At 68.5% G+C, this 56040-nt stretch carries 49 protein-coding genes, 2 tRNA genes and 1 pseudogene (1 of these 52 running past the window's edge); 17 read left to right on the top strand and 35 right to left on the bottom strand.

The genetic code is table 11. The features are described 5' to 3' along the window. The 11 genes from K5L01_RS11275 to K5L01_RS11225 form a co-directional block, all read right to left on the bottom strand. Window positions 1-2215, bottom strand: the 5' portion of a protein-coding gene (locus K5L01_RS11275) for a type I restriction endonuclease subunit R (RefSeq protein WP_250064591.1). Its footprint begins 911 nt before the window's first position; 2215 of the gene's 3126 nt are visible here — the first part of the coding sequence; it begins with the start codon at window positions 2213-2215; its stop codon lies off the left edge, out of view. Window positions 2216-2219: 4 nt separating this feature from the next. Then, window positions 2220-3275: a PDDEXK nuclease domain-containing protein gene (locus tag K5L01_RS11270; RefSeq protein WP_250064590.1), complete on the bottom strand. Its 1056-nt coding sequence runs from the start codon at window positions 3273-3275 to the stop codon at window positions 2220-2222. 35 nt (window positions 3276-3310) lie between these two features. Next, a complete protein-coding gene (locus tag K5L01_RS11265) occupies window positions 3311-4600 on the bottom strand; it encodes a hypothetical protein (protein ID WP_250064589.1) in 1290 nt (429 codons plus the stop codon). Between the two features lie 37 nt (window positions 4601-4637). Next, entirely contained in the window at window positions 4638-5798 is a 1161-nt protein-coding gene (locus tag K5L01_RS11260) for a restriction endonuclease subunit S (protein ID WP_250064588.1), read from the bottom strand. Next, window positions 5789-8566, bottom strand: coding sequence for a type I restriction-modification system subunit M (locus K5L01_RS11255; protein WP_250064587.1), 2778 nt, complete (start codon window positions 8564-8566; stop codon window positions 5789-5791). The genes K5L01_RS11260 and K5L01_RS11255 overlap by 10 nt, the downstream gene beginning before the upstream one ends. After that, window positions 8566-9672, bottom strand: coding sequence for a Fic family protein (locus K5L01_RS11250; RefSeq protein WP_250064586.1), 1107 nt, complete (start codon window positions 9670-9672; stop codon window positions 8566-8568). Before K5L01_RS11250 ends, K5L01_RS11255 begins: the two co-directional genes overlap by 1 nt. A gap of 347 nt (window positions 9673-10019) precedes the next feature. After that, a complete protein-coding gene (locus K5L01_RS11245) occupies window positions 10020-11231 on the bottom strand; it encodes a tyrosine-type recombinase/integrase (RefSeq protein WP_250064585.1) in 1212 nt (403 codons plus the stop codon). 196 nt (window positions 11232-11427) lie between these two features. Next, on the bottom strand, window positions 11428-12519 hold the full coding sequence (gene ychF, locus K5L01_RS11240) for a redox-regulated ATPase YchF (protein WP_250064584.1): 1092 nt from the start codon (window positions 12517-12519) through the stop codon (window positions 11428-11430). A gap of 76 nt (window positions 12520-12595) precedes the next feature. After that, window positions 12596-13177: an aminoacyl-tRNA hydrolase gene (gene pth, locus K5L01_RS11235; RefSeq protein WP_250064583.1), complete on the bottom strand. Its 582-nt coding sequence runs from the start codon at window positions 13175-13177 to the stop codon at window positions 12596-12598. A 50-nt stretch (window positions 13178-13227) separates the two neighbouring features. Then, window positions 13228-13845 (bottom strand): 50S ribosomal protein L25/general stress protein Ctc, encoded by a 618-nt coding sequence (locus K5L01_RS11230; RefSeq protein ID WP_250064582.1) that lies wholly within the window; start codon window positions 13843-13845, stop codon window positions 13228-13230. Window positions 13846-13949: 104 nt separating this feature from the next. After that, complete coding sequence (locus tag K5L01_RS11225) at window positions 13950-14909, bottom strand: ribose-phosphate diphosphokinase (RefSeq protein WP_250064581.1); 960 nt, start codon at window positions 14907-14909, stop codon at window positions 13950-13952. A gap of 124 nt (window positions 14910-15033) precedes the next feature. Between K5L01_RS11225 and K5L01_RS11220 the strand changes: the two genes are divergently transcribed. Beyond that, window positions 15034-15106: transfer RNA gene (locus K5L01_RS11220), tRNA-Arg, on the top strand. Here the strand turns inward: K5L01_RS11220 and K5L01_RS11215 are convergent. The 4 genes from K5L01_RS11215 to K5L01_RS11200 all read right to left on the bottom strand — a co-directional run bounded on the left by K5L01_RS11215 (window position 15049) and on the right by K5L01_RS11200 (window position 18345). Beyond that, window positions 15049-15125 (bottom strand) — tRNA-Gln (locus tag K5L01_RS11215). The genes K5L01_RS11220 and K5L01_RS11215 overlap by 58 nt on opposite strands. 3 nt (window positions 15126-15128) lie before the next feature. Continuing rightward, window positions 15129-16007: a 4-(cytidine 5'-diphospho)-2-C-methyl-D-erythritol kinase gene (ispE, locus tag K5L01_RS11210; protein ID WP_250064580.1), complete on the bottom strand. Its 879-nt coding sequence runs from the start codon at window positions 16005-16007 to the stop codon at window positions 15129-15131. Continuing rightward, a complete protein-coding gene (gene lolB, locus K5L01_RS11205; protein WP_250064579.1) occupies window positions 16004-16645 on the bottom strand; it encodes a lipoprotein insertase outer membrane protein LolB in 642 nt (213 codons plus the stop codon). The genes ispE and lolB overlap by 4 nt, the downstream gene beginning before the upstream one ends. An 8-nt stretch (window positions 16646-16653) precedes the next feature. Further along, window positions 16654-18345 (bottom strand): tetratricopeptide repeat protein, encoded by a 1692-nt coding sequence (locus tag K5L01_RS11200; protein ID WP_250064578.1) that lies wholly within the window; start codon window positions 18343-18345, stop codon window positions 16654-16656. Between the two features lie 67 nt (window positions 18346-18412). Here K5L01_RS11200 and hemA point away from each other — a divergent pair, with 67 nt between their 5' ends. The 3 genes from hemA to K5L01_RS11185 all read left to right on the top strand — a co-directional run bounded on the left by hemA (window position 18413) and on the right by K5L01_RS11185 (window position 22537). Further along, on the top strand, window positions 18413-19696 hold the full coding sequence (gene hemA, locus K5L01_RS11195) for a glutamyl-tRNA reductase (protein ID WP_250064577.1): 1284 nt from the start codon (window positions 18413-18415) through the stop codon (window positions 19694-19696). After that, window positions 19674-20759: a peptide chain release factor 1 gene (prfA, locus tag K5L01_RS11190; protein ID WP_250064576.1), complete on the top strand. Its 1086-nt coding sequence runs from the start codon at window positions 19674-19676 to the stop codon at window positions 20757-20759. The genes hemA and prfA overlap by 23 nt, the downstream gene beginning before the upstream one ends. Before the next feature lie 74 nt (window positions 20760-20833). Continuing rightward, a complete protein-coding gene (locus tag K5L01_RS11185) occupies window positions 20834-22537 on the top strand; it encodes an O-linked N-acetylglucosamine transferase, SPINDLY family protein (protein WP_250064575.1) in 1704 nt (567 codons plus the stop codon). 124 nt (window positions 22538-22661) lie between these two features. Here the strand turns inward: K5L01_RS11185 and K5L01_RS11180 are convergent, their stop codons facing one another. Genes K5L01_RS11180 through K5L01_RS11170 form a run of 3 tightly spaced genes read right to left on the bottom strand, consistent with a single transcriptional unit; the run spans window position 22662 to window position 25405 of the window. Then, a complete protein-coding gene (locus tag K5L01_RS11180) occupies window positions 22662-22910 on the bottom strand; it encodes a hypothetical protein (RefSeq protein ID WP_250064574.1) in 249 nt (82 codons plus the stop codon). After that, window positions 22907-24244 carry a TFIIB-type zinc ribbon-containing protein gene (locus K5L01_RS11175; RefSeq protein ID WP_250064573.1) on the bottom strand — a complete coding sequence of 446 codons (1338 nt, stop codon included), beginning with the start codon at window positions 24242-24244 and terminating at the stop codon, window positions 22907-22909. Before K5L01_RS11175 ends, K5L01_RS11180 begins: the two co-directional genes overlap by 4 nt. Before the next feature lie 21 nt (window positions 24245-24265). Beyond that, window positions 24266-25405, bottom strand: coding sequence for an SPFH domain-containing protein (locus K5L01_RS11170; RefSeq protein WP_250064572.1), 1140 nt, complete (start codon window positions 25403-25405; stop codon window positions 24266-24268). Between the two features lie 191 nt (window positions 25406-25596). Between K5L01_RS11170 and ppk2 the strand changes: the two genes are divergently transcribed. After that, window positions 25597-26376 carry a polyphosphate kinase 2 gene (gene ppk2, locus K5L01_RS11165; RefSeq protein ID WP_250064571.1) on the top strand — a complete coding sequence of 260 codons (780 nt, stop codon included), beginning with the start codon at window positions 25597-25599 and terminating at the stop codon, window positions 26374-26376. Between the two features lie 19 nt (window positions 26377-26395). Here the strand turns inward: ppk2 and K5L01_RS11160 are convergent, their stop codons facing one another. Then, window positions 26396-26629, bottom strand: coding sequence for a rubredoxin (locus K5L01_RS11160; protein ID WP_272494173.1), 234 nt, complete (start codon window positions 26627-26629; stop codon window positions 26396-26398). Between the two features lie 27 nt (window positions 26630-26656). On the opposite strand from K5L01_RS11160, the gene thiE reads away from it, so the two are divergent. Next, window positions 26657-27283: a thiamine phosphate synthase gene (gene thiE / locus K5L01_RS11155; RefSeq protein WP_250064569.1), complete on the top strand. Its 627-nt coding sequence runs from the start codon at window positions 26657-26659 to the stop codon at window positions 27281-27283. Between the two features lie 201 nt (window positions 27284-27484). On the opposite strand, the gene K5L01_RS11150 is transcribed toward thiE, so the two are convergent. After that, window positions 27485-28759 carry a dipeptidase gene (locus tag K5L01_RS11150; protein ID WP_250064568.1) on the bottom strand — a complete coding sequence of 425 codons (1275 nt, stop codon included), beginning with the start codon at window positions 28757-28759 and terminating at the stop codon, window positions 27485-27487. Between the two features lie 153 nt (window positions 28760-28912). Here K5L01_RS11150 and hemL point away from each other — a divergent pair, with 153 nt between their 5' ends. Further along, window positions 28913-30205 (top strand): glutamate-1-semialdehyde 2,1-aminomutase, encoded by a 1293-nt coding sequence (gene hemL / locus K5L01_RS11145; RefSeq protein WP_250064615.1) that lies wholly within the window; start codon window positions 28913-28915, stop codon window positions 30203-30205. A gap of 70 nt (window positions 30206-30275) precedes the next feature. Beyond that, window positions 30276-30872, top strand: a complete 597-nt coding sequence (locus K5L01_RS11140) for an HAD-IA family hydrolase (protein ID WP_250064567.1) — start codon at window positions 30276-30278, stop codon at window positions 30870-30872. Here K5L01_RS11140 and K5L01_RS11135 read toward each other — a convergent pair. Together K5L01_RS11135 and K5L01_RS11130 are read right to left on the bottom strand one after the other, a co-directional pair. Continuing rightward, window positions 30834-31267, bottom strand: a pseudogene (locus K5L01_RS11135) (HIT family protein). The gene K5L01_RS11140 and the pseudogene K5L01_RS11135 sit on opposite strands and share 39 nt — an antisense overlap. 11 nt (window positions 31268-31278) lie before the next feature. Next, complete coding sequence (locus K5L01_RS11130) at window positions 31279-32505, bottom strand: acetylornithine transaminase (RefSeq protein WP_250064566.1); 1227 nt, start codon at window positions 32503-32505, stop codon at window positions 31279-31281. 76 nt (window positions 32506-32581) lie between these two features. Here K5L01_RS11130 and K5L01_RS11125 point away from each other — a divergent pair, with 76 nt between their 5' ends. Beyond that, entirely contained in the window at window positions 32582-33457 is an 876-nt protein-coding gene (locus K5L01_RS11125; RefSeq protein ID WP_250064565.1) for an ion transporter, read from the top strand. Window positions 33458-33480: 23 nt separating this feature from the next. Here K5L01_RS11125 and K5L01_RS11120 read toward each other — a convergent pair whose 3' ends face one another. After that, the gene (locus K5L01_RS11120; protein ID WP_250064564.1) at window positions 33481-34299 is read right to left on the bottom strand and encodes an SDR family oxidoreductase; all 819 of its coding nucleotides are present in this window, start codon (window positions 34297-34299) and stop codon (window positions 33481-33483) included. A 132-nt stretch (window positions 34300-34431) separates the two neighbouring features. Between K5L01_RS11120 and K5L01_RS11115 the strand changes: the two genes are divergently transcribed. Then, window positions 34432-35118 carry a hypothetical protein gene (locus tag K5L01_RS11115; protein ID WP_250064563.1) on the top strand — a complete coding sequence of 229 codons (687 nt, stop codon included), beginning with the start codon at window positions 34432-34434 and terminating at the stop codon, window positions 35116-35118. Between the two features lie 485 nt (window positions 35119-35603). Here K5L01_RS11115 and K5L01_RS11110 read toward each other — a convergent pair whose 3' ends face one another. Beyond that, window positions 35604-36272 carry a phosphotransferase gene (locus K5L01_RS11110; protein WP_250064562.1) on the bottom strand — a complete coding sequence of 223 codons (669 nt, stop codon included), beginning with the start codon at window positions 36270-36272 and terminating at the stop codon, window positions 35604-35606. 98 nt (window positions 36273-36370) lie between these two features. On the opposite strand from K5L01_RS11110, the gene K5L01_RS11105 reads away from it, so the two are divergent. After that, window positions 36371-38377, top strand: coding sequence for a bifunctional DedA family/phosphatase PAP2 family protein (locus tag K5L01_RS11105; protein ID WP_250064614.1), 2007 nt, complete (start codon window positions 36371-36373; stop codon window positions 38375-38377). A 466-nt stretch (window positions 38378-38843) separates the two neighbouring features. Here the strand turns inward: K5L01_RS11105 and K5L01_RS11100 are convergent, their stop codons facing one another. The 8 genes from K5L01_RS11100 to K5L01_RS11065 all read right to left on the bottom strand — a co-directional run bounded on the left by K5L01_RS11100 (window position 38844) and on the right by K5L01_RS11065 (window position 46133). Further along, the gene (locus K5L01_RS11100; protein ID WP_250064561.1) at window positions 38844-39455 is read right to left on the bottom strand and encodes an LON peptidase substrate-binding domain-containing protein; all 612 of its coding nucleotides are present in this window, start codon (window positions 39453-39455) and stop codon (window positions 38844-38846) included. 87 nt (window positions 39456-39542) lie between these two features. Continuing rightward, window positions 39543-40910: a DcaP family trimeric outer membrane transporter gene (locus K5L01_RS11095; RefSeq protein WP_250064560.1), complete on the bottom strand. Its 1368-nt coding sequence runs from the start codon at window positions 40908-40910 to the stop codon at window positions 39543-39545. A gap of 123 nt (window positions 40911-41033) precedes the next feature. Next, the gene (gene dmpH / locus K5L01_RS11090; RefSeq protein WP_250064559.1) at window positions 41034-41822 is read right to left on the bottom strand and encodes a 2-oxo-3-hexenedioate decarboxylase; all 789 of its coding nucleotides are present in this window, start codon (window positions 41820-41822) and stop codon (window positions 41034-41036) included. Then, window positions 41819-42859: a 4-hydroxy-2-oxovalerate aldolase gene (dmpG, locus tag K5L01_RS11085; protein ID WP_250064558.1), complete on the bottom strand. Its 1041-nt coding sequence runs from the start codon at window positions 42857-42859 to the stop codon at window positions 41819-41821. Before dmpG ends, dmpH begins: the two co-directional genes overlap by 4 nt. A 9-nt stretch (window positions 42860-42868) precedes the next feature. Next, window positions 42869-43807 (bottom strand): acetaldehyde dehydrogenase (acetylating), encoded by a 939-nt coding sequence (locus tag K5L01_RS11080; RefSeq protein WP_250064557.1) that lies wholly within the window; start codon window positions 43805-43807, stop codon window positions 42869-42871. Between the two features lie 41 nt (window positions 43808-43848). Then, entirely contained in the window at window positions 43849-44646 is a 798-nt protein-coding gene (locus K5L01_RS11075; protein WP_336254127.1) for a fumarylacetoacetate hydrolase family protein, read from the bottom strand. Further along, window positions 44643-44846, bottom strand: coding sequence for a tautomerase family protein (locus tag K5L01_RS11070; RefSeq protein WP_250064556.1), 204 nt, complete (start codon window positions 44844-44846; stop codon window positions 44643-44645). Before K5L01_RS11070 ends, K5L01_RS11075 begins: the two co-directional genes overlap by 4 nt. Before the next feature lie 21 nt (window positions 44847-44867). Further along, window positions 44868-46133: an MFS transporter gene (locus tag K5L01_RS11065; RefSeq protein ID WP_250064555.1), complete on the bottom strand. Its 1266-nt coding sequence runs from the start codon at window positions 46131-46133 to the stop codon at window positions 44868-44870. A gap of 148 nt (window positions 46134-46281) precedes the next feature. On the opposite strand from K5L01_RS11065, the gene K5L01_RS11060 reads away from it, so the two are divergent. Both K5L01_RS11060 and K5L01_RS11055 read left to right on the top strand, forming a co-directional pair. After that, on the top strand, window positions 46282-46950 hold the full coding sequence (locus K5L01_RS11060) for a hypothetical protein (RefSeq protein ID WP_250064554.1): 669 nt from the start codon (window positions 46282-46284) through the stop codon (window positions 46948-46950). A gap of 61 nt (window positions 46951-47011) precedes the next feature. Further along, window positions 47012-47836: an IclR family transcriptional regulator gene (locus K5L01_RS11055; protein WP_250064552.1), complete on the top strand. Its 825-nt coding sequence runs from the start codon at window positions 47012-47014 to the stop codon at window positions 47834-47836. Between the two features lie 25 nt (window positions 47837-47861). On the opposite strand, the gene mpl is transcribed toward K5L01_RS11055, so the two are convergent. Both mpl and K5L01_RS11045 read right to left on the bottom strand, forming a co-directional pair. Continuing rightward, window positions 47862-49226, bottom strand: a complete 1365-nt coding sequence (gene mpl / locus K5L01_RS11050; protein WP_250064550.1) for a UDP-N-acetylmuramate:L-alanyl-gamma-D-glutamyl-meso-diaminopimelate ligase — start codon at window positions 49224-49226, stop codon at window positions 47862-47864. Between the two features lie 85 nt (window positions 49227-49311). Beyond that, window positions 49312-49875, bottom strand: a complete 564-nt coding sequence (locus K5L01_RS11045; RefSeq protein ID WP_250064549.1) for an adenylate kinase — start codon at window positions 49873-49875, stop codon at window positions 49312-49314. 148 nt (window positions 49876-50023) lie between these two features. Here K5L01_RS11045 and K5L01_RS11040 point away from each other — a divergent pair, with 148 nt between their 5' ends. Next, a complete protein-coding gene (locus K5L01_RS11040) occupies window positions 50024-51280 on the top strand; it encodes a 6-phosphofructokinase (protein WP_250064547.1) in 1257 nt (418 codons plus the stop codon). An 83-nt stretch (window positions 51281-51363) separates the two neighbouring features. Next, window positions 51364-51993 (top strand): RcnB family protein, encoded by a 630-nt coding sequence (locus K5L01_RS11035; RefSeq protein ID WP_250064545.1) that lies wholly within the window; start codon window positions 51364-51366, stop codon window positions 51991-51993. Between the two features lie 30 nt (window positions 51994-52023). Here K5L01_RS11035 and K5L01_RS11030 read toward each other — a convergent pair whose 3' ends face one another. Then, window positions 52024-52539 (bottom strand): hypothetical protein, encoded by a 516-nt coding sequence (locus K5L01_RS11030; protein WP_250064543.1) that lies wholly within the window; start codon window positions 52537-52539, stop codon window positions 52024-52026. A gap of 246 nt (window positions 52540-52785) precedes the next feature. On the opposite strand from K5L01_RS11030, the gene K5L01_RS11025 reads away from it, so the two are divergent. Beyond that, window positions 52786-54840 carry a sodium-translocating pyrophosphatase gene (locus K5L01_RS11025; protein WP_250064541.1) on the top strand — a complete coding sequence of 685 codons (2055 nt, stop codon included), beginning with the start codon at window positions 52786-52788 and terminating at the stop codon, window positions 54838-54840. 304 nt (window positions 54841-55144) lie between these two features. Then, on the top strand, window positions 55145-55690 hold the full coding sequence (ppa, locus tag K5L01_RS11020) for an inorganic diphosphatase (protein ID WP_250064539.1): 546 nt from the start codon (window positions 55145-55147) through the stop codon (window positions 55688-55690). The last annotated feature ends 350 nt before the right edge of the window (window positions 55691-56040 follow it).

Here is a 56040-nt window from a genome sequence, read left to right as displayed (position 1 = left end):
AGTAGTGGATGAATTGCTCCAGTTCACGCGGCTGCGGTACCGGCTCGCACAGGTAGTGCAGTGCTTCACGGGTTTCGTCCAGTTGCTTGCGGCCTTCTTCCAGCCAGTTCTTCAGATGAACGTTGTTGTCGCCGCCATTGCCCGCGTCGATGTCCAGTTCGTCGGAGCTGTATACCGCTATGGCCTGCTGCACGTCACCGAACAGCTCCTTGTAATCGACGATATGGCCATAGTCCTTGTCGTCACCGTCAAGCCGGTTGGTACGGCAGATGGCCTGGAACAGGTTATGGTCGTGCAGTTCGTTGTCCAGGTAGATGTAGGAGCAACTGGGTGCATCGAAACCGGTGAGAAGCTTGCTGACCACGATCAGCAGCTTCATTCTGGCAGGCTCTTCGATGAAGCGTCGCTTGGTTTCGTCTTCGTACTCTTTGGTGGTCTGGTCGGCACGCAGCACATGCTGCTTGTAGGTGTCGTATTTGTAGCGTTCGTCGCTGCCGGCCGATTCTTTCGAGATAGCAACCGGGTTGGGTTCGTATGAGGTGATGATGCCCACATAGGGGCCGAAATGCGTGTTCTGGAATAACCGGAAGTAATGGCAGGCATCGTAGATCGAAGCCGCTACCAAAATCGCCGTGCCGCGATCATTGTCCAGACGAGGCTTAAGGCTGAAATCCTCGATGATGTTGGCAACGATGCGATCCTTGCGTTCCTTGGCGCTCATCAGCTCTTCCATCGTGGCCCAACGCTTGCGCAGGATGGATTTCTGAAAGTTGTTCAGCCCGCGTGTTTTCTTCTCGAACCAAGCGTCGATGGCCTTGCGTGAGGTCAGCCGCTGCGGCACATCTCGCGCCTCGTATTTCAGATCCAGCACCACCTTGTCGGTCACCGCTTCGTGGAACTTATAGGTATGGATATACGTGCCGAACACTTCGCGGGTGGTTTGCCGATCCTTACGCAACAACGGTGTTCCGGTGAAGCCGATGAAGATGGCGTCGGTCAGCCAGCGCTTCATCTGCTTGTTCATGTTGCCGCCCTGGGTGCGGTGGCACTCGTCCACGAACACATAGAAACGCCCATGGATAGGCGGTGGCACACCCTTGAGGTCGACCGCATCGAATTTGTGGATCAGCGCGCACAACAAGCGCGGGGTGGTAGCTCCGAGTTTTTGCACGAAGTCTGCACGTGAAGTGATGCGCGGGGGAGCCGATCCCTCGCCGATCACCCCGGCATTGCGCATCACGCCTTCGATCTGCTTGTCCAGCTCGTCGCGGTCGGTCACCACCAGCACCCGCGCCTGTGGGTCATGCTCCAGCAGCCACTTGGCCAGCAGCACCATCAGGATGCTTTTGCCGCTTCCCTGGGTGTGCCAGATCACGCCACCCTCGCGTTTGGCGATGCGTTCCTGCGCAGCCTTGATGCCCTGGTACTGGTGCTGCCGGGGCACCTTCTTGAAACCCGCATCGAAGATCACGAAGTTGCGGATCAAATCCAGCAACCGCGCCTTCTCGCACATCTGGGTCAACGGACGATCCAGCAGCACGCCCGCTGTTGCCATGGCTGGCGGTTGTTCATCCTTCCACTGCACGAAGAACTGTTCTGGTGTACCGGTGGTGCCGTAGCGCAAGCCTTGCGCATCGCTGCCCGCCAGCAGCAACTGCACGGTGCTGAAGAAGCCCTGATTGAAGGTTTCTTCCTGATTGCTGATGAGCTGGCGAATGCCATCGCCCACATCGACCGAGCTGCGCTTGAGCTCGATCACCGCTACCACCAAGCCATTGATGTACAACACGATGTCCGGCCGGCGGGTGCTCCCGCCCCGCAGCGTCACTTCCTCGGCTAGGGCGAAGTGATTGCGCTCGGGCTGCGCCCAGTCGATCAACTGCACTGTCTCATGCGATTGGCCCGCCGCGATCTGCACCGGCACGCCATAGCGAAGTAACTGGTAGGTGCGCAGATTGGCCTGATAGGGCGTGATGCCGGTGACATCCACCGCGACTTCCAGCTTCTGCAAGGCGGCACTGATGTGAGCAGACGAGTACCCGCGAGCGGCCAGATTGGCGCGCAGCAGCGCGGTTTCGATGGCGCGGTTGTGGTCGCGCTTGCTCCAGTTGCCCAAGTGTTCGTAGCCCAGGCCGCCATCGGCCAGTGGGGTGGTGAACAGCCGCGCCACGCGGTTTTGGCTGTTGCGCTCGGAGCGCGGCATGGGTTGGGTCATCACATCATTCCTCGGCGCCATCATCCACTGGGTTGCCCAGCTCCCGCTCGATCTGTTCGATCGTGGGAAGGCTGGTTTGCAGCTCTTGCGGCAGGGATTCCACCAGCTTGTATTCGGCAATGCCCATCGGCTGCGACTTGTCGCCCAGGGCGTACTCGGCCACCACCTTGTTCTTGCTCTTGCACAGCAGCAGGCCAATGCTCGGATTGTCCTGCGCGTGCTTCACCTGCCGATCCACCGCCGTCAGGTAAAAGCCCAGTTGTCCCAGGTGCTCAGGCTTGAACTTGCCTGCCTTCAGTTCGATCACGACGTAGCAGCGCAGCTTGAGGTGGTAGAACAACAGGTCGATGAAGAACTCCTCGCCGCCCACGTCCAGCAACACTTGCCGCCCGACGAAGGCAAAGCCCGCACCCAGCTCCAGCAGGAAATCGGTGACATGCTGCACCAGCGCGCTCTCGATCTCGCGTTCCTGTGCTTCCTCGCCCAGGCCAAGAAAATCGAAGCGGTACGGGTCTTTCAGCGACTCAATGGCCAGATCGGACTGCGGCGCGGGCAGGCGCTGAACGAAGTTGGTAACGGCTTTGCCCGTGCGCTCCAGCAGGCGGGTTTCGATATGGATGTTCAACATATTCCGCGACCAGCCATGTTCGATGGCGGCGCGGGCATAGGCCAGGCGCTCCGTTGACGCTTTCAGGCGATCCAGCAATACCAAGTTGTGACCCCAGGGCAATTGTGCAGCAGCCTGCTGCACAATTTCAGCATCCGGCCAGGCCTCGGCAAACGCACGCATGTACTTGAGGTTGCGCGGCGAAAAACCTTTCATCTCCGGGAACGCCGTGCGCAGATCATGCGCCAACCGATCGATCACCTTGGCACCCCAACCCTGCTCGGCCTGCCGTGCCAGGATGTCGCGACCGATCTGCCAGTACAGGCTCACCAGTTCCCGATTGACCGCTAGCGCCGCACGCTGCTGGGCGGTGTGAATGCGGCCCTTCAGGTCAGCCAGCCAGTCGGCGTAGCCTTGCGGGGTGGAGGTTAGGGAGATTGGTTTGTCGGTCATCGGCTTTTCATCTTCTTTGTTATCCGTTGTTTCCCTTATTGGACATTCCTGTAGATCACACTGCGAAATGAGTTCTGAACCAGCGCCCATTTCCCGCCTGACTCCAGACGGCACATGGGCAATCCTTTTCCATCCTGATAGCCCGCCGACACTTTCAGCACCTCTTCGAAAACTTTATTTTCGGCGCTGAATGTCGCCCAGATGGTAACGGTGGAGTAGGCAGGCGTGCGGTCCTCCACGTCTACGATCTGAAACGAAACAACCTTGTACTTTCCGAAATCCTGCTTTGCTTCTCCGGCCTTCTTTCCCATCGCCATATCGTAGGTGTGGGAAAGCGAGTCAGCCAGCGGAGCAAACCTCCCCAGCCTCCAGTTTTCCATGAACTCGGCCACCTTGCGTTCTGGCGAATTCTCAGGCAGTGAGGGCGATAATCCATCGCAGGGAAGGTATGCAAAATTCTCTTTTTCTCTCGACTTCCAGGCATCGAGAAGTCGCTTGGTTTCCTGTGTTTTATTCAGCGACTGAAGCAGTTCGCCCCAGGTTGGTTCTTGCTTTGGTGTCGGGGTCTTCTTGCCTTCGGCCAGCGCCCCAGCCCAATCCCGTATTGCGAAGAATGCCGCCCACGTCTTCGCAGCTACGATACGGTTGTCGAATGCCAGTTCCCGTCCGTGAAGAATGCCGTGGCGGAATGGAACGGAAATGGATTCTTCGTTTGTCTTACCCCTGCCTTTGGTCATTAGCGTCACCAAAGCCTGAAGCCCTGACTCGTGTGCCGCTATGCAATCCCATGCAGTCAAGTCTGCATTGTCAGCAAAGAGCCCCACATGCCGGGAAACATCGTTGGCCAAGCCATCCATCAAACTCAGCAACAACGGTGTGCAGGCGTGGTAACGCTCCGCCAGATAGTCCTCTTTTGCGAGCTCGACGAGGCGCATCCTTTTCCTGAAATCATCATGTCCATTGAATCGTAAAATGCCCCATTTCAGGGTGTCGGCATCGTAGGTGCTGGCGAGATAATCTTCCGCTGCCTCCATGTCATGCGCCTCGAATGTTTCTATGGCTTTCTTCATCACCTCCAGGCTCATGGACTCATAAGCAATCCACCCTGACGAAGTAAAGATTTCGTTGAAACGATCAGGCAACAGGAGAATCTTGGATTGTTCTTTCAGCTCCACGAGCTTTTCTGAAAAATCCGAGCGTCGCGGGAACGCTTGCTGAAGTAACGGGAAAGTCTGCCATAGGCTTTCGATAGCGCTGGCGCCTTGAATGAGTCCAAGCATCTTGGCTACCGACTCGTTATCAGCAATGCGTTTCTTGTCAGTCACGAGGCTCCCCTGTAAGCATAGGCATCGTTCAACATACTCATACCAGCCGCGTCCTACCAGTTAGTAATTCCTGCATCATGGCTTGCTTGAGGGCCCGGGTCTTGATGCGACGGGTTTCGAGAGCGGCGATTTCGGTGTCCACGTCTCTGAGGACTTCGGCGATGGCGGCTTGTTCTTCTGGATCAGGGCATGCACATTCGATGCCTTCGATTGTTTTGGCATTGAGGCTTGGAACGCCTGATGCCTCGTTATATTGCATCCAGTCAATAAGGCAGAATCTGTAATAGAAGAACTTGGCTATGTTGCCGTTCTTCATCTCAGAATAAAAAAGCGTATCTACTGACCAGAACGGCTTATCCATATATTGCGGCTGATTGATTGTTCCCTTTCTTCCTATCAGCACTGATGGCTTTCCATAGATAGGCTGAGATGCCAAGCCTATCTGCCCGCCCGTTGCTAGGATTGGATATGCGCCGTCGTTTGCTTCTACGTCTTTCTGGCTTTTCCCATGTTTGATAGCAAGCGCATCTCCCAACCGCTTCACCTCCCACTTCCCACTGAATCCCGGCAGGCGGGTTTGGCCGGTGAGGAGTTGCTGCATGGCGGCCTGTTTGATGGCACGCTTTTTGGCGATTAGGCGATCCAGCCCGTCCAGCAGCGCGTCCATGTCGCTGAGGGCGGTGGCGATGGCGCGTTGTTCCTTAACCGGAGGAAGTGGAATTTTCAATGCCTTGAATACAGGCATGTAGATGGTGTTGTGGATGCTACCGGCCATCAAGCCGCGCCACACACGATCCATTCCTCGGAATAGGTAAACAAGGAATTGGTTATTTAACGATGGTCCGCAAACATAGCAAGCAAAATCCTGGCTAGTCGCCATGGCTCTAGCCATTACACAGCACTTCCCCACAGTGGCTGTTCTAGAAAAAGCCACTGTTCCAGCGGGCAACAAGCGAGCAGATGAATTCTTCAATCCATCTTCAGTAATTGTTTGCGTAGTGGAATATATTTCTAAGGAATCTAATTTTCCCGTGTCGTGCAGTGATATCCACTGTACGGCACCGTTCCAGTAGTTCGGTTTTTTCCTGCTTGGAGTATGTCCGCTCTCAAGTCTTGCTACAGACGTGATGTTCACCTCCGACCAATCCTCCGGAATCACCCCCACATCCGTCTGTTTGTATCCCGGTTTCACTTCCATACCGCCCCCATCTTCTTCAGGTGCGCTTCCACCTTGGCGCTGAGGGCTACCACATCATCTTCCAGCTTGGGCAGCGGGGTGTCGTAGCGTTCGGCCAGCTCGCGGATGCGCTGGGCCAGGGTTTGTGAGATGCGTTCCAGTTCCTGCTGCACATCGGCTTGCAGGCGTGCCAGCCACTTGTCTTTCACCACCAGCGTTTTGACCTCGGCTTCGCTGAGGGTGAGATAGTGGTCATGGGCTTGCCGGTCGAGTTCAGCGTCCAGCGTTTTGACGGCTTTCTTCAGTGCGGCTTCGCGGGCGCTGAGTTGCTGCCACTGCTTGAGCACGGCGCGTTCATCGGCGCTGTCGGCGTCATCACCAATTTCGGCGAGGCGATCTTTCACCTGCGCAGCATTGATCTTGTCGAAACCTGCGAAGGCACCGTCTTCGCCGCCGTGTTCTTCTTCCAGTTCGGCGATCTGGCTGGCAATGCTTTCAAGCTCGGCCTGTTGCGCGTCCAGTTCAGCCTGCTCGTCGGCGAAGTAGCGGGCGACGATGTATGGCTTGGGCAGAAGGTCGCAGGTCCAGCCCTTGTCCTTGGTCTTGCCCTTCTTGTCGGTTTCCACGATGCGCCGGGGCAGCGCCATCCAGCCGTCGGCGGCGATCAGGTAGGCGTCGTCCTGCATAGTTTCGGCCCAGTAGTCCATCAGGTGCTGGTAGATGTCGTAGGGATCGAGCAACGGCGCGGCGTGGAAGGTGGTGAGCAGGGTTTCAGAGACCTGCGCGATCAGCGCCTTGGGTTTGTCGCCGGGCTGGATGCCGGTGAGCAGCGGCATGACGGCCTGCTGCCATTTGCCGAACAGGGTTTCGACCTTGCTGCGGAATTGCTGGAACTGCGGGTGGGCGAGGATGACGGAACGCACTTCGGCCATCGGCTGGCGCAGTCGCGCATAACCAGGGCGCTCGGCCTCGAACAGCGCCTGGCGCAGGGCAGGCATTTCCTGCCAGTCAGCGGCGAAGGCGCCGATGTCGCGCTCGGGGATGCCACCGTTGAGGTGCGCGTCGATGTCGTGCAGGTCTTCCGGCTCACTGCTGTCGATGTAGCGCGGCAGGTTGAGGTTGTAGTCGTTCTTCTCGCTGGCGATCTCGTCCAGCGGCACCATGCGGGCATAGCGCGGCTCGTCTGCGCTACGGCGGAAGGCATCGACGATGCGGTGGATGTCCTGCGCGCGCAGGCGGTTCTTGGGGCCGTCCTTGATGAAGCCTTTGCTGGCGTCGATCATGAAGACTCCCTTGCGGGCGCTGGCGTTTTCCTTGTCCAGCACCAGGATGCAGGCAGGAATGCCGGTGCCGTAGAACAAGTTGGCAGGCAGGCCGATGATGCCCTTGAGGATGCCGGAACGCACCAGTTGCCTGCGGATGTGGGCTTCAGCGTTGCCACGGAACAGCACGCCGTGGGGCAGGATGATGGCACCCTTGCCGGTGGTGGCCTTCATGCTGCGGATGATGTGCAGCAGGTAGGCGTAGTCGCCCTGCTTGGCGGGCGGCTCGCCCCAGGCGAAACGGTGGTACGGGTCGTTGGCCGGGTTGAGGCCGGTGGACCATTTCTTGTCGGAAAACGGCGGATTGGCAACCACATAGTCGTAGGCGCGCAGTTGTTCGCCATCCTTGAACTTGGGGTTCACCAGTGTGTCGCCGCTAAGGATGGTGGCACTGGGGAAGTCGTGCAGGATCATGTTCATCCGCGCCAGGCCGGCGGTGGTCACGTCCTTTTCCTGCCCTTCCAGGGTGATCTGCCGGCCTGCCTCGGCGGCCACTTTCAGCAGCAGCGAACCGGAACCGCATGTCGGGTCATACGCGGTGGTTGAAGCCTTGGTGTTGGCGTGCGAGATGCCAATCACCTGGGCAATGACACTGCTGACCTCGGACGGCGTGTAGAACTGGCCCTTGCTCTTGCCGGAATCCTGCGCGAAATGGCGCATCAGGTATTCGTAGGCATCGCCAAGCAGGTCATCGTTGTCGGCGCGGTTGTTGGCGAAGTTCAGCTCGGGCTTTTCGAAGATGGCGATCAGGTTGCCCAGGCGCTCGACCATGGCCGCGCCTTCGCCAAGCTTGTTGGGGTCGTTGAAGTCGGGGAAGTCGCTGCGTGCCAGCTTGGTGTTGGCGTCGATCAGCTTCTGAATGACTTGCGTGTTGATCCTGTCGCCGATGTCGGCCTTGCCTTTGAGCGCCACCATGTCTTTGAACGACGCTCCGGGCGGGATGACCACGGGCGGAGCGAAGTCGTCGCTGTTGCCGTACTTGTCGCTGATGTACTTGATGAACAGCATGAACAGCACGTAGTCCTTGTACTGGCTGGCGTCCATACCGCCGCGCAGTTCGTCGCAGGAGGCCCAGATGGAGCTGTAGAGGTCGGATTTCTTGACCACACCGTTGCGTGGAGTAAGCGTCTTGGCGGCTGGGATAGCAGTCGCTCGGTCCCGCGATGACGAATCTGCTCTCGTCTTCGTCTTCAGGTACGGCACGGGGGCTTCGCGTACTTCCAACGATGTCGCTGATTTTTTGTTGGCCGTATAGGCTGTCGTAGCCAGGGCAACCGAACCGCCGCGCCCTCGACCGGGAATGATCCGCCCCTCCTCAATCAGTTGCTGCTTGATGCTGTCATAGGTGGATTCTTGCCACCCCAACGCCTCTCGGAGCCGCTGGTTCCCGGCGGAACCTCCCACGGCTTCGAGCTTGCTGATAAAGCGGTTAGTCTTCTGTTCGGTGCTTGTCACTTCAATATCCATCATTGTTGCCGGCCTGCTTGTTTGGATACCGGCCCTCTGTTTTCTGTGGCGTCCTGTACGTCAACGAGATGGATCCATTTCGCCCCGCGTCCCTTGCCCGTTGATTCGATCAAACCCTCTGCTTTCATCGCTCGCAGCACCAATCGCACCATGTCCCGACTCACACTTGGGCAAGCTTCTTCAACCTCGGAAATCGAAAACGGCAGAGTGCGCCCTAGGACTTCCGCCCGCACCCGTTCGCCTTTGCTGCCACGCCCCCGCTCGACGGTGCCGACACGCTCCTCGAACTCACGACAAGCCCGCAGCAAGGCGCCCCAGATGTAATCAAGCCAGGGCTTTACGTCGTGCTGCCCCTGGTGCCATCCCTGCGAACTGGCTTCCAGCATCTCGTAATAGCCTTCCTTGGTATCCTCGAAGATGCGTTCCAGGCTGATATAGCGACCCACGGCATAGTCGAAGTGGTAGAGCAGCAGCAAGGTCAACAAGCGGGACATGCGACCGTTTCCGTCCGGGAAAGGGTGGATGCACAGAAAGTCGAGCATCGCCAGCGGCACAAGTACCAGGGGGTCGGCCAGGTGCTGGTCCAGCGCGATGGCGTAGCGCCCTGTCAGATCAGCCATGGCCATCGGCGTGAGATGCGCAGCCACCGGCTGGAAGCGCAAACGCGAAGTGCCATCCGGGTGACGCTCAATGATGTCATTATTGGTGGTCTTCCAGTGCCCGCCCGCCTGCGGCGTGTAGCGGTACAGCAGAGTGTGCAGTTGCAGCACAACGCTTTCGCTGAAGGGCATGTGCGCAGCGGACTCGTGGATCAGCGCCAGGGCATCACGGTAGCCGGCGATCTCCTGTTCGGAACGGCTCTTTGGCGTTGCGTTGCGGGTGACCAGAGACTTCAGCCGCGAGGGTGCGACGACAACACCTTCCAGCCGGTTGGACGACTCGGTGGACTCCACCACTGCGATCTGGCGTAGACCCTTGAGGGCTTCGGGCGACTGCGCGGCGTAGAGTTGCTGCTTACCCTGGTACTCGCCCAGTGTGCGCAACGTGGCAGCCTGGGTGCCATCGAAGCGAAGCGCGGCAAGGTACTCGGGTGTGAGCGAGTGCATGGAAATGTAAGCCCAGGCTGTGTAAATGGGGTAATCATAGTTTATAAATGGGGTATTGTCTCTAAAAATACCTCTTTAGCAGTGTTTGACTACCCCATTTCCTGATCATTGGATCGGTCGTGAGAGGCTTGTATAGCCGCCCAAGAAGGAAATGAGCGACATGAATCTCAAAAGGGGCAATCAATTCAAGATTACCCCATTTAATCCATTGTTTACCCCATTTCCCAGCGATCATCCTCGGGCAAAGGAAATGGCAAGGGAACGGCACCCAAGGGGCAACGGCCCTACCCAGAAAAGGAAAAGGCCGCACCTGTCTAATCGTTCTGCAACACTCGGCGAAGTTGCCCCTATATCGTGCCACTACCCTCCGCCGCACTCAGATAGTCCGCCCAGTCCTGCAACAGTGTCCTTCTCTGATCCAGCAGCAGCGCCTTGTTGTAGGTCGCCCGAATCTTGTTGCTCTCCACGTGGGCCAACTGCCGTTCAATTGCATCAGGCCGGTACCCGTTCTCATTGGCCCAGGTCGAAAAGGTCGCCCGCCAGCAATGCGGCGTCGTGCCCCGGCCCAGGTTCATGTCGCGCATCGCGTAGGTCAGTCGGTTAGGCGTAGTAAAGCCCTTGCCGCTCCGGTGCGGGAACAGATAGCGGCCACCGCCCGTGATGCACTGCAAATCCTTCAGCACGGCAATGGCCTGTGCAGACAACGGGCTGACATGATCACGTCGCGCTTTCATCTTCGCCGCAGGCCGACACCACAGGGCATCCTCAAAGTCGAACTCGTCCCACTCGGCATCCGCCGCCTCCCCTGGACGGCAGGCGGTCAGCGCAATCAGCCGCAGGCACAACGAGGTTTCCGGATAGCCCCGGTAGCCGCGCAACTCCTGATAGAACTTCTGGATTTGCTCTCGCGTCATCGCCGCCTTGCTCTCGCTGAACGGCACGCGCAGCAGCCCGCGCAGGCTGGGAATTGGATTTGCCTCGACCAGCCCCCGCACCACCGCAAACTCAAAGATCGCCGACAGATCGCCTTTGACGTGGATGGCCGCCCACGCACCATGGGCCTTGCACTCTTCCAGCAATGGGCGAATCTGCTTCACGCCAATGTCGCTCATCGGCATCCCATCGAACTTGGGCGACAGATACTTTCTGATACGGGATTCTTTCGTGCGGTAGGAACTGAGCGCGAAGACTGGTTTGATCTCCGCCAGGTACGCTTTCGCCACCTTGGCGAACGAGCTTTCCCTTGCGCGCTTGCGTTCTTCCAGCGCCTCTAGGTTGCGCTCTTTGACCTGCCGTCGCTCATGGGCAGGATGGATGCCTTGCTTGACCAAGGCGCGCGCCTTCTCGCGGGCCGCACGCGCCTCCGCAAGGCTTACTTGAGGAAAGCCGCCAATGGCAAAGAGGTTCTCCTTGCCTTGCAGGCGGTACTTCCACCGGCAGAGCTTGCCGCCGGTAGGTTTGACCAGCAGGAACAGGCCCCCGCCGTCTGATAGTTTCCAATCTCGATCAGTCGATTTGGCCGACCTGACCTTGGTGTCGGTGAGTAGATTCTCGGGCATCGTTGGACTCCACTGCGGGGAGATGTACCCCCACGGTTGAACACGAGTACCCCCAACGCTACCCCCGAATTTTCTGGACCTCGATGAACAATAGGAACGCTCAGCAGACCGTATTGTTTACGCAACCCATTGATTTCAAATGGGCCCACCTGTCCACCAAGCGCTACTGAGCGCCACCGAGATCCAGCAAAAATCGTCAGACGTTGAAGCGGAAGTGCAGCACGTCGCCTTCCTTGACGATGTAGTCCTTGCCTTCCAGGCGCAGGCGCCCGGCTTCCTTGGCGCCCTGCTCACCCTTGAGGTTGATGAAGTCGTCGTAGGCGATGGTCTCGGCGCGGATGAAGCCGCGCTCGAAGTCGGTGTGGATCACGCCCGCCGCCTGCGGCGCGGTGGAGCCGGCGCGCAGCTGCCAGGCGCGGACCTCCTTCACGCCCGCGGTGAAGTAGGTCTGCAGGCCCAGCAGCCTGTAGCCGGCGCGGATCACCCGGTTCAGGCCCGGCTCGTCCAGCCCGAGGTCCTTGAGGAACTCGTCGCGGTCGGCATCCTCCAGCTGCGCCAGTTCCTCCTCGATCGCCGCGCACACCGGCACCACTTCGGCGCCTTCGGCCTCGGCGCGCGCGCGCACCGCATCCAGGTGCGGATTGTTCTCGAAACCGTCCTCGGCGACGTTGGCGATGTACATCAGCGGCTTCAGCGTGATCAGGAACAGGTCGCGGATCAGCGCCTTCTCCTCCGCGTCCAGGCCGGCCGAACGCGCGGAGCGGCCCTGGTCGAGCGTCGCCGCGAGTTTCTCCAGTACCGGCTTGCGCGCCAGCGCTTCCTTGTCGTTGGCCTTGGCCGCGCGCGTGGCACGGTCCAGCGCCTTGAGCACGGATTCGAGGTCGGCCAGCGCCAGTTCGGTGTCGATGGTTTCGATGTCGGCGATCGGATCGACCTTGTTGGCCACGTGGATCACGTTGCCGTCCTCGAAGCAACGCACCACATGGGCGATGGCGTCGGTCTCGCGGATGTGGGCCAGGAACTTGTTGCCCAGGCCTTCGCCCTTGGAGGCGCCGGCCACCAGCCCGGCGATGTCGACGAACTCCATCGTGGTCGGGAGCACCCGCTCGGGCTTGACGATCGCCGCCAGTGCCTCGAGCCGCGGATCGGGCACCGGCACGATGCCGGTGTTCGGCTCGATCGTGCAGAACGGGAAATTGGCCGCGGCGATGCCCGCTTTGGTCAGCGCATTGAACAGGGTCGACTTGCCGACGTTGGGCAGGCCGACGATGCCGCATTTGATACCCATGCAACAAACTCCACGATTCGGGATTCCGGCCTGCGCTCTCCGATGGCGCCGCCATCCGGGAAAGCGCAGGCCGCAATCACGGCTTGCCGGTGTGCAGCCGCTTCATGGCCTCGTTGAAATCACCGCCCACCGCCAGCGGCAGCACGTCGATCGCATCGTCGATGGCGCGCGCGATCAGGATCTCGTCGTCCTTCGAGGGACGGCCGAGCACCCACGGCACCACGCGGTCCTTGTGGCCGGGATGGCCGATACCGATGCGCAGCCGGTGGAACCTGCCATGTCCGAGCAGGCGGACGGTGTCGCGCAGGCCATTCTGGCCGCCGTGGCCGCCATCGAACTTCAGCCGCGCCGTGCCGGGCGGCAGGTCCAGTTCATCGTGCGCGAGCAGGGTCTGCTCCGGCTCGATCTTCCAGAACCGCTGCGCGGCGGTGACCGCCTTGCCGGACAGGTTCATGAAGGTGGCCGGCTTGAGCAGCCAGACCGCCTGGCCGCCGATCTCCACCCGGGCCACTTCGCCGAACAGCTTGCCTTCCAGCGCCCACCGCGCACCCGCCCGCTCGGCGAGGGCCTCAACGAAATGAAACCCGGCATTGTGCCGGGTCCGGGCGTGTTCGGTTCCGGGGTTGCCCAGACCGACGATCAAGCGCAAGCCAGTCATGTCCGCATCCAGGGTTGCGTCCGCCCCGGAGGGCGGACGCAACCGGCCGATCACTCGGCCGGCGCCTCTTCGGCGTCCTCTTCGGCCGCATTGGCGGTCTTGGCGATGACCACCGCGTCGTCGTGGTCCTTGCCCAGCTTCAGCGCCGGGATTTCCACGCCTGCCGGCAGCGTCAGCTGCGAGAGGTAGATGATGTCGCCGGCGGTCAGGGCGGCCAGGTCGACCACGATCGACTGCGGCAGGTCCTTCGGCAGGCAGGCGATGCTCACTTCCTTCAGCTCGTGGGTGACCAGCACGTCGGCGGTCTTGCCGGCCGGGGAGATCTCCTCGTTGATGAAGTGCAGCGGCACGGCCACGTTCAGCACTTCGTTCTCGTTCACGCGCTGGAAGTCCAGGTGCATGATGAGCTGCTTGTACGGGTGGCGCTGGAGGTCACGCAGCAGCACCTTCTGGATGTTGCCGTCGAGATTCAGGTCGATGATCGAGGAATAGAACCACTCGTTCTGCTGCGCCAGCCAGATCTCGTTGTGGTTGAACTCGACCATCGCCGGCTCGCGGTCACCGCCATAGACGATGCCCGGGACGACACCGGCGTGACGCAGGCGGCGGCTCGCACCCTTGCCCTGCACGTCGCGACGGGCGACCTTGATTTCCTGGGACTTTGCCATTGTTGACTACTCTTGGTTGATGCACCGCAGGCGGTGCGTGATGAAGGCATCTCCGCGACCAGAGATGCCGGTGCCGGCGCCCGGCCGTGGCCGGGCGCCTGGATTCAATCCACGTACATCGAGCTGACCGATTCGCCGAAGGCGATGCGGCGCATCGTCTCGGCCAGCATCTCGGCCACGCTGATCTGGCGGATCTTGGTGCAGACACGGGCCACGTCGGCCAGCGGGATCGTGTCGGTCACCACCAGCTCGTCGAGCTGGGAGTTGTTGAGGTTGTCCACCGCCGGGCCCGACAGCACCGCATGGGTGCAGTACGCGGCGACCTTCACCGCGCCACGCGCCTTCAGCGCGGCGGCCGCGGCGCACAGGGTGCCGGCGGTATCGACGATGTCGTCGACCATCACGCAGGTCTTGCCCTCGACGTCGCCGATGATGTTCATCACCGTGGCGACGTTGGCGCGCGGCCGGCGCTTGTCGATGATCGCCAGGTCGGCGTCGTCCAGGCGCTTGGCCACGGCGCGGGCGCGCACCACGCCGCCGACGTCCGGGCTGACCACGATCAGGTTGTCGGTGCCGTAGGCGCGCCAGATGTCGGCCAGCAGCAGCGGCGAGGCATACACGTTGTCCACGGGCATGTCGAAGAAGCCCTGGATCTGGTCGGCGTGCAGGTCGACCGTGAGGATCTGGTCGGTGTGCACCGCCGAGAACATCTTGGCGGCGACCTTGGCGGTGATCGGCACCCGCGAGGAGCGCATGCGGCGGTCCTGGCGGGCGTAGCCGAAGTACGGCACCACCGCGGTGACGGAGGCGGCGCTGGCGCGCTTGAGCGCGTCGATGATCACCAGCAGCTCCATCAGGTTCTCCGCGCTCGGCGCGCAGGTCGGCTGCACCACGAACACGTCCTGCTTGCGCACGTTCTCCTGGATCTCGACCTGCACCTCGCCGTCGGAGAACTTGGAGACCAGCGCCTTGCCCGGCTGCACCCCCAGTTCCTTGCAGATGCTCTGGGCAAGGGGTTTGTTTGCATTGCCGGAAAAGACCAGCAGGTTCTGTGCGTCTTGCATGTGGGGCGGTCTCGGGCGGCGGCGTAAAGAGCGGAACGGCTGGAACGTCCTGTCGTGGCGGTCCCGGCCATCCGGCGCCGGGACTGTCCCCGGGGCAACCGCACCGCCGGGGTGGGTTGCTGCGCGGGGCGTGGCGGAGTGGCAGGGGCGGTAGGATTCGAACCTACGAATGCCAGGATCAAAACCTGGTGCCTTGGGCCTCTTGGCGACGCCCCTGCATCAATCCATCACGGTTCTCGACTCCAGCGCATCGAGCAGCGGCGAGCGCGCGGCGCCCGCGACCACCCATGCGCGCAGCCGCTCCGGCAAACCCGCCCGCGCCTGCTCTGCGGCAGCGCGCGTGGCGAACTCGACGAAACAGCCGCTGCCCGACCCCGTGAGACGTGCCCGGCCGACGCGCGAAAGCGCCTGGAACACCGCCTCCACGGCGGGTTCCCGGCGGCGCAGCACCGGTTCGAACGCATTCCCGAAGTCAGTCCCGGAAGCGAAGTCGGCTATTTTCGCGGGCGCGGCATCCCGCGTCAAATCCGCGCTGGCGAACAGCGCCGCCGTGGGCACGTGCACGCCCGGATCCACCAGCAGGTACCAGGCGGGGGGCAGCGACAGCGGCCGCAGCCGCTCGCCCACGCCCTCGGCCCAGGCGTTGCGGCCACGCACGAAGACCGGCACGTCCGCTCCCAGCCGCAGGCCCAGCGCGGCCAGTGCCTCTTCGTCCAGCCCGGTCCGCCACAGCGCGTTCAGCGCCACCAGCACCGTGGCCGCATCGGACGAGCCGCCACCGAAGCCTCCGCCCGCCGGAATGCGCTTTTCGACGCGGATATCCACACCTTGCGCGCAGTTGGCAGATTTTTTCAGCAGGAGCGCCGCGCGCACCATGAGATCGTCGGCCTCGGCGACCCCGGCCACCGAGGTCCCCTCGCGGCGCACCTGGCCGTCCGCCCGCCGGCGCAACGCGATCCGGTCGCCCCAGTCCAGCAGGCGGAACACCGTCTGCAGCTCATGGTAGCCGTCGGCCCGCCGGCCGGTGATGTGCAGGAACAGGTTCAGCTTGGCCGGTGCCGGCCAGTGCGACCAGCCGTCCATGTCCACCGCGCTCATGGCCCGTCCAGGTGCCACTCGTCGACGATCAGGCGCACCTTGGCGTCGCCGTTGGCCGCCTCGATCCGCCGCGGCAATGCCGGCTGCCCGGCGTCGGCGGGGTACCAGGCGAGATAGTCGATCCGCCAACCGCCCTGCTGCAGCACCCGCGGCAGCCCTTCGGCGTCGTATCCCTGGTAATCGGGCCCGCCGGTCTGCGCCGCCGGCCGTCCGCGCACCCAGGCCGCCAGGCCCTCCACCGGGATCTCCCAGCCGGTAGCCTGCAGCAGCAGCTGCGCGGCATCCCCGCCACTGCGCGGCCCGCCCTCCAGCCCCTCCAGACGTGCCGCCTGCCCGGCGCCGCCACTCAGCGTCCAGCCCTGGCGGGTCACCGGCGCAGCCAGCGCGACCTCGTAGCCGTCCTGCCGCTGCTGCCAGTCGATGCGGCCACTGCCGCCGCTGCGGCCCTTGCTGATCGCCACCCGCCCCTGGAACGACCAGTCCGGGCGCGCATCCAGCAGCGCCCGGCGCGCGGCCTCGGCGGCCGGCAGGTCCGTGGTGTGGACCGCCACCGGCGGTGGCTGCCGGGGCGCCAGCGTACCGCAGCCGCCCAGCGCCAGGATCGCCAGCCCCCCCAGCACCGCACGCGGCCAGGCCATGCGGCGGCTCATGCGCCCAGGGCCTCGAGCGCACGCTGCAGCGCCCGGTTGTCCGGGTCCAGCGCGCGCGCCTCATCGAAGAACCGCCGGGCCTCGTCCTTCCGCCCCAGCGTCCACAGCACCTCGCCGACATGCGCCGCGACTTCCGGATCCTTGTTCAGGCTCCAGGCCCGGCGCAGGTGCACCAGCGCCTCCTGCGCCCGTCCCAGGCGGTACAGCACCCAGCCATAGCTGTCGATGATGGCGGCATTGTCGGGCTCGGCGACCCGCGCGCGGTCGATCAGCTCCAGCGCTTCCTGGTAGCGGGACGTGCGGTCGGCCAGCGTGTAGCCCAGTGCATTGAGCGCGGCCACGTTCTCCGGCTCGGCGACCAGGATCTGGCGCAGGTCGGCCTCGGCGCGCGCGATGTCGTCGCCGCGCTCCCAGGCCAGCGCGCGGGCGTAGAGCAGCGCGCCGTCGTCCGGGTAGGCCGCCAGCCCGCGGGTCAGCACCGCGGTCTCGGCCTCCAGGTGGCCGTCGCGCTGCCGCAGCTCGGCCTCGAGCAGGTAGGCGTCACGGCGGACGTCATCGTCCACCAGCACGTCGCCCTGGATGGCGCGGACCTCCTGGTCGGCCTGCGCCGTCTCGCCCAGCGCGTGCAGCGCGTTGACCGCGCGCAGCCGCGCCTCGTTGCGCTGCGGTCCGCCGGGCACCCCGTGGTACCAGTCCACCGCCTCGCGGTAGCGCTTGAGGTATTCGGCGATCCGCCCCAGCAGCAGGCGCTGGTCCGGGTCGGGCTTGCCGGCGCCGGCGGCGATGTCCCGGTACAGCGCCAGCAGGGCCGGATCGTCCTTCTGCTTGGCCAGCAGCGAGGCGCGCATGCCCCAGGTCTGCACGTCCTGCTCGCCGGTGGCCAGGGTCCGCTCCGCGCGGCCCGGCTCGCCGAGCGCGTCGTAGGCGAAGGCCAGCGCATTGCGCAGCTCCTCGTCGGTCGCCGCTTTCGGTTCAATCCCGCGCAGCAGGGCCAGCGCCTGGTCCTTGTTGCCGGACTGGTTGAGCTGGGTGGCATGCAACAGCGCCACCCGGGGTTCGTCCGGGAACCGCTTGACCACCTCGCCGACCATCCGCCGCGCCAGTTCGGGGCGCTCCATGCGCAGCGCCAGGCGGCCGAACTCCTGCCAGGCTTCGAGATCGTCGGGGATCGCGCCGGCATCGACCAGATCACCGAGGACCTTGGCCGGCGCCGCCGGGTCGCGCCCGCCGGTGGCCAGGGCCAGCACCGCATAGCGCCAGGCGCCGTCGGTGCGCAGCACCGCCAGCAGCTCCCGGCGCGCCAGCCGGGTGTCGCCCTGGCGCAGCGCCAGCGAGGCCCGGGTGGCGCGCACCGCCAGCGCCCCCGGATCGCGCTGCGCCCACAGTGCCAGGGCTTCGCTGGCGCTGGCCTCGTCGTCGGCCAGCATCGCGATGCGGGTGGCCCGCTCGGCGAGGCCGACGTCGCCCTCGCCCTCGCGCGCGGCCTCCAGGTACCAGTGCGCGGCATCGCCCAGCTTGCCCGCCTGCAGCGAGAATTCGCCGGCCAGGACCGGGGTCAGCGAGGCCGTGCGGGGGCCCGCCGGCACCTCTCCCGCCGGCCTGGCCGCCGCCGGCAGCGCCAGCGGGAACAGGCAGAGCAGCAGCGCGCCACGGAGGCGATTTGAGCGTATTCGGCTGAAAATGGGCATCTACCGCAACCGGGCCGTAAAATGGCCGCCATCGACAGCCAGCAGCTTATCGCAAGCGACTGAACAGATGACCCTGTGGGTGCTCGGAATCAACCACCAGACCGCACCGGTGGAACTGCGCGAACGCGCGGCCTTCGGCGGCGACGCATTGCCGCGGGCGATGGATTCGTTGCGGCAATGGCCGCAGCTGGCCGAGGCGGTCCTGTTGTCCACCTGCAACCGCACCGAACTCTACGCCGTGGCCGACGACGGACAGTCGCTGGCGCACTGGCTGGAAAGCCATGCCGGCGACCTGCAGGGCTACCTGTACCAGCACCGCGACGACGACGCCGTGCGCCACCTGTTCCGCGTCGCCACCGGCCTGGACTCGATGGTGCTGGGCGAACCCCAGATCCTGGGCCAGGTGAAGGATGCCTGGTCGCTGGCACGCGCCAGCGGCGCCATCGGCCAGCGCCTGGACCAGCTGTTCCAGCAGACCTTCGCGGTCGCCAAGCGCGCCCGCACCGACACCCGCGTCGGCGCCAACCCGGTCTCGGTGGCCTCCACCGCGGTGCGGTTGGCGCAGGATGCATTCGCGCGGCTGGACGACTCCACCGTGCTGCTGGTCGGTGCCGGCGAGACCATCGAGCTGGCCGCCAAGCACCTGGCCGAGGCCCGGGTGAAGCGGCTGCTGATCGCCAACCGCACCCTCGCCCACGCGCAGGACCTGGCCAGCCGCCACGGCGGTGTGGCGCTGCCGCTGGCCGAACTGGAGCGGCATCTGGCCGAGGCCGACGTGGTGTTCTCGGCCACCGCCGCGCGTGAACCAGTGATCCTCCAGCCCCAGGTCGCCGGCGCGCTGCGCGCGCGCCGGCACAAGCCCATGCTGCTGTTCGACCTGGCGGTGCCGCGCGACATCGATCCGGCGGTCGCCGGCCTTGCCGATGCCTACCTGTACACCGTGGACGACATGGAACGGGCGGTCGAAGAGAACCGCCGCAGCCGCCGCGAAGCCGCGACCGAGGCCGAGACCATCATCGACCTGCAGGTGGCGCGCTACATGGAAAACCTGCGTGCCACCCACCTGCAGGCACCGCTCAAGCAGCTGCGCACCTTCGGCGAGACCACCCGGCTCGAGCTGCTGGAGAAGGCGCGCCAGCAGCTGGCCAACGGCAAGCCCGCCGACGAGGTGCTGGAGCAGCTCGCCCACGGCCTGACCAACCGCCTGCTGCATCCCCCCACCGCCGCGCTGCGGCAGGCCGCGCTGGACGGCGATGCCGACCTGACCCGCGCCGCCGAGCGCCTGTTCCCGGCCACGCCCGGGTACCGCCATCCTGTTGCGAGGACCGATGTCGCCGACCCTTCGCCGTAAGCTGCTTGCCCTGGCCGAGCGCCGCGAGGAACTTGAACGCCTGCTGGCCGACCCCGGTGTGGTCGCCGACAACGCCCGGTTCCGCGCCCTTTCCCGCGAATTCGCCCAGCTCGAGCCGGTGGCCGCCGCCCTGGCCGCCGAGGACCGCGCCCGCGCCGACCTGGCCTCGGCCGAGGCGATGCGCGCCGATCCGGAACTGCGCGAGCTGGCCGAGGAGGAGATCGCCACGGCGCAGGCGCGCCTGCAGGCGCTCGACCAGGAACTGGCCCTGCTGCTGGTCCCGCGCGACCCGCGCGACGACGGCAACCTGTTCCTGGAAGTGCGCGCCGGCACCGGCGGCGACGAGGCCGCGATCTTCGCCGGCGACCTGTTCCGCATGTATGCCCGGTTCGCCGAACGCCAGGGCTGGAAGGTCGAGATCGAGACCGACACCCCCGGCGAGCACGGCGGCTACAAGGAGGTCGTGGCACGCGTGGTCGGCCGCGGCGCGTACTCGAAGCTGAAGTTCGAGTCCGGCACCCACCGCGTGCAGCGGGTACCGGCCACCGAATCGCAGGGCCGCATCCATACCTCGGCGGCCACCGTGGCGATCATCCCCGAGGCCGACGACGTCGACGACATCGTCCTCAACCCCGCCGACCTGAAGGTCGACACCTTCCGCTCCTCCGGCGCCGGCGGCCAGCACGTCAACAAGACCGAGTCGGCCATCCGCATCACCCATGTCCCCAGCGGCGTGGTGGTGGAATGCCAGACCGAGCGCAGCCAGCACGCCAACCGCGACAAGGCGATGAAACGGCTGAAGGCCCAGTTGCTGGACGCCGAGCGCAGCCGGCAGGCGGCGGCCCAGGCCGAGAGCCGGCGCCTGCAGGTCGGCAGCGGCGACCGCAGCCAGCGCATCCGCACCTACAACTTCCCCCAGGGGCGGATCACCGACCACCGCGTCGAGGGCCTGACCCTGTACGACCTGCCGGACGTCATCGCCGGCGAGCTGGACGCCCTGGTCGAACGGCTGTCGCACGAGCACCAGGTGGACGAACTGGCCCGCTTGGCCGAAGGTACCTGAGCACTGCCGGCGTCCGCGCGGGGCACACCCGGCAGCGCATCACGATCGACGGCAACCACGGGGCCCGCCAGCGCATGAACACTCCCTTCGACGAACGCCTGCAGCTGCGCGGCGCGCTGCAGCGCCGGCCCGGCGACTTCATCGCCTGGGTGATGCTGGCCGACGCCGAGCTCGGCGCCGGCGACCTGGCCGCCGGCGAGGCCGCCGCGCTGCGTGCCCTGCAGCTGCGCCGCGACCATCCCGAGGCGCTCGCGCGCCTGGGGCGGGCGCGCTGGATGCAGGGCCGCCACGCGGAGGCCGCCCAACTGCTGCGCCAGGCCTCGCGGCAGGTACCGCAGCACCCGGGCATCGCCCTGTGGCTGGGCCATGCGCTGGAGGATGCCGGACAGCCCGAAGCCGCCGCCGACGCCTACCGCCGCGCCCATGCCCTGCTGCCGGAAGAGGCCTACATGGCCGCGCAGCGCCTGAACTGGCAGCGGCGGCTGTGCGACTGGCGCGGGCTGGAAGCACTGTCGCAGCAGGTCCGCCAGGCCGTCGCCCGCGGCAACCCCGCGGTCGAGCCGTTCGCCTTCCTCAGCGAGGACGCCAGCGCCGCCGAGCAACTGGCCTGCGCCCGCGCCCGTGCGCAGGCGGTGGCCGCCACGGTGGCGCGCCTGCCGCCACCGCCGGCACGGGCGGACGGCCCGCTGCGCGTGGGCTTCCTCTCCAACGGGTTCGGCGCCCACCCCACCGGGCTGCTGACGGTGGCGCTGTTCGAGCAGCTGCGCGCGCACCCGCAGCTGCAGGTGCACCTGTTCGCGCTCAACGGCGACGACGGCAGCTCCCTTCGCCAGCGCCTGCGCGCCGCCACGCATGCCCTGCACGAGGTGGCCGGGCAGCCGCACGCGGCGATCGCCCGGTGCATCCGCGGGGCCGGCATCGAGATCCTGTTCGACCTGCGCGGCTGGGGCGGCGGCGGCACCCCCGAGGTGCTGGCGATGCGCCCGGCGCCGGTGCAGGTCAACTGGCTGGCCTACCCCGGCACTTCGGGCGCCCCCTGGATCGACCATGTGCTGGCCGATGCCTTCGTGCTGCCGGCGGCGCTGGAGCCGGCCTTCAGCGAGAACGTGCTGCGGTTGCCGCGCGCGTTCCAGCCCTCGGACACCACCCGCGTGGTCGGGCAACCGCCGCCGCGGGGGGAGTGCGGCCTGCCCGAACGCGGCGCGGACGGCCGTGGCCTGGTGTTCTGCTGCTTCAACAACAGCTACAAGCTCACCCCGCGCGGCGTCGCCCGCCTGCTGGCGGTCCTGCGCGGCGTGCCCGGCAGCGTGCTGTGGCTGCTGTCCGGTCCCGGCCAGGCCGACGAGCGGCTGCGTGCGGCCGCACACGCCCAGGGCATCGACCCGGCGCGGCTGGTCTTCATGGCCAAGCTTGCGCACCCGGACTACCTGGCACGCTACCGGCACGCCGACCTGTTCCTGGACACCCACCCCTACAACGCCCACACCACCGCCTCGGACGCGCTGTGGGCTGGCTGCCCGGTGCTGACCACACCGGGCCGGACCTTCGCCGCACGGGTGGCCGGCAGCCTCAACCACCACCTCGGGCTGGACGACATGAACGCGGCCGACGACGACGCCTTCGTCGCCACCGCGGTCCGCCTGGGCAACGATCCGCAGGCCCTGGCCGAGCTGCGCGGGCGCCTGGCCGCGGCCCGCGACGGCAGCGGTCTGTTCGACATGGCCGGTTTCGCCGGCGACTTCGCCGCGCTGCTGCAGGGCCTGGCGCGCCCCCGCTAGCCCCACTCCCTCCTGTCGCGCCTCCAGCAGCCGGGCGCAGCCCCGACACGCGGCACCGGCTGTGCCGGGGCTGCCGTACGCTCCGGCCGGACCCGTGCCCACCTTTCCGCTCCGCCGGCGCGGCTCAGCGCCGCCGCCCCACCCGCCGCCGGTGGGCGCCCGTGTTGTCGCCGTCGATGCGCCGCTGTTGCGTGCCGCGCACCTCGCCGACCTTCACATCGGTGCCGGTCACCGGCTTGGCCTCGATGGCGGTCTCGCGCTCGAAGGCATGCGACTTGTCGGTATTGCGGTAGTACCGGTACAGCGCCCAGTACAGCGCGGTCGCGCCGGCCGGGCCGGCGGCCAGCAGCCAGAGTCCACTGTCGTCGCTCATGACACCATCACCAGGAATGCGATTGCGAGGGCTTCGATGGCCGTGCCGGCGGTGAGCGCGGCCAGCAGCAGCTTCCACTGCTGCACCGGCACGCTGCCCATGGTCTTGCCGGTGCGGCCGTTGACCGCGATGTAGTGCAGCATGCCGCCGTTGCGCCCGGGCTGGTGATAGGCGTAGAGCCACACCGGCAGGTACATGGCCACCCAGCGGCTGCCATGGACTTCCAGCTGCTCCTGCTCCCAGCGCACGCCGCGGTCGTAGCGGCGCACCGAGCGCTCCACCTGCGAACGCGCGATCGACAGCAGCTGGTCCTCCAGGCGCGGGCGCAGCTTCTCGACATCGAGATCGCGCTTCTCCGAGGTGAAGCCGACCAGGTACGCGGCATTCCATCGCAGCGCGTTCTTGGTGTCGAACGGCAGGATGGTGTTGATGATGTTGTGGGTGTTGGTGCGGGTGTCGAGGTTGCCGCGCTCGGCCGACGACTCCAGCGGCAGGTCGTCGACGGTGAAATCCACTTGCCGCGCCACCTCGTACACGTCGGCGTCGTAGTAGGTCTGCCTGTTCTTCTCGGTGCCGCGGGTGTACTCGCGCGTCTTGATCTCGCCCTTGCCGGTCACCGCCGCGCTGACATTGCCGTCGACGATCATGTACGGCAGGTAGACACCGACCACGTTCTCCGGCGTGAACTGGTCCTTGAACGCCTTGAGCGCGAACAGGCGGCGCTTGTCCACGAACTGGCGGATGCGCGCGACCGCCTCGTCCTTCTTGATGTGGAACGGCAACACCGCATCGGGCACCGCCCCGTTGGCGACCTGTTCGTTGACCCCGAACACGTGCCGGCACCAGTGGCAGCGCGCGGTCATCGTGCTTTCGGTGTTGACCGTGACCTCGGCGCCGCAGCCGCCGCACTTGAAGGTCATCAGCGCGGCGGCATCGGCGTCGAGGTCGCGCGCTCCGGACGCCACCACCGTGCCGTGCAGCCGGTCGATGCCCTCGCCCAGCCCGAACGCCTCCTCCACGCGTTCGCCATGCCACTCGTGGCGGCAGTACAGGCAGACCAGCACGTCGCTGCCGGCACGTGGACGGATGTCGGTGGCACCGCACTTCGGGCAGCGGTTGAGGCCGTCCTTCAATTCCGGGGCGGCCGTGTCGATGACGGCCGGGTTGGGCGCCGCGACTTCGTCACGGATGGCCCCGGGAAGGTGGCGGGCATCCACCGGGAAGTCGCCGGGCAGCGGCGGCACGTCCCGCGGCGACCCCGGGCCGTCCGGCGCCGCCGGCAACGGCGGGACGGACCCGGGCAGCGGCGGCGGGCCGGTTCGGGGAGCGGACATGGTCGTCGTGCGTCCTGCCGCCTACAGCCCCAATGCCTTGGCCTTGAGCGCGTCGTAGTCGTCCTGGGTGATCAGCCCCAGGTCCAGCATGTCCTTGGCCTTCTTCAGCCGGGCGACCGGATCGTCCGCGGCCGCGGCCACCGGCTGCTGCAGGCCGGCGGCCCCGAACATGCCCGAGGCCATGCCGACCCCGACCAGGCCGGCCGCGCCGCCGTTCTCGCCGGCCGACTGGATGCCCTGGGCGACGCTGGCCTGCAGGTTGGAATTGCCGCGCGCGCCGGACAGCGCGTCGGCGCGCTGCACGGTCTTCAGCAGCTCACGGGTGTTGGCGTCGTACTCGATCGAGACGATGGCGGTCTTGACGATGGCCAGGCCGCGGTCGGACTGCCACTGGTAGGCCTGCTCGACGGCCGCCGACAGGCTCTGCGCGAAGCCCAGCGAATCCTGCTGCAGCCGGGTGATGCGGTTGCCCTTGCCCGGATCGTTCGTGTACAGGCTGAAGGCCGGGGCCAGCGAACCGACCACTTCATTGAACAGCTGGCTGGCGGCGGCGTTGTCGAGGTCGGTGAAGTCGAACACCTGGCCCGGGCGCAGGTAGCCGGCCGGCACGACGTTCTTCACGAACAGGATCGGATCGACGATCTTCAGCGTGTACGAGCCGCGGGTGACCGCGCCGACCTGGGTGTTGAGGAAGCCGTCGTCCCAGTAGATCTCGGACTGGGTGCCGAAGCGGTTGTCCGGCAGCTCCTTCAGCGAGACGAAGAACGCGGCCTGCTGCGCGCCCGGCTGGCCGCCGAACTTGAAGCGCTCCCAGCTCTGCTGGATGAAGCTGCTGACCAGGCCGTCGCCGGCGAAGAGCGACTGCGCGTTCGGGTCGTCCGAGCGCCACTCGTAGCCGCCCGGCTCGGCGACGAACCCGGTGATCGCACCGTCCTGGAACAGCAGCAGGCCATAGCCCTCCGGCACCACGATCTTCGAGCCGTTGCTGATGATGTTCGAGGAGCCGACGGTATTGGAGCCACGGCCGGCGTTGGTGCCGCGCGGCACCGCGGCGAACAGCGCCGCCGTCGCCGGCAGCCCGTCCGGCACCGTCAAGAAGTCCTTCCACTGGTCAGCGAGCACGCCGCCGACCGCTCCCTTTGCCGCCTGCACAAGCCCCATCGCACTGCTCCTGGTCCAATCCCGGGCACCACGCCCGCCACCCCTGGAAATTACAGGAAAACCGCGGCCTGAAACATCGCGCCGCCGGCCTCCCCGGCCCCCGGTGGTGCCCGCGCCCCGACCGCGGACGCTCCTCGACGGCGCCTGCGCAGGCCCTGCGCTAGGCTCGGGGACCTCGACCGGGAGGCACCATGGACAAACTCAAACGCAAGGACTACGAACGCCTGCTGGCGCCGATGCAGCTGGAGCTGGCGGCGATGGCGCGCTGGGTCCAGCATGCCGGGCAACGCCTGCTGGTGCTGTTCGAGGGCCGCGACACCGCCGGCAAGGGCGGCACCATCCAGGACATCGCCCGCCACCTGAACCCACGCCAGTGCCGGGTGGTCGCGCTGCCGAAGCCGACCGACCGCGAGGACACCCAGTGGTACTTCCAGCGCCACGTGGCGCACCTGCCCGCAGCCGGCGAGATCGTGCTGATGGACCGCAGCTGGTACAACCGCGCCGGCGTGGAGAAGGTCATGGGCTACTGCAGCGATGCGCAGTACCGTGCCTTCCTCCAGCAGGCACCGGTGTTCGAGAAGCTGCTGGCCGACGACGGCATCCTGCTGTTCAAGTACTGGCTGTGCGTGGACCAGGCACAGCAGGAAAAGCGCTTCGCCGAACGCCGCGACGATCCGCTCAAGGGCTGGAAGCTCTCGCCGGTGGACCTGCAGTCGCGCACCCAGTACCGCGCCTACACCGAGGCCCGCGAAGCGATGCTGGACGCCACCGACACCGCCCACGCGCCGTGGACGCTGGTGGACTTCAACGACCAGAAGCGCGGCCGCCTGACCCTGATCCGCGACCTGCTCGACCGGCTGCCGGAGACCCGGGTGGACGAACCGCTGATCGACCTGCCGCCGCTGCCGGGCCCGCCGGCGCGGGAAACCTACGGCCGGCTCACGCCGCGGCCACCGTTTCCGGTCGCGTGAGGCGCACGCCGCCGGCGCTTCAGTCCAGCGCCATCATCTCGAAATCGTCCTTGGTCGTGCCGCAGTCCGGGCAGGTCCAGGTATCGGGCACGTCCTCCCAGCGCGTGCCCGGCGCGATGCCCTCCTCGGGCAGGCCGTCGGCCTCGCTGTAGATGAAACCGCAGACAACGCACATCCAGGTGCGCAGGGTGGAGCTGGAAGCGTCGGACATTGGATAATCGGAACAACACGGAGCGGCCGCAGATTGTCCCATTCCCGCCGCCCTACAGGTAGCCATCCCATGCCCCATCCCGCAGTTGCCGCCCGCGGCGTCTATCTCATCACCCCGGACGAAACCGACGATGCGCGCCTGCTCGACCGCGTGCGCCCGCTGCTCGCCGCCGGCGCCACCTGGCTGCAGTACCGCAACAAAGTGGTCGACGACGCCGCCCGCCATGCCCAGGCCTCGGCGCTGCAGCTGCTGTGCGCCAGCGCCGGGGTGCCGCTGATCGTCAACGACGATGCCGCCCTTGCCGCAGCCATCGGTGCCGCCGGCGTGCACCTGGGCGAGGACGATGGCGACATCGCCGCCGCCCGCGCCCTGCTCGGCCCGGACGCCATCGTCGGCGCCTCCTGCTACGACCAGCTGGCACTGGCGCAGCGCGCGGTGCAGGCCGGTGCCAGCTACGTCGCCTTCGGAGCATTCTTCCCCAGCCGCAGCAAGGCCACGCCCCGCCGGGCCTCGACGCCCCTGTTGCGCGACAGCACCGCGCTGGGCGTGCCCAGGGTCGCCATCGGGGGCCTGACCGCAGCCAACAGCGGACCGCTGGTCGCCGCCGGTGCGGACCTGCTGGCGGTGATCAGCGGCGTGTTCGAGGCCGACGACCCGGTCGCCGCGCTGCGCGGCTACCAGGCCTGTTTCGCATAGCGCGGCCGGCCCGCGCACCTGTCCCGCCCGCCATGCGGGAAGTGGCCGGCATCCTCCTCCCCGCGGTTCCACCATGGCCCGGGGGCGTCCCCGGGCCGTCCGCCCCGGCAGACGGGGGCGGCGCCCGGTGCGGCCATCCGGGCCGCGCCCCTCTCCCGTCGGGAGAGGGGCCATCCGCCGGGACAGCGCCCGGCGGGAGGATTACTCCAGCGCCGCCTTGACCGCTTCCGGATCGGCCAGCGCCTGCACCTCGCGGATCAGGCGCACGGTGTTGCCACCGAGGATGCCGCCGATCTGGCGCTCGTCATAGCCCGCGTCCAGCAGCGCCTGCACGACCTTGGGCAGCGCGGTGATGTCCTCGTAGCCCTCCACGCCGCCGCCGCCGTCCCAGTCCGCGCCGAGGCCGACGTGCTCCCAGCCCGCCACCTCGATGATGTGCAGCAGGTGGCGCATGTAGTCGTCGAAATCCGCGGTACGGATGCCATGCTTGCGGTCGAGCTCGGCGATCTTCGCCTTGGCCTGGGCACGCTCGGCGTCGCTGAGCCGGCGCTGGCCGCCGAAGGCGGCGTAGACCTTGCGCATCTCCTCGCGGTACTCGGGGGTGGCGCCGGTGTCGATCAGGTAGCCGCCCAGCGAATTGACCTGGATCACACCGCCCTTGCTGGCCAGTGCACGGATGCGCGCATCGTCGATGTTGCGCGAATGCGCGAACACGTCGTAGGCCCCGCTGTGGGACAGGATGATCGGCGCCTTGCTCAGCGCCAGCATCTGGTCGAACACGGTATTGGACGCGTGCGACTGGTCGAGGATGATGCCCAGCCGGTTGGCTTCGGCGATCATCGCCTTGCCCTTGTCGCTCAGCCCGCCGTGCTCGCCTTCCGGGGCGACGCCCATGCCGGCCGAGTCGGCGAAGTCGTTGTGGCTGATATGGGCCAGCGAGATCATCCGCAGCCCCTGCTTGTAGTAGAAGCTGAGCAGGCTGGGGTCGTGTTCCAGCGGGTAGGCGTTCTCCATGCTGATGTAGACCGACTTCTTGCCGGCCGCCTTGATCCGCGCGGCGTCGTCGGCGGTGGTCGCCAGCTCGAACTTGTCCGCATTGGCCGCGACCATCTCGCGGATCTCCGACAAGCGCTTGAGCCCGGCGTCGCGCGCCTTCAGGTCGCCCTGCGCATCGCGCTCGCCCTGGCTGGTGAAGACCACCCAGAAGCCGCCGTCCAGGCCGCCCTCGACCATCCGCGGGTAGTCGATCTGCGAGCCGTCCTGCTCGAAGGAGTGGCGGTCGCTGATCTTCCAGCCCGGCCGCGAGAACAGCGCCGGGGTATCGAGGTGGGTATCCAGGTTGATCGCCTTGGCCTGGATGGCGCGGGCGCGCTCGGAAATCGTGGTCGGGCCGGTGCCGGCCTGCACCGTGGTGGCGAAGGCCAGCAACAGCGCCGTCGCCATCGCACCGGTCTTGAACGTCGGATGGAACTTCATGGCTCTCCCTTCGGGTCGGATCACACCGCATTCTTGCATGCGCGCCGCGGCGCCATGCAGGCCATTGGTCATGGATTCCCCGGCGCATGGCAGCGCCCGCCGCGAAAGCGGACAATGGCCCCGTCCCCCCGCTTTTTCTTTTCCGCCATGGCCCTGAATCACGACCGTTCCCACGCCCTGTTCTCCCGCGCGCAGCAGCTGCTGCCCGGCGGTGTCAATTCGCCGGTGCGCGCGTTCAAGTCGGTCGGCGGCGAGCCGTTCTTCGTGGAGCGCGCCGACGGCGCCTACCTGCACGACGTGGACGGCAACCGCTATGTCGACTACGTCGGCTCGTGGGGACCGATGATCGTCGGCCACAACCACCCCGCCGTGCGTGACGCGGTGCAGCGCGCCATCGGCAACGGCCTGTCGTTCGGCGCGCCGTGCGCGGCCGAGGTCACCATGGCCGAGACCCTCGCCCGTCTGGTGCCGTCGTGCGAGATGGTGCGCATGGTCAACTCCGGCACCGAGGCGACGCTGTCGGCCATCCGCCTGGCCCGTGGCGCCACCGGCCGCGGCAAGATCGTCAAGTTCGAGGGTTGCTACCACGGCCATGGCGATTCGTTCCTGGTCAAGGCCGGCAGCGGCATGCTGACCCTGGGCGTGCCGACCTCGCCGGGCGTGCCGGCCGGCCTGAGCGAGCTCACCCTCACCCTGCCGTTCAACGACTTCGACGCCGCCACCGCACTGTTCGAGCAGCAGGGCGCGGAGATCGCCGGGCTGATCATCGAACCGGTGGTCGGCAACGCCAACTGCATCCCGCCGCGCGAGGGCTACCTGCAGCATCTGCGCGACCTGTGCACCCGGCACGGCACGCTGCTGATCTTCGATGAAGTGATGACCGGCTTCCGCGTGGCGCTGGGCGGTGCGCAGGCGCACTACGGCGTCACCCCGGACCTGAGCACCTTCGGCAAGGTCATCGGCGGCGGCATGCCGGTCGGCGCCTACGGCGGCCGCCGCGAGCTGATGAGCCAGATCGCCCCGGCCGGGCCGATCTACCAGGCCGGCACGCTCAGCGGCAACCCGGTGGCGATGGCAGCCGGCCTGGCCATGCTGGAGCTGATCCAGGCACCCGGTTTCCACGCCACCCTGGCCGCCCGTACCGCACGCCTGTGCGAAGGGCTGGAAACGGCGGCGCGCGAGGCCGGGGTCACCGTCACCACCACCTGCGTGGGGGCCATGTTCGGCCTGTTCTTCAGCCACGAGAAGGTCGAGACCTACGCCCAGGCCACCGCCTGCGACATCCCCGCCTTCAACCGCTTCTTCCACGCCATGCTCGAGCGCGGCGTGTTCCTGGCGCCGTCGGCCTACGAGGCCGGCTTCCTGTCCAGCGCCCACGACGACGCCGTGATCGATGCCACGCTGGACGCCGCGCGCGGCGCCTTCAGGGTGGTCGCCGCAGGGTGATGCCGCGCCGCCACGACGCCGCCGCGTACGCTGCCCGCCAGGCGGCGCACCGCGGCCGCCGGCCGCCGCGATGACCCCTGCCCCGCAGGCCCTGCTGCTCGATTTCGACGGCCTGCTGGCCGACTACGACCATCGCCGCCACCTGCAGGGACTGGCACAGGCCGCCGGCCGCAGCGCGGCCGACGTGGACCAGGCCCTGCGCGGCGACGGACTGGAACGGGCACATGCCTGCGGCGCACTGCCCGGCGAGGCCCTGCTGCAGTCGTTGAACGGGCGCCTCGGCAGCCACCTGGTGGCCGCCGACTGGCAGGCCGCGCGCTGCGGCGCCAGCCGCCTGCGCCGCGACACCCTCGCCCTGCTGGAGCGGCTGCGCCCCGGCGTCCGCATCGCGGTGTTGACCAACAACGGGCCATTGAGCGTGGCCGCGATCAGCGCGCTGCTGCCCGGCTGGACGGTCCTGGGCAGTGGCGAGCTCGGCGTGCGCAAGCCCGATCCACGGATCTACCTGGCCGCCTGCGCGCGGCTCGGCTGCGGGCCGGCACGCAGCCTGTTCGTCGACCACCTGTTCCGCCACGTGCAGGGCGCGCGCAGCGCCGGCCTGCATGCCGACACCGCGCACCACACCCAATCACTGCGCCGCGTGCTGCGGCGCTGGCACCTGCTGTGAACCGCCGCCCAGCGCGTTGCGCGGCCGTGCCGCCAACGGCTCCAGGTGCGCCATCGTCGATGGCGCCGGCACGTCCCGCGGATAGACCTCCAGCAGGCCGTCTCCCTGCCTGCGCGGCTGTACATGCAGATGCACATGCGGCACTGCCTGTCCGCCGGCTTCGCCGTTGGCCGGCCACGGGTTGAACCCGTCCGGTGCGAGCGTGTCGCGCGACGCCCGCGCATCACCTGCCCCGCAAGGGCTTCGTCCAGCACGCAGAGGGTTCCGGCGGGCTGCCGGGGAACCACCAGAACGTGCCCGCGCACGGCTCGGCGCGGGTCCATGAAGGCCACCACCTGCGCGTCCTCCCACACCTTCCTGGCCGGCAGCTCGCCGGCCAGGAGGGCGCAGAACACGCATGCCTGCGTCAGCGCGCGGCCATGTAGGCGGCGATCGCTTCGCGCACGCGCTTGAGGCCTTCGGCCAGCTCTTCGTCGGTGATGTTCAGCGGCGGCACGAAGCGCAGCACCTGGGTGCCCGCCTGCAGGATCAGCACCTGCTTCTCGGCGGCCAGGTCCAACAGCACGCCGATGTCCGCGGCGTACTCGGGCTTGAGCACCGCGCCGATCATCAGCCCCATGCCGCGCACCTGCTCGAACACGCCGAACTCGGTGCCGATGGCCTCCAGCCCGGCCTTGAGCGCGGCCGACTGGCGCTGCACGTTGGCCTTGATCGCCTCGGAGGACAGGATCCGCAGGGCCTCGCGGGCCACCGCCGCGGCCAGCGGGTTGCCACCGAAGGTGGTGCCGTGCGCACCGGCGCCCATGACCTCGGCGACCTTGGGCCCGGCAAGCATGGCGCCGATCGGGAAGCCGCCGCCCAGCGCCTTGGCCAGGCTGACGATGTCCGGGGTCACCCCCCAGTTCCAGTGCGAGAACAGCTCGCCGGTGCGGCCCATCCCGACCTGGATCTCGTCCAGCACCAGCAGCGCGCCATGCTGGTCGCACAGCTCGCGGGCACGGCGCATGAAGTCGGCCGAAGCCGGCATCACCCCGCCCTCACCCTGCACCGGCTCGAACATCACCGCGGCCACGTCGCCCGCGGCCATCGCCGCCTCGAGCTGCGCCACGTCGTTGAAATCGGCGTAGCGGAAACCGCCCGGCAGCGGCTCGTAGCCTTCCTGGTACTTGGGCTGGGCGGTCGCGGTCACCGTGGCCAAGGTGCGGCCATGGAAGCTGCCGCGGAAGGTGAGGATGACGCGCTTCTCCGGCGGCCGGCCCTGGGTGGCGGCCCACTTGCGCACCAGCTTGATGGCCGCCTCGTTGGCCTCGGCGCCGGAGTTGCACAGGAACACCCGCGTGGCGAAGCGCGACGCGTCCACCAGCGCCTGCGCCAGCTGCAGCGGCGGCTCGCTGTAGAACATGTTGCTGGTGTGCCAGAGCTTGTCGGCCTGGGCCAGCAGCGCCGCCTTCAGTTCCGGATTGTCGTGGCCCAGGCTGCACACCGCGATGCCGGCGGCCAGGTCGATGAACTCGCGCCCCTGCGTGTCCCAGAGGCGCGCGCCGCGGCCGCGCTCCAGCACCAGCTGGCGGGGCCGGTACACCGGCAGGTAGTACTTGGACAGGGACAACAACGGCTCGGCGACAGCGGTCATGGCGTTCCAGTAAGGGTTGGGGGGAAATGAACGGCCATTGTCTCCCAATTGCGCGGTCTGCGGCACAATGCCGGGCATGCGCCTTTTCTCGACCCCGCAGCTGAACCCCGCCTCGGAAACCGGCTGGCGCCGGCGCTGGTTCGACATCATCTACCGCAGCGACACGCCGCCGTCGCGGCGCTTCGACCTGCTGCTGGTCTACGCCATCATCGCCAGCGTCCTGGTGGTCATGCTGGACAGCGTGCAGCACATCCACGCCGCCTGGGCGTCCTGGTTCTACGTGGTGGAGTGGGGCTTCACCGTGCTGTTCACCGCCGAGTACGTGTTCCGGCTGGTGGTGGTGCGGCGCCCGCTGCGCTACGCCCTGAGCATCTGGGGCATCATCGACCTGCTGGCGATCCTGCCCACCTACCTGTCGCTGCTGCTGCCCGGCGCGCAGAGCCTGCTGGTGGTGCGCGCGCTGCGCGTGCTGCGGGTGTTCCGCATCCTCAAGCTGACCCGCTACATCGAGGAAAGCGGCGTGCTGCTGGCGGCCCTGTGGCGCAGCCGCCGCAAGATCCTGCTGTTCCTGTCGATGGTGGTCACCATCGCCATTGTCGCCGGCTCGCTGATGTACGTGATCGAGGGCCCCGGCCACGGCTTCAGCAACATTCCCGCCAGCATGTACTGGGCGGTGGTGACCATGGCCACGGTCGGCTTCGGCGACATCGTGCCGCAGACCACCCTGGGACGCTTCGTCACCTCGGTGCTGATCCTGATCGGCTACAGCATCATCGCCGTGCCGACCGGCATCTACACCGCCGAGCTGGCCAACGGCATGCGCCGCGCCGAGGCCGGCCGGCGCCGCCATGACGACCGCGGCTGCATCGTCTGCGGCCACGAAGGCCACGACCCGGATGCGCGCTACTGCAACCGCTGCGGGCACGAGCTGCCCGAAGCGATGGACGCCTGACACCGCGCCCGGCGCGGCCGTCCTCAGTCCAGGAACAGGTCCGGCAGCAGCGGCCGCGACGGATCCACCGCATACCCGGCCAGGTCGTGGACCCCGGCCTGCGCCAGCACCTCGTCGTCGATCAGGAAGCGGCCGCTGAAACCGGCCGCCGGCCGCACCAGCACCGCATGCGCCGCATCGGCCAGGATCTCCGGACGGCGGCAGCCGCCGGCGTCGACCCCGGGAATCATGTTGATCGCGTCGGTGGCGATCACCGTGCGCGGCCACAGCGCGTTGACCGCCACCCCCTGCGGACCGAACTCGGCCGCCAGGCCCAGGGTCACGAAGCTCATGCCCATCTTGGCCAGGGTATAGCCGGTGTGCGGCCCCCACCACTTCGGCTCCAGGCTCGGCGGCGGCGCCAGCGTCAGGATGTGCGGGTTGGAGGCCTGCAGCAGGTGCGGCAGGCAGGCCTGCGCGCACAGGAAACTGCCGCGCGCATTGACCTGCTGCATCAGGTCGAACCGCTTCATCGGCGTCTCCAGCGTGCCGCGGAGCCAGATCGCCGACGCATTGTTGACCAGGATGTCGATGCCGCCGAACGCATCCACCGTGGCCGCCACCGCCGCCTGCACCTGCGCCTCGTCGCGGATGTCGCACTTCAGCGCCAGGCCCCGGCCGCCGGCCGCATCGACCGCGTCGGCGGCACTGTGGATGGTGCCGGGCAGCTTGGGATTGGGCACCGCCGACTTCGCGGCGATGGCGACGTTGGCACCATCGCGGGCGGCGCGCAGCGCGATCGCCAGGCCGATGCCACGCGAGGCGCCGGTGATGAAGAGGGTCTTGCCTTGCAGGCTGCTCATGCGCGACTCCGCGGACGTGGGGACCGGCCGGCATTATGCCGCCAAGCCCGTTCCGCCGGCGGCGGCGAACACCCCCCGTTAATGTCGGATGACGATACTGGACGCCTCGCCCGTCACCTGCGATACGCCGTCATGAAGATGCTGCCCAGCGCCGCCCCCCTGCTGCTCGTCCTGGCCATGAGCGCCTGCCAGAAACCGGCCGCACCGGCCGCCGAGCCGGCGCGCCAGCGCGACGCGGCCGGCCAGACCACGGGCCTGGGCAACGACAAGGCGCCGGTGCGGATCGACGCCACCGCGGTCTGGGACGGGGCGACCGACGCCTGCCGCAGCGACGACCCGCCCACCGGCCGCGACTGCGTGGTGGAGGCCATGCGCGCGGCCGGCGCCACGCCGGCGGCGATCGCCGCCGCGCAGCGGCTGGCCGACCGCGACGACCCCGGCTACGTGAGCGCCTGGGACGACCGTTCCGGCGTCGGCGTGGCCACGCTGGAATTCCCGCTGCGCGCCAACACCAACGAAGGGACCTGGCTGGTCGATGCCGATGGCCGGACCCTCGACGTCGACGAGGACGTGCTGCCGGACAGCGCGCGCACCGAGACCTCGGCGAAGGCCTTCTTCGACCGGCACCCCGAGGCCGCGCCGGTCGCCCCGGCCGAGGCGGCCGGAACCGCCCCCCTGTCCGAAGGCGGCGTGCGCCTGCTCTACAGCAGCCCGCTGCGCGACTGCCGCGCCTGCGAGGACGCCGGCAAGGTCACGATCGGCTACGACTTCGACGCCCAGCGCCGCTTCATCGGCAAGCAGGTGGTGGAACTGCGTTGACCGCGGCCGGCGCACGGCCCTGCCGTTGCGCCGCATGGTCCCTGGCCGCACGCCGCCGGGGCTGCTTCGGCAGGGCTCCAGCGGGGCGCGGCCCCGCTCTACGGAACCCCCGGGATTTTGTAGCGCCGGGCAACGCCCGGCGGGCTTTCCCGGCGGAATACCCGCCCCGGCGCGGGCCACCCCGCCCGTTTCCGTAGACACAAACCCTCTTTCGCGGGGGTGGCCTGTCGAGGAAAGTGCTCTGCCGGAGGTTTCCCGGGAGAGCGCCAGCGGGGCGCGGCCCCGCTCTACGGAGCCACCGGGATTTTGTAGCGCCGGGCAACGCCCGGCGGGCTTTCCCGGCGGGGGCCAGCCTTGCGGTTCCCGCCGGCGCATTCCCCCGTTGGCGAGGGAAACAGGTCAAGGCGCGGGGAATGGCAAGGACAGCGTTCGACGGCCGAGGCTGCGCGGCCGCGTGGGGGTGATGCATCCCGCGGTGCGGGGGCTCACGCCTTGGGGCCCTGCCCCTCGTTGTCTTCCCAGCGCAGCAGGCGCCGGGTGACGAAGCGGTAGAGCGGCTTGCCAGTGGCGAACCACAGGTCCCGCACCCAGGAAGGCCGCTTGAGCAGCCGCCGCTCGACCGGCGTCAGGGCGTCGCCGCAGTACATGCGCTTGTGCTTGAGCAGGTGCCGCAGGTCCTCGCGTGCCAGCAGCCGCATCCAGCGTGCGCGCGGGTCGCCACAGACCGCCAGTTGGAAGTCGATCAGCGCCGGCGTGCCGTCGGCCCGCACCAGCCAGTTGGCTTCCTTGGCGAGGTCGTTGTGGACGATGCCGTGCCGGTGCACCCGCTGCAGCAGGCGGCGCGCGGCGCGGAAGTACGCCAGGTCGCCCCGCGGCGGACGCTGGTGCATGGCCGCCCCGTCCATGTAGCTGCGGTCCAGCCAGCGGCCGTCCCAGCCCAGCAGCCGCGGCGTCGCCGCCATGCCGTCCAAGCGCTCCAGTGCACGGGCCTCGCGCCGCGCCAGCCACCAGGCCGGTGCCCGCAGCCACCAGGGCGTCGCGCCGAGATCGCGGCGCACGAAACGCCGCCCGTCGCGGTGCACCAGCAGGATGCGCCCGAAACTGTCGGATTTGAGGATCTGGATGCGCTCGTCGGTGTTGGCCATCGCCGGCATTCTAGCGGCCGGCCGTCGCCCCCGCCGCCTGCATGCCCGCTGTCCACCGGCTGTCGCCGACCACCGGCCAGACGGCGGCGTGCTTCTATAATCCGTCGATGGACGCTTCCTGGATCGACAACACCCTGGCCTGGATCGCCGCACACCCGGTGCTGGCCGGGGCCGCCATCTTCGCCATCGCCTTCTGCGACGCCGTGATCATCCTCGGTGCGATCGTGCCGGCGCTGCCGCTGATGATCGCGGTCGGGGTACTGATCGGCATGGGCGAGATCTCCGGCCCCTATGCGGTGGCCTGCGCCACCCTCGGCGCCTTCTGTGGCGATGGCCTGAGCTATTGGGTGGGCCGGCGCTGGGGCGACCGCCTGCGCGGCGTCTGGCCGTTCAGCCGGTACCCGCAGTTGCTGGAGCGCGGCGAGCTGCTGTTCCGGCGCAACGCGTTCAAGAGCATCCTGGTGGCCCGCTACGTCGGCGCGATCCGGCCGTTCGTGCCGGCCATCGCCGGCATGGCGAACATGCCGCTGCTGCGCTACGCCCAGGCCAGCGGCATCGCCAGCCTGTCCTGGGCGGTGCTGTTCCTGCTGCCGGGCTGGGCGCTGGGCCAGGCCTACGACGCGGTGGCCGCGGTGGCCGGGCGCCTGTTCCTGGTGGTGGCCCTGCTCGGCGTGATGCTGGGCCTGGTCTGGGCGATCGTGCTGTACGGCTACCGCTGGTCGGCGGTGCGCGTGGACGGCTGGCTGTCGCGCCTGCTGCGGCTGTCGCAGCGCCACCCGCATTTCCTCGGGCGCTCGCTGAACGCCCTGTTCGATCCGCGCCGGCGCGAGTCGGTGCCGCTGGCGATGCTGGCACTGATGCTGCTGCTGCTGGGCTGGGGCTGGTTCGTGCTGCTGATGGTGGTGATCGCCCATGGCGAACCGCTGGCGCTGGACATGGCCGTGCACCGGTTGATGCTGGCGCTGCGCAACCCGCTGGCCGACCACCCGATGGCGGCGCTGGCCGCGCTCGGCGACTGGCAGGTACTGCTGCCGGCGATCGCCGCCGGCATGGGCTACCTGGCCTGGCGGCGGCGCTGGATGGCGGTCATGCACTGGATGGCGGCACTGGCCTTCGGCCTGGCGCTGACCAAGCTGCTCGGCGCCACCGTGGACGTGGTGCGGCCGCCGGCGGCCAGCAGCGGCTTCGGCTTCCCCTCGGTGTCGGTGACCCTGGCCACCATCACCTTCGGCTTCTTCGCCGTGCTGATCGGCCGCGAACTGCCGGGGCGCACGCGGGTATGGCCCTACCTGGTGTCAGGCATCGTGGTCACGGTCATCGGTTTCGCACGCATCTACCTGGGCGCGCACTGGCTGAGCGACGTCATCGGCGGCATGTTGTTCGGAATCTTCTGGCTGCTGCTGTTGGGCATCGCCTACCGCCGCCGCTTCAACCGCTCGTTCTGGGTCAAACCGGCGGCGTGGCTGTTCTACGGCGCCTTCCTGCTGGCCGGCGCCTGGTATGCGCCGCGCAACGTCCCGGCCAAGCTGGCCAAGTTCGAGCCCATTCCCGCGGCCCCGCGGGTGATGGACGCGGCCTACTGGTGGCAGGACGGTTGGCGCGAGCTGCCGGCGCGCCGCAACGAATTCGACGACGACCAGCGCTGGCCGCTGGACGTGCAGGTGGCCGGCCCCCTGGCACCGCTGCAGCGCCAGCTCGAACGCCACGGCTGGACCCTGCAGCCCCAGGCCGGCTGGCAGCAGGCACTGGCGATGCTCGACAGCAACGCGGCGGCGGACCAGGTGCCGGTCCTGCCCGCTACCCTGGACACCAATGTCGAATCGCTGCTGATGCTGCGCGAAGGCGCCCATCCCGGCGAACGCTACGCGCTGCGCCTGTGGCCGGCCCCGGTACAGCTGCAGCCTGGACAGGCACCGCTGTGGCTGGGCAGCGCCCAGACCCTGCGCTACCAGCGGCACTTCAAGCTGTTCGGGCTGTGGCTGCCGCTGCGCGGCGTCGACCCGGCACTGGAGGCGGTCACCCAGGCACTGGACGGCCTGGAAACCCGCACCCGGCCCCTGGCCGACGGCAGCATGCCGCTGCTGATGGTCCGCGTCCCCCAGGACCACGACTGACCCGCCGACGCCCCGCACACCGGATCGACGCACGGACCGGTGGAGCGGGATCCCGCCCTGCGGGCGCTTTTGCCGAACGCCCCGCCGGGCATGGCCCGACGCTACACAAGGCGGGTTGATGCCCCATCCAGTAGAGCGGGGCCCCGCCCCGCTGGCGCCTTCGCGGCAAGCCCCGCCGGGCATGGCCCGGCGCTACACAGGCCTGGTTGATGCCCATCCTGTAGAGCGGGGCCCTGCCCCGCTGGCGTCTTCGCGGCAAGCCCCGCCGGGCATGGCCCGGCGCTACACAAGGCGGGTTGATGCCCCACCATCCTGTAGAGCGGGGCCCTGCCCCGCTGGCGCCTTCGCGGCAAGCCCCGCCGGGCATGGCCCGGCGCTACACAGGCCTGATTGATGCCCATCCTGTAGAGCGCGGCCCCTCCCCGCTGGCGCCTTCCCGGCAAGCCCCGCCGGGCATGGCCCGGCGCTACGGGCCGGCGTCGGGCTGGGGCTCGAATTCGGGAATCCAGACGAGCAGCTGGTCGAGCCGGCGGTGGGGGTCGTCTTCCTGCAGCAGGGCCAGCCGCTGCGCGTCCTGCAGCGGCAGCAGTTCGGCCAGCCGCCAGCCCAGCCAGGAGGCCTGGTCCAGCTGCGCGGGGCCGGCCGCGGCGAACTCGCCGCCGGCCTGTTCCAGGATGCGCTCGAGCAGCAAGGCCAGCAGGGCGTGCTCGGGGCGGAGCTCGTCGTCAGGGTCCGGCGCCTTCCAGGCCACGTTCGCGGCCACTACGCCGCCGGGCTGCACCCAGGTCCGTTCGACCTGGAAGCGGCGCGCGCCACGCAGCCGCAGCTGCAGGACGCCATCGCCACCGAGGTCGAAATCCTCGATCCGCGCCTCCACGCCCCAGTCCGCCGGCACCGCCGGTGCACCGACTTCCTCGCCCTCGCGGATCAGGCAGATGCCGAAGGTGCCGCCGGTCCGCCCGCAGGCACGCACCAGGTCCAGATAGCGCGTCTCGAAGACACGCAGGCCCAGCGCCGCTCCAGGCAGCAACACCGAGCGCAGGGGAAACAGCGGCAGTTCGGACAATGCGATCGTCAACCGTGGAACCGGTGGAATGGCCACGATGGTAACGCACCGCGTGCGGGCGGACGCCACGGCAACGCCGTGGCGCCGCACGTCACGCGGTCAGAAGGTGTACTTCACATGGGTGTGCACACGGTTCAGGTCGCCCTCCTCGCCGTTCTCCAAGCGCCGCGTCGCATGGCTGAGTTCGACGCCCAGGTCGAGCTTCGGGAACGGCGAATAGATCAGGTTGGCACGCACCGACTGCGCCTTCTCGGTCACCTCGTAGCCGGTCAGCGCGGCGTTGTTGTCCAGCATCGCCACCGAGTACACCAGGTTGCCGCGCAGCTTCGGCGAGAACGCGTGGCGCCAGGCGGCGAAGCCGCCATAGCCGTCCATCGCGTGCAGGCGTCCGCGGGCATCGAGCACCGTGTCGCTGCCCAGCGCGAAGCCCAGGTAGCGGCCGACGCCGGCACCGCCGCTGACCATGTAGCGCAGGTCGTCGTCGGCACCCAGGTTGAAGCGGCCGGAGACACTCAGCGCGCCGCCGCTGCCGGTATGCCCGTCGTAGCGGAAGTTGCGCAGCAGGGCCGCCGCGGTGAAGTGGCCCCAGTCGCCGCGCGTGAGCCAGCGCGCGGTCAGGTCCGGCACCACGTCGTCGCCGCTGTTGATGCGCGCGCCCTTGCCACCCTGCGGGGTGATCGTGGTCTGCGGATTCTCCGCCGAGAACGACCAGGCACCGCGGGTATACCGCAGCTGCGCCTGGCGCGAGAAGATGGTGCCCTCGGACGGGCCGGTGAAGTCCACGGTGTCCGGCAGCGCGGCCACGTCCTGGAAGTTGGACCAGGTCTGGCCGGCCAGCCAGTCGTTCCAGCTCACATAGGCCTGGCGCAGGGTGACCGCATAGGTGTTGGTGATGACCTCGTTGCCGGCGAAGGCGTTGCTGCCGCCGCCGTACATGTCCGCCTCCAGGTAGGCCTTGAGGGTGTCGCCGCGCTCGGTGGTGGTGTCGGCGCCGAACCAGAACCGCGAGAACTGCGCGTGGACATCGCTGTAGCGGGCGCTGCGGCCGTTGCCGTCCACCGCCACCGGCGTCGCGCCGGGGAAGTAGAACAGGCGGCCCGGCGATCCGTCGGCGATCTCGCCGTCGCTGGTGCGGGTGTGCATCGCATCGAACTTGATGAACCCACCGAAGGACAGCCGGGTGCCGGGCATCGCCCCGGGCATGGCCACCGCGGGGGCCGCCGCCGCGGCAGGCGCCGCGCTCACCCGGGTGTCGTCCAGCACCGCGGCCGGGGACGGCGCGGCCTGGGTGGCCTCGCGTTCCCGGTACGCCTGCAGCATCGCGCGCATCTGCTGCATTTCCTGCTCCAGCTGCGCCATGCGCGTCTCCATGGCCTGCGGGTCCATGGTCTGGGCGCGCACGCCCAGCGGCGCGACGGCCAGCGCCGCGGTGGTGGCCAGGACGGCCAGTTTCGTGTTTCCGATCATCGTTTTCCCCTCCCAGGGCAACAGCGCACCGTTCCGGCTCCCGCAGCGGAAGCCGGTCATGAATGGATCGTTGCAACCGGCGGCGGGCACCCCGGGAGGCCCCGCCGCGCGACCGCTAGGCGGTCATGCGAACCGCATCGAGGTGGTGCCGATGCCGTCGCCGCGCACCAGCACGTTGTCGCCGGCGGCCACCGCCACCGCCGCGGTGATCGCGCCGGACAGCACCACGCTGCCGGCCGGCAATACCGCGCCGCGCGCCGCCAGCATGTTGACCAGCATCGCCACCGCCCCGGCCGGATCGCCGAGCACCGCGGCGCCGGCGCCGACCTCGACCACCTGGCCGTTCTTCTCCATCACCACGCCCAGGGTCTGCAGGTCCAGGTCGTCCACCGACGTCGGCCGCGAGCCCAGCACATAGCGCGCCGCCGACGTGTTGTCGGCGATCACGCTGGGCAGGTCGAAGCGGAAGTTCTCGTAGCGCGAATCGATCAGCTCGATCGCCGGGACCACGTAGTCGGTGGCGGCCAGCACCCGGGCCGCGTCGCAGTCCGGCCCGGACAGCGTTTCGCGCATCACGAAGGCGATCTCCGCCTCCACCTTCGGGTGGATCAGGCGCGCGGTATCGACCAGCGCACCGTCATCCACCGCGTTGTCGTCGCCGAGGAACCCGTAGATCGGCGTGTCCACGCCCATCTGCTGCATCTTCGGCTTCGAGGTCAGGCCCATCTTCATGCCGACGATGCGCACGCCCGCGGCCTGCTTCAGGCCGCGCAGGCAGTCCTGGATGTCGTAGGCGGTGGCGACGTCGAGCTGCGGATGCGCGTCGGTGATCTTGGTCACCTCGCGCACGTCCTGCTCGGCGGCCAGCAGCCGCCGCGCGCAGTCCTCGATGAGGGAAGGGTCCAGCGTCATGCCTGTTTCTCCTGCGGTTGTGCGCCGCGCGCACGCAGCATGTCCAGTGCGACGTCGACGATCATGTCCTCCTGGCCGCCGACCATGCGCCGCTTGCCCAGCTCCACCAGGATGTCCACGGTGTTGATCCCGAACCGCTGCGCGGCCACCTCGGCGTGGCGCAGGAAGCTCGAGTAGACGCCGGCATAGCCCAGCGCCAGGGTCTCGCGGTCCACCCGCACCGGACGGTCCTGCAACGGACGCACCAGGTCGTCGGCCGCGTCCATCAGCGCGTACAGGTCACAGCCATGGGCCCAGCCCATGCGCTCGGCCGCGGCGATGAACACCTCCAGCGGTGCGTTGCCGGCGCCGGCGCCCATGCCGGCGAGGCTGGCATCCACGCGGAGCGCCCCGGCCTCGACCGCGACGATGGAGTTGGCCACGCCCAGCGACAGGTTGTGGTGGGCATGGATGCCGATCTGGGTGCCCGGCTGCAGGGCCTCGCGCAGCGCGGCCACGCGCTCGCGCACCCCGTTCATGCTCAGCGCGCCGCCGGAGTCGACCACGTAGACGCAGGAGGCGCCGTAGCCCTCCATCTTCTTCGCCTCGTCCGCCAGCGCCGCCGGCGCGGTCATGTGGCTCATCATCAGGAAGCCCACCGCATCCATGTCCAGCGCCCGGGCCGCTTCGATGTGCTGCCGCGAGACATCGGCCTCGGTGCAGTGGGTGGCCACGCGCACGATGCGCGCGCCGGCGGCGTGGGCGTTCCGGAGGTCGTGCACGGTGCCGATGCCCGGCAGCAGCAGGGTGGCGATCCGCGCATGCTCGACCGCGCCGGCGGCCGCCGCGATCCACTCCACGTCGCTGTGCGCGCCGAACCCGTAGTTGAACGAGGAGCCGCGCAGGCCGTCGCCATGGGCGACTTCGATGGAATCCACCCGTGCCCGGTCCAGCGCGGCCGCGATCGCCTGGACCTGCGCGATGCTGTAGCGGTGGCGCACCGCATGCGAGCCGTCACGCAGGGTGACGTCGGAAATATAGAGTTTGTTCTCGGTCATGGTCGTTCCTCACCCGGCCGCGCGCGCGGCCAGCAGCGCAGCGGCCATGCGCTCGCCAGTGGCCAGCGCGGCCGAGGTCATGATGTCCAGGTTGCCGGCATAGGCCGGCAGGTAGTGCGCGGCACCTTCGACTTCCAGGAAGATCGAGGTCTTCAGGCCGGTGGCCGGGCCCACGCCCGGCACGTCGACGGGGGCGTCAAGCACTTCGAACTGCACCCGCTGCTTGAGCCGGTAGCCCGGCACGTAGGCGGCCACCCGCGCGGCCATCGCCTCCACCGCCGCTTCGATGGCCGCGGTGTCGGCCGCTTCGCTGAGCACGTAGACGGTGTCGCGCATCAGCAGCGGCGGCTCGGCCGGGTTGAGCACGATGATCGCCTTGCCCACCGCCGCACCGCCCACGCTCTCGATCGCGCGCGAGGTGGTCTCGGTGAATTCGTCGATGTTGGCGCGGGTGCCGGGGCCGGCACTCTTGCTGGCGATGCTGGCCACGATCTCGGCGTACGTGACCTTGGCCACCGACGCCACCGCCGCGACCATCGGGATGGTCGCCTGGCCGCCGCAGGTGACCATGTTGACGTTGGCCGCGTCGATGTTGTCGTCCAGGTTCACCGTCGGCACGCAGTACGGGCCGATCGCCGCCGGGGTCAGGTCGATCACGCGGATGCCGGGCTTGGCCGCGCGCAGCAGCGCGTCGTTGGCCACGTGCGCGGCGGCCGAAGTGGCGTCGAACACGATATCGATGTCGGCGAACAGCTCCGACGCGACCAGACCGGCCACACCGGTAGCGATGGTCGGCACGCCCATGCGCGCGGCGCGCGCCAGCCCGTCCGAGGCCGGGTCGATGCCGACCAGCGCCGCCATTTCGACGTGCTTGCCGTGGCGCAGGATCTTGATCATCAGGTCGGTGCCGATGTTGCCGGGACCGACGATGGCCGCTTTCAGGGTCATGCAGAACTCCTGTCGTTCGATGGGGGGGGAGGAGGCAGGGGTCATGCGAAGCGGATCTCGGCGCTGCCCAGCGCGCCGACCCGCACGCGCATGTGGTCGCCGGCGGCGACCGGGATCAGCGGCACCAGCGCGCCGGACAGGATCACCTCGCCGGCCTTGAGCGGCGTGCCGAGGCGGCCCAGGGTATTGGCCAGCCAGGCCACGCAGTTGACCGGCGAGCCCAGCGCCGCGGCGCCGGCACCGGTGGCGGCCAGCTCGCCGTTCTTCTCGACCACCATGCCCAGCGTGCCCAGGTCGAGGTCCTTCGGCGGCACCCGCAGGTCGCCCAGCACGTAGGCCGCGGCCGAGGCGTTGTCGGCGACGGTATCGGTGATGCCGATGCGCCAGTCGGCGATGCGCGAATCGACGATCTCGAAGCACACCGACAGCGCCTCGGTGGCGGCCAGCACGTCATGGTGGGTGACGCCCGGGCCGGCCAGGTCGCGCTTGAGATGGAAGGCGATCTCGCCCTCGGCGCGCGGAGCGATCAGGCCCGCCGTGGACAGCACCCCGCCGTTGGCGACCTGCATGCGGTCGGTGAGGAAGCCGAAGTCCGGCTGCTCCACGTTCAGCATGCGCTGCACCGCCACCGAGGTGGCGCCGATCTTCTTGCCCACCACCCGTTCGCCGTCGGCCAGGCGGCGCGCCAGCAGGTCGCTGGAGATCGCATAGGCGTCGGCCAGCCCCAGGCCCGGGAGGCGTTCGCTCAGCGGCGCCACGGCGACGCCGCCGCGCAGCGCCGCATGCAGCTCGGCGCCGTGCCGGGCGATGGCGGCGCCGTCGAGCAGCGGCGCGCTCACGGCCCGGCTCCGGTGGCAGGATCGCTCTTGAGCACGTCGCCCACCGCGAACCGCTGCGGCGCGACCTCGTTGACCATCACCCGGATGGCGCTCATCGGCGCGCCCAGCTCGGCGTGCGCCACACGCGCCACCTCGCGGATGAATCCCTGCACTTTCGCTTCGTCGCGGCCCTGTACCAGGGTCACTTGGATGATCGGCATTTCTCTACTCCAGCATTGCACTCAGGTCAGTTCTGCGCCCTTGGTCTCGGGCAGGAACAGCAGCACGATCACCGCCGCCAGCGCGAAGAACCCGGCGGTGGCCATCAGTCCGCTGGCCACGCCGTAGCGGTTGGCGAGGAAGCCGATCAGCGCCGGGGCGATCGCGGCGATGGCGCGCCCGCCGTTGTAGACGAAGCCCTGCGCGGTGGCGCGCACGGTGGTCGGGAACATCTCGGCGAAGGTCGGCGCGAAGCCGCTGTAGAAGCCGGTGCCGAAGTACGCGACGACGATGCCGAAGGCCATCAGCGCCATCGGCGACTTGATCATCACGAACAGCGGCACGGTCAGCGCCGAGCAGACGAAGAACAGGATGAAGGTCTTCTTGCGGCCGATCCGGTCGGCGATGTAGCCGAACGTGACGAACCCGAACGCCGCGCCGACCTGCATGATCACGATCCAGATCGTCGACTTAACCAGGTCCAGCCCGGGACCGCCGTCGGCCACCGGGGTGGCCAGGTAGGTCGGGATCCAGGTGAACAGCCCCCAGTAGCCGCACATCGCCGCGGTGACGAAGGCCAGGCCGACCAGGGTGCTGCGTGCATGCGCACCGAACAGCTTGCCCATGGTCTGGCCGAAGCTCAGCCGCTGCGCCTGGTTGACCCAGATCTCCGGCTCCTTGACGTGGCGGCGCACGTAGAACGCCAGCAGCGCCGGCAGCAGGCCGACCACGAACACCCAGCGCCAGCCCAGGGTCGGCACGACCAGCGCGGCGACGATCGCCGCGGCCGCGTAGCCGGAGGCGAACGCGCTCTGGATCCAGGCCAGGATCTTGCCGCGGTGCTGCGCCGGCCAGCTCTCGCTGACCAGGGCCGAACCGGCCGACCACTCGCCGCCGACGCCAAGGCCGACCACGATGCGGAACAGCATCAGCTGCCCGAGGGTGTCGGACAGGCCGCACAGCGCGGTGCCGATCGAGTAGCAGATGATGCTCAGCATCATCGATTTGGCGCGGCCCATGCGGTCGGCGAGGTAGCCGAACACCAGCCCGCCCAGCGCCGTGGCCAGCAGCGTGGCCGACATCACCATGCCCGCCTGCGACTTGTCGAAGCCCAGGTCCGCACTGACGTGCTTGAGCACCATCGCGAACAACATCAGGTCCATCACGTCCAGCATCCAGCCCAGATAGGCCGAACGGAACGTGCCCCACTGCTGCTTGCTGGCGCCCTGCCACCAACGGCCACCGGGGGTGGCGCTCACTTCCTGGATCGTCGAACCGCGCTGTGCCACTGGCTTCCCTCCGGAGTCTTGGCCGAAACGAGAGTATCGATAAACGATACCGAGTGCGCAAACTACCGCAAAAATAATAGAAATGGAACATGACAGATAAATCTGTATCGATATACGATACGAATACCGCACCCACAGTGAGAGTCCGATGTCCGAACTGATCCTCCGCCTCCATGAAGACCACCTGCCGGCCGGCTGCCCGCCGGTGTACCTGCCGGGGGGCCCGCGTGCGCTGTACGTGCGCCAGGGCGGGCTGATGGTCGAATCGCCCAGCGACGCGCAGGCCCTGGATCCGGCCCAGGCGCGCGTCGGCCAGGCGCCGCTGACCCTGCTCAACGGCGCCGAGGACACCGTGCTGTGGCGCTGGGACCTGACCGTGGCCGGTCACCCCGCGAGCGCTCTGCCCTCGGCCCCGGCCACCCGCAGCGAGCTCAAGCTGGAAGCCCCGATCGACCTGGATCCGCGCTTCGAATGGCTGATGCGCTGCGACCGGGTCGACTTCCCGAAGGGCGGTGTCGCCCTCACCCATGTCCACCAGGGCCCGGGCATCCGCATCTGCGACTACGGCCGGATCAGCATCGAGACCCTGGGCCAGCGCCACGACCATCCGGCCGGGCACGCCTGGTTCGAGCTGGGCCATGCGCCGGTGCTGGCGCCGACCACCGAGGACGAGGAAACCCGCTTCATCCGCTGCTTCCTGCTGCCGCGCCAGCTCAAGGGCCGCAGTTCGATCCGCTACGTGCGCGCCGAGGACGCCGCCGCGGAGAAGACCCAGCGTTACAAGGTTTTCGCAGAGCGATACATCGACCTGCCATAATCGGCAAAAACGCGACCGGCGCCGGTCGCGTTCCCGCCACGCCCATGCACACAGGTACGCAATGCCCGCCAGCCCCTCGACCGACCCCAAGGATGCGCGCGGCACCGCGCCGGCCCCCGACGAGGCCATCGAACAGGGCCTGCCCACCGCGATCGTCGCGCTGAAGGTGGTCGAGGCGCTGGCCTCGGCGCCGGGTGGCCTTGGGGTCACGCGGCTGGCGCAGCTGTTGGGCATGCCCAAGGCCCGCGTCCACCGCCACCTCAGCGTGCTGCGCGAGCACGGCTACGTCGCCCAGGATCCGGACACCAACCAGTACCGCGTCGGTTGGCAGATGTTCCTGCTGGCGCGCGCCTGCAACAGCCGCTTCGACGTGGTGAGCCTGGCGCGGCCGGTGCTGGAGAGCCTGCGCGACCAGGTCGGGCAGACGGTGGTGATCTCCACCTTCTCCGACAACGAAGTGGTGGTCATCGACCTGCTGCGCGGCACCGCGCCGGTGGAGATCAGCCTGCGCCCCGGCACCCGTTTCCACCACAACAGCGTGGCGCAGGGCAAGATCGTGCTCGCGTTCGGCGCGCAGAAGCTCCGCGACGGCTACCTGCAGCAACCGCTGCCGGCCTGCACCCCGCGCACCATCGTCGACCCGGAGCGGCTGGCCGCCGAGATTGCGCTGGTGCGCCGGCGCGGCTGGGCCGACGCCCCGGAAGAGCTGTACATCGGCATCAACGCCCTGGCCGCGCCGCTGCTGCAGGCCGACGGCGAGCTGTTCGGCACCCTGGCCATCGTCGGTTCCATCCACTACCTGCCGAGCACGCCGGACCCGGCGCACGTGCAGGCCCTGCTGGACGCCGCGGGGCAGATCTCGGCGGCGATGGGCCATACCGGCTGACCGGCCCGCCACGCGCGGGCCGCCGTCAATCCGCCTGCAATGCCACCAGCAGCCGCCGCGGCGCGTTGTCGAACCCGCCGTTGGACATGAACACGACGTGGTCGCCGGCCCCCACCCAACGCTCCAGGCAGGCCAGCAGCGCCCCGCTGTCGGCCACCGCCTGCGCTTCGCCGCGCACCGCGGCGATCACCGGCGCGGCATTCCACGGCAGCTCCGGGCGCGCCAGGAACACCACCGCATCGGCCGCGTCCAGCGACGGCGCCAGCGCGCCGGCATGCGCGCCGGAGCGCATCGAGTTGCTGCGCGGCTCCATCGCCACCACGATGCGGGCGTCGCCGACCCGGGCCCGCAGCCCTTCCAGGGTGGTGCGGATCGCGGTCGGGTGATGCGCGAAATCGTCGTAGAGGGTCACGCCCCGTGCGCTGCCGATCACCTCCATGCGCCGTTTGACGCTCTGGAAGCGCGCCAGGGCCGGCGCGACGGCGGCCACGTCCACGCCCACCGCATGCGCGGCCGCCAGGGCGGCCAGGCCGTTGAGCACGTTGTGGCGGCCCAGCAGCGGCCACGCCACCGTCGCCATCTCCACGCCACGGTGCCGCACCGCGAACGCACTGCCATCCTGTTCGACCAGGCGCGCGCTCCATTCCAGCGCGGGATCGAAGCCGAAGCGTTCCACCGGCGTCCAGCAGCCCATCGCCAGCACCTCGGCCAGGCGCGCGTCCTCGCCATTGACGATCAGCCGCCCGGTGCCCGGCAGGGTGCGCACCAGGTGGTGGAACTGGCGCTGGATCGCGGCCACGTCCGGGAAGATGTCGGCGTGGTCGTATTCCAGGTTGTTGAGGATCGCCACCCGCGGCCGGTAATGGACGAACTTGCTGCGCTTGTCGAAGAACGCGGTGTCGTATTCGTCGGCCTCGACCACGAACGCGCGGCCCTGGCCGATGCGCGCCGACACGCCGAAATCCTCGGCCACGCCGCCGATCAGGAACCCCGGCGCGCGGCCGGCCGCCTGCAGCAGGTAGGCCAGGATGGTCGTGGTGGTGGTCTTGCCGTGGGTGCCGGCGACCGCCAGCGTGTCGCGGCCGGGCAGCACGTTCTCGGCCAGCCATTGCGCGCCGCTGGTGTAGCGGCGCCCCTGGTCGAGGACCGCCTCGACCGCAGCGTTGCCGCGCGAGAGCGCATTGCCGATCACGATGTCGTCGCAGTCGCGGCCGATGTTGTCGGCCAGGTAGCCCTGCGACAGGGCGATGCCCAGCCGCTCCAGCTGGGTGGACATGGGCGGGTAGACCGCCTGGTCGCTGCCTTCGACCTGGTGGCCCAGTTCGCGGGCCAGGGCGGCCACGCCGCCCATGAACGTTCCGGCGATGCCGAGGATGTGGATCTTTCTCATCCGGCGATTGTCGCCGATACCGCCGTCCGTTGCGGCGGTCGCGGCCGCCGCGGAGGCTGCGCCGGCACGCGGCCGGCGCCGGGGTTCAGCGCTTGATCGCCGCCAGGATGCGGGCCAGCACCTCGTCCAGCGTGCCGACCCCGTCGACCCGCGCCAGGGTGCCCTTGGCGGCGTAGAAGTCGATCACCGGCGCGGTGGATTCGTTGTAGACCTGCAGGCGGTGGCGCACCGCTTCGGGATTGTCGTCGGCACGGCCCTGCTCCTGGGCGCGACCGGCGATGCGCTCGACCAGCAGTTCGGTCGGCACGTCCAGTTGCACGATGGCGTCCAGCGGCTGCTGCAGCCGTGCCAGCAGCGCGCCGAGCGCGTTGGCCTGGGCGACGTTGCGCGGGTAGCCGTCGAGGATGAAGCCCTTGGCCACGTCGGCCTGGGCCAGGCGCGATTCGAGCATGCCCAGCAGGATGTCGTCGGACACCAGGTTGCCGGCGTCCATGACCGCTTTGGCCTGCTTGCCCAGCTCGGTGCCGGCGGCCACTTCGGCGCGCAGCAGGTCGCCGGTGGAGATGTGCGCGATCTCCAGGTGTTCCTTCAGGCGGCTCGCCTGCGTGCCCTTGCCCGAACCGGGCGGTCCCAACAGAACCAATCGCATTGCTGACTCCCTTGCTATGTGAGGTCGACGTCTTTCAGGGACGGACAGCGGCGTTAGACTCAGGGGCCGATTCACGCTGCACCGCAATAACGCAGCTTACCGCATCCGGCCAATGTCCCGGAACCGCCCCCCTCCGAGAGACCCTTCCATGTCCCAAGGCACCCTGCTCTACGCCCAGTCCGGCGGCGTCACCGCCGTCATCAACGCCACCGCCTCCGCCGTCATCAGCGAAGCCAGGGCAAGGAAAATCAAGGTGTTGGCGGCGCGCAACGGCATCCTCGGCGCGCTGCGCGAGGAGCTGATCGACACCTCCAGGGAGCCGGCGGCCAACATCGCCGGGCTGGCCCATACGCCGGGCGGCGCCTTCGGATCGTGCCGCTACAAGCTCAAATCGCTGGAGGCGGACCGGGCCAGGTACGAGCGTCTGCTGGACGTGCTCAGGGCGCACGACGTGCGCTGGTTCCTCTACAACGGCGGCAACGATTCGGCCGACACCGCGCTGAAGGTGTCGCAGCTGGCCCGGGAGTTCGACTACCCGCTGACCTGCGTGGGCGTGCCCAAGACCATCGACAACGACCTGGCCGTCACCGACACCTGCCCGGGCTTCGGCTCGGCCGCCAAGTACACCGCGGTGTCGGTGCGCGAGGCCGCGCTGGACGTGGCGGCGATGGCCGAGACCTCCACCCGGGTGTTCATCTACGAGGCCATGGGCCGCCATGCCGGCTGGCTGGCCGCCGCGGCCGGGCTGGCGGGCGGGGACCCGGACGCCGCGCCGCAGATCCTGCTGCTGCCCGAACGCGCCTACGACGAGGCCGCCTTCCTGGCCAGGGTCGAGAAGGTGGTGGCGAAGGTCGGCTGGTGCGTGGTCGTCGCCAGCGAAGGCATCCGCACCGCCGACGGCGGCTTCGTCGCCGACGCCGGCGGCGTCAAGGACTCCTTCGGCCATACCCAGCTCGGCGGGGTCGCGTCCTACCTGGCCGGCCGCGTCAAGGCCACGCTCGGCTACAAGGTGCACTGGACCCTGCCCGACTACCTGCAGCGCTCGGCCCGCCACCTCGCGTCCAAGACCGACTGGGAGCAGGCGCAGGCGGTCGGCAAGGCCGCGGTGCGGTTCGCGCTGGAAGGCCGCAATGCGGTGATGCCGGTGATCGTACGCACCGCCGACGCGCCGTACCGCTGGAAGATCGAGGCCGCGCCGCTGTCGAAGGTCGCCAACCACGAGAAGAAGATGCCGGCCGGCTTCATCCGCCGCGACGGCTTTGGCATCACCGAGAAGGCGCGCCGCTACCTGCAGCCGCTGATCCGGGGCGAAGCGCCGCTGCCCTACGGCCGCGACGGCCTGCCCAGGTACGTGGCGCTGAAGAACGTGGCGGTGGCGAAGAAGCTGCCGATCTGGGAAGGTTGAGCGGCGCGGACGCATCGTCCGCGGCGGCGTCCCGTGCGCACCCCGCGCACGGCGGCGTCCCCGCCACTGACAAGGAGTCGATCATGGGGTTTCTTCCGCGCTGCGCGGTTCTCGTACTGGCGCTCGGCGCCACGGCCGGCCTGCCGCAGGCGATGGCACACGACGATGGCCGCTGGCAGGGCCCTTCCGGCGGCGGGTCGGCGGCCAAGCCCGACTGGCAGATCCGCGAGGAACAGCGCCAGCGCCAGCAGGCACAGCGCGAACGCGAGCAGGAACGCCAGCGCCAATGGCAGGAACAGCAGCGCCAGCGTGACGAGCAGCAGCGTCGCCGCGACGAGGCCCTCCAGCTGCGCCAGGCACAGCAGCAGCGCGACCTCGCCGACCAGCAGCGCCGCCGCGACGAGGCCTGGCAGCGCAGCCAGGAGGCGGAACTGCAACGGCGCGCACAGCAACAGCGCCAGCGCGACGCGGCCTGGCAGCGCGAACAGGAGGCGATCCAGCGCCGCCGCGCCCAGGCGCAGGCGGGCCCGCCGCTCGCGTCCCGCTGGGAACGCGGCCGCCGCTACGACGGCCCGCGCGAGGTGGTGCACGACTGGCACCACCATTCCCTGCGCCAGCCCGCACGGGGCCAGCAGTGGGTACGCACCGACGGCGGCGACTACCTGCTGCTGGACATCGCCAACCAGCTGATCATGGATGCCCTGCTGCGCTGAGCGGGCGCCTCACCGAGGGCATGGCCCGGATCAGCCGCAGGCCTGCCCTTCCACCTGCATGCGTGCCGCGTACGCCGGCCGGGCCGGCAACCCGGCGGCCGCGGCCTGCTCCCGCAGGTCGCCCAGGTACAGCCGTACCTGGCCCTGCCCGTCGCGCGCCAGGGCCTGCTCCACCGGACGCCGCCACACTTCGACCACCGCCTCCTGGCCCGGGCAGCCGGCGGCGGGTATGACGATGCGGTCGTTGAGCCGCCACCCGTCCTCGCCGGGACGGACCTCTGCGGCCTCCAGCATCCCGGCACGCGGCTGGCAGCGCGCGTCGGTCGTGACCAGGCGCATCGCGTAGGGGGCCTCGGCCTGTCCGGTGAACCGGCCTTCGATGCGCACGCAGGCCTCGGGGATCTGCCGTACCGTGTGCAGCGCGCCCACCGCCTGCGCGGTGGCCGCCGGTCGCTGTATCTCCGGCGCGTCGGCGAAGGCCGCCACCGGCAGCGCCAGCAGCAAGGCCGGCAACCCCGCCGGCCACCGTCCCTGACCCGTTCTCATGTGCGTTCTCCTGCATGCGCGGAAACGCGCACGGTGGCAGCCCGGCGCTGAACGCCGGGGCAAGGCGCCGGGCCGTGACAGTGCACCCGGGCTGACCCATACTGCCGGACAGCTCCAGGAATCGTTGAACACCGCGACACGCACCACGGCCGCTGCATGGCTCCGGGTCTGTTCCAGTGCTTCATGCCCCGGCGTGTCCCGCGTTCAGCCGCTGCTGGACGACATCCACCTGTGATGGAGGGGTTCATGCTGGAACATTACGGTCTCGTCTTCGCCCTGGCGTGCGCGGTCATCGCCATCGCCTATGGCCTGTTCGCCACCCGCTGGGTCCTGCGCCAGCCTGCCGGCAATGCCCGCATGCAGGAGATCGCCACGGCGATCCAGGAGGGCGCTCGCGCCTACCTCAACCGCCAGTACCTGACCATCGCCATCGCCGGCGCGGTGCTGTTCGTGCTGGTGGGCGTGTTCCTGAACTGGTACACCGCGGTCGGCTTCGCGGTCGGTGCGGTGCTGTCCGGCGCCGCCGGCTACATCGGCATGAACGTCTCGGTCCGCGCCAACGTGCGCACCGCCGAGGCCGCGCGCCACGGCATGCGTGCGGCGATGGACGTGGCGTTCAAGGGCGGTGCGATCACCGGCATGCTGGTGGTCGGGCTGGGCCTGCTGGGCGTGGCCGGCTACTACCTGCTGCTGACCCGGTACCTGGGCGTGGGCGGCGAGGACGCACTGCATGCGCTGGTCGGGCTGGCCTTCGGCAGCTCGCTGATCTCGATCTTCGCGCGCCTGGGCGGCGGCATCTTCACCAAGGGTGCGGACGTCGGCGCGGACCTGGTCGGCAAGGTCGAGGCCGGCATTCCCGAGGATGACCCGCGCAACCCCGCGGTGATCGCCGACAACGTCGGCGACAACGTCGGCGACTGCGCGGGCATGGCCGCCGACCTGTTCGAGACCTACGCGGTGACGGTGATCGCCACCATGCTGCTGGGCGGGCTGATGTTCGCCCAGGACTCGCATGCGGTGCTGTACCCGCTGGTGCTGGGCGGCGTGTCGATCATCGCCTCGATCATCGGCGCGTTCTTCGTCAAGGTGAAGGACGGCAGCCCCCACATCATGGGCGCGCTGTACAAGGGCGTGATCGTGTCGGCGGCATTGTCCGCGGTCGCGTTCTGGTTCGTCACCGCCAACCTGTTCCCGGAGGGGCTGACCACGCTTGATGGCACGCTGGCGGTCTCGTCGACCCACATCTTCTACTGCGCGCTGATCGGGCTGGTGCTGACCGGGCTGATCGTGTGGATCACCGAGTACTACACCGGCACCCAGTACAAGCCGGTGCAGCACGTGGCGCAGGCCTCCACCACCGGCCACGGCACCAACATCATCGCCGGCCTCGGCATCTCGATGAAGTCCACCGCGCTGCCGGTGGTGGCGGTCTGCGCGGCGATCTGGGGCGCGTTCCACTTCGGCGGGCTGTACGGCATCGCCATCGCCGCCACCGCGATGCTGTCGATGGCCGGCATGATCGTCGCCCTCGACGCCTACGGCCCGATCACCGACAACGCCGGCGGCATCGCCGAGATGGCCGAGCTGCCCAGCGAGATCCGCGACATCACCGATCCGCTGGACGCGGTGGGCAACACCACCAAGGCGGTGACCAAGGGCTATGCGATCGGCTCGGCGGCGCTGGCAGCGCTGGTGCTGTTCGCCGACTACACCCACAACCTGCAGGCCGCCCACCCGGGCGTGACCTTCGCCTTCGACCTGTCCGACCACTACGTCATCATCGGCCTGCTGATCGGCGGCCTGATCCCCTACCTGTTCGGGGCGATGGCGATGGAGGCGGTAGGCCGCGCCGCCGGTGCGGTGGTGGAAGAGGTGCGGCGCCAGTTCCGCGACATCCCCGGCATCATGCAGGGCACCGGCAAGCCGCAGTACGACAAGGCGGTGGACATGCTGACCCGCTCGGCGAGCCGGGAAATGATCGTGCCCTCGCTGCTGCCGGTGGCGGTGCCGATCGTGGTCGGCCTGCTGCTGGGGCCGCGCGCGCTCGGCGGCCTGCTGATCGGCACCATCGTCACCGGCCTGTTCGTGGCGATCTCCATGACCACCGGCGGCGGCGCCTGGGACAACGCCAAGAAGTACATCGAGGACGGCCACTTCGGCGGCAAGGGCAGCGAGGCGCACAAGGCCGCGGTCACCGGCGACACCGTCGGCGACCCGTACAAGGACACCGCCGGCCCGGCGATCAATCCGCTGATCAAGATCATCAACATCGTCGCGCTGCTGCTGGTGCCGCTGCTCTGAGCGGCGCCGTCGCGGGCCCCTCCTGCCATCGGCGGAAAGGGCCCGCGACGGGCGCGGTGCCGCGGGCGCCCCTGCCCGGGCACCGCTGCCCCGCCGATGCCGTTGACGGCACCGTGGACCGGTGCGCGTGCCCGCGCCGGAGGCCGGTGCAGGCCGGACGCCCCGGCGACACCGCCTGCGTTTCCACCCCCGGCGCCACCGCGCCTTCCGCACCGCGCGCCTGCGGGCCCACCCTTTGGTGCGTTGCACCAGCTGGCGGCGTAGAATGGCCGCCTTCTGTCAAACGCACGATTCGGAGCAGCGCATGGGTCTGGAACTCGTTTCCGCAGGCAAGAACCCCCCGGAGGAGATCAACGTCATCATCGAGATCCCGAAGGATTCGGAGCCGGTGAAGTACGAGGTGGACAAGGAGTCGGGCGCGATCTTCGTCGACCGCATCCTCTCCACCCCGATGCGCTACCCCTGCAATTACGGCTACGTGCCCAGCACCCTGTGCGGCGACGGTGACCCGGCCGACGTGCTGGTGGTGCTGCCGCTGCCGCTGGTACCGGGCTCGGTGGTGCGCTGCCGTCCCGTCGGCGTGCTGAAGATGAGCGACGAGGCCGGCAGCGACGAGAAGATCCTGGCGGTGCCGGTGGCGAAGATCTTCAGCGGCTACGGCCATGTGGAAGACATCGGCCAGGTGTCCAGCCACTGGCTGGAGCGCATCGGCCACTTCTTCGAGCACTACAAGGACCTGGAAAAGGGCAAGTGGGTCAAGATCGAAGGCTGGGGCGGCGCCGCCGAAGCCAAGCAGATCCTGTCCAATGCCAACAAGGCCTTCCTGGCCGACCAGAGCAAGAACGCCTGATCGTCCCCGGCGGGTGCCCTCAGGCGCCCGCCGCCGGCCCCGCGCCGGACACCCTTCCCGCCCGACAGGCGTCCGCACCCGGCGCCTCCGCACCGCAGCGGCCTCCCGGCCGGGTACACGCCCGCCGCCGGCCCCGCATGCGCCCGGCCGTGACTTCGCCGGCGCCCCCGGCCACCTGCAGCGGACACGTCCCGCGTCCCGCCACGGCACGGGCGGTGCACAGACTGGCAATCCCCGGACACCCGACGCCGGCATGGCCGCCACCGCCATGCGGGGCGCCGTACGCTCCGCATGTTCCCGGTCCAGCCGACGCTGGAACCGGCGGCAGGTCCGCCGGCCTTCCGTCAGGC

The organism is Stenotrophomonas mori (genome assembly GCF_023556335.1).
GTDB classification, from domain to species: domain Bacteria; phylum Pseudomonadota; class Gammaproteobacteria; order Xanthomonadales; family Xanthomonadaceae; genus Stenotrophomonas; species Stenotrophomonas mori.
The sequence above is the reverse complement of the archived record's forward strand: the minus strand, read 5'-3'. Positions and strand labels throughout refer to the sequence as shown.

Excerpts from the sequence above, each read along its gene's own strand:
- K5L01_RS11045 (WP_250064549.1), bottom strand. The coding sequence starts at position 49,875 with ATGCGATTGGTTCTGTTGGGACCGCCCGGTTCGGGCAAGGGCACGCAG.
- K5L01_RS11255 (WP_250064587.1), bottom strand. The coding sequence starts at position 8,566 with ATGGATATTGAAGTGACAAGCACCGAACAGAAGACTAACCGCTTTATC.
- dmpG (WP_250064558.1), bottom strand. The coding sequence starts at position 42,859 with ATGACCGAGAACAAACTCTATATTTCCGACGTCACCCTGCGTGACGGC.
- ispE (WP_250064580.1), bottom strand. The coding sequence starts at position 16,007 with ATGAGCGCGGTGGACATGGACGGCTGGTCGCACTGGCCGGCACCGGCC.
- K5L01_RS11185 (WP_250064575.1), top strand. The coding sequence starts at position 20,834 with ATGAACACTCCCTTCGACGAACGCCTGCAGCTGCGCGGCGCGCTGCAG.
- K5L01_RS11070 (WP_250064556.1), bottom strand. The coding sequence starts at position 44,846 with ATGCCGATCATCCAAGTGACCCTGGTACAGGGCCGCGACGAAGCGAAA.
- K5L01_RS11140 (WP_250064567.1), top strand. The coding sequence starts at position 30,276 with ATGACCCCTGCCCCGCAGGCCCTGCTGCTCGATTTCGACGGCCTGCTG.
- K5L01_RS11225 (WP_250064581.1), bottom strand. The coding sequence starts at position 14,909 with ATGCAAGACGCACAGAACCTGCTGGTCTTTTCCGGCAATGCAAACAAA.
- K5L01_RS11105 (WP_250064614.1), top strand. The coding sequence starts at position 36,371 with ATGGACGCTTCCTGGATCGACAACACCCTGGCCTGGATCGCCGCACAC.
- K5L01_RS11150 (WP_250064568.1), bottom strand. The coding sequence starts at position 28,759 with ATGAAGTTCCATCCGACGTTCAAGACCGGTGCGATGGCGACGGCGCTG.
- lolB (WP_250064579.1), bottom strand. The coding sequence starts at position 16,645 with ATGGCCTGGCCGCGTGCGGTGCTGGGGGGGCTGGCGATCCTGGCGCTG.
- K5L01_RS11260 (WP_250064588.1), bottom strand. The coding sequence starts at position 5,798 with ATGGAAGTGAAACCGGGATACAAACAGACGGATGTGGGGGTGATTCCG.
- K5L01_RS11030 (WP_250064543.1), bottom strand. The coding sequence starts at position 52,539 with ATGAGAACGGGTCAGGGACGGTGGCCGGCGGGGTTGCCGGCCTTGCTG.
- ppa (WP_250064539.1), top strand. The coding sequence starts at position 55,145 with ATGGGTCTGGAACTCGTTTCCGCAGGCAAGAACCCCCCGGAGGAGATC.
- K5L01_RS11060 (WP_250064554.1), top strand. The coding sequence starts at position 46,282 with ATGTCCGAACTGATCCTCCGCCTCCATGAAGACCACCTGCCGGCCGGC.
- K5L01_RS11120 (WP_250064564.1), bottom strand. The coding sequence starts at position 34,299 with ATGAGCAGCCTGCAAGGCAAGACCCTCTTCATCACCGGCGCCTCGCGT.
- K5L01_RS11175 (WP_250064573.1), bottom strand. The coding sequence starts at position 24,244 with ATGTCCGCTCCCCGAACCGGCCCGCCGCCGCTGCCCGGGTCCGTCCCG.
- K5L01_RS11200 (WP_250064578.1), bottom strand. The coding sequence starts at position 18,345 with ATGCCCATTTTCAGCCGAATACGCTCAAATCGCCTCCGTGGCGCGCTG.
- hemA (WP_250064577.1), top strand. The coding sequence starts at position 18,413 with ATGACCCTGTGGGTGCTCGGAATCAACCACCAGACCGCACCGGTGGAA.
- K5L01_RS11095 (WP_250064560.1), bottom strand. The coding sequence starts at position 40,910 with ATGATCGGAAACACGAAACTGGCCGTCCTGGCCACCACCGCGGCGCTG.
- K5L01_RS11230 (WP_250064582.1), bottom strand. The coding sequence starts at position 13,845 with ATGGCAAAGTCCCAGGAAATCAAGGTCGCCCGTCGCGACGTGCAGGGC.
- mpl (WP_250064550.1), bottom strand. The coding sequence starts at position 49,226 with ATGAGAAAGATCCACATCCTCGGCATCGCCGGAACGTTCATGGGCGGC.
- dmpH (WP_250064559.1), bottom strand. The coding sequence starts at position 41,822 with ATGACGCTGGACCCTTCCCTCATCGAGGACTGCGCGCGGCGGCTGCTG.
- K5L01_RS11040 (WP_250064547.1), top strand. The coding sequence starts at position 50,024 with ATGTCCCAAGGCACCCTGCTCTACGCCCAGTCCGGCGGCGTCACCGCC.
- prfA (WP_250064576.1), top strand. The coding sequence starts at position 19,674 with ATGTCGCCGACCCTTCGCCGTAAGCTGCTTGCCCTGGCCGAGCGCCGC.
- K5L01_RS11125 (WP_250064565.1), top strand. The coding sequence starts at position 32,582 with ATGCGCCTTTTCTCGACCCCGCAGCTGAACCCCGCCTCGGAAACCGGC.
- K5L01_RS11250 (WP_250064586.1), bottom strand. The coding sequence starts at position 9,672 with ATGCACTCGCTCACACCCGAGTACCTTGCCGCGCTTCGCTTCGATGGC.
- K5L01_RS11180 (WP_250064574.1), bottom strand. The coding sequence starts at position 22,910 with ATGAGCGACGACAGTGGACTCTGGCTGCTGGCCGCCGGCCCGGCCGGC.
- K5L01_RS11170 (WP_250064572.1), bottom strand. The coding sequence starts at position 25,405 with ATGGGGCTTGTGCAGGCGGCAAAGGGAGCGGTCGGCGGCGTGCTCGCT.
- K5L01_RS11270 (WP_250064590.1), bottom strand. The coding sequence starts at position 3,275 with ATGACCGACAAACCAATCTCCCTAACCTCCACCCCGCAAGGCTACGCC.
- K5L01_RS11130 (WP_250064566.1), bottom strand. The coding sequence starts at position 32,505 with ATGACCGCTGTCGCCGAGCCGTTGTTGTCCCTGTCCAAGTACTACCTG.
- K5L01_RS11055 (WP_250064552.1), top strand. The coding sequence starts at position 47,012 with ATGCCCGCCAGCCCCTCGACCGACCCCAAGGATGCGCGCGGCACCGCG.
- K5L01_RS11025 (WP_250064541.1), top strand. The coding sequence starts at position 52,786 with ATGCTGGAACATTACGGTCTCGTCTTCGCCCTGGCGTGCGCGGTCATC.
- pth (WP_250064583.1), bottom strand. The coding sequence starts at position 13,177 with ATGACTGGCTTGCGCTTGATCGTCGGTCTGGGCAACCCCGGAACCGAA.
- K5L01_RS11080 (WP_250064557.1), bottom strand. The coding sequence starts at position 43,807 with ATGACCCTGAAAGCGGCCATCGTCGGTCCCGGCAACATCGGCACCGAC.
- K5L01_RS11160 (WP_272494173.1), bottom strand. The coding sequence starts at position 26,629 with ATGGGACAATCTGCGGCCGCTCCGTGTTGTTCCGATTATCCAATGTCC.
- thiE (WP_250064569.1), top strand. The coding sequence starts at position 26,657 with ATGCCCCATCCCGCAGTTGCCGCCCGCGGCGTCTATCTCATCACCCCG.
- ychF (WP_250064584.1), bottom strand. The coding sequence starts at position 12,519 with ATGGGTATCAAATGCGGCATCGTCGGCCTGCCCAACGTCGGCAAGTCG.
- K5L01_RS11035 (WP_250064545.1), top strand. The coding sequence starts at position 51,364 with ATGGGGTTTCTTCCGCGCTGCGCGGTTCTCGTACTGGCGCTCGGCGCC.
- K5L01_RS11115 (WP_250064563.1), top strand. The coding sequence starts at position 34,432 with ATGAAGATGCTGCCCAGCGCCGCCCCCCTGCTGCTCGTCCTGGCCATG.
- ppk2 (WP_250064571.1), top strand. The coding sequence starts at position 25,597 with ATGGACAAACTCAAACGCAAGGACTACGAACGCCTGCTGGCGCCGATG.
- K5L01_RS11245 (WP_250064585.1), bottom strand. The coding sequence starts at position 11,231 with ATGCCCGAGAATCTACTCACCGACACCAAGGTCAGGTCGGCCAAATCG.
- K5L01_RS11110 (WP_250064562.1), bottom strand. The coding sequence starts at position 36,272 with ATGCCGGCGATGGCCAACACCGACGAGCGCATCCAGATCCTCAAATCC.